At 66.8% G+C, this 43,363-nt stretch carries 45 protein-coding genes, 1 tRNA gene and 1 pseudogene; 28 read left to right on the top strand and 19 right to left on the bottom strand.

Features of this window, described 5'->3' with window-relative positions:
- The coding region (locus tag GZH52_RS15595; RefSeq protein WP_163317865.1) for a hypothetical protein at window positions 1-181 on the bottom strand (181 nt) is incomplete at its 3' end.
- Between the two features lie 113 nt (window positions 182-294).
- On the opposite strand from GZH52_RS15595, the gene GZH52_RS15590 reads away from it, so the two are divergent.
- Window positions 295-837, top strand: coding sequence for an antibiotic biosynthesis monooxygenase (locus GZH52_RS15590; protein WP_163317864.1), 543 nt, complete (start codon window positions 295-297; stop codon window positions 835-837).
- Here GZH52_RS15590 and GZH52_RS15585 read toward each other — a convergent pair.
- Both GZH52_RS15585 and GZH52_RS15580 read right to left on the bottom strand, forming a co-directional pair.
- Window positions 834-1,763, bottom strand: coding sequence for a bestrophin family protein (locus GZH52_RS15585; protein WP_163317863.1), 930 nt, complete (start codon window positions 1,761-1,763; stop codon window positions 834-836). The genes GZH52_RS15590 and GZH52_RS15585 overlap by 4 nt on opposite strands.
- 98 nt (window positions 1,764-1,861) lie before the next feature.
- On the bottom strand, window positions 1,862-2,440 hold the full coding sequence (locus tag GZH52_RS15580) for a phosphatase PAP2 family protein (RefSeq protein ID WP_163317862.1): 579 nt from the start codon (window positions 2,438-2,440) through the stop codon (window positions 1,862-1,864).
- Window positions 2,441-2,528: 88 nt separating this feature from the next.
- Between GZH52_RS15580 and GZH52_RS15575 the strand changes: the two genes are divergently transcribed.
- Window positions 2,529-2,948, top strand: a complete 420-nt coding sequence (locus GZH52_RS15575; protein ID WP_163317861.1) for a hypothetical protein — start codon at window positions 2,529-2,531, stop codon at window positions 2,946-2,948.
- A 414-nt stretch (window positions 2,949-3,362) separates the two neighbouring features.
- The gene (locus tag GZH52_RS15570) at window positions 3,363-3,989 is read left to right on the top strand and encodes a YbhB/YbcL family Raf kinase inhibitor-like protein (RefSeq protein WP_163317860.1); all 627 of its coding nucleotides are present in this window, start codon (window positions 3,363-3,365) and stop codon (window positions 3,987-3,989) included.
- On the opposite strand, the gene GZH52_RS15565 is transcribed toward GZH52_RS15570, so the two are convergent.
- Window positions 3,962-4,876, bottom strand: a complete 915-nt coding sequence (locus GZH52_RS15565; protein ID WP_163317859.1) for a LysR substrate-binding domain-containing protein — start codon at window positions 4,874-4,876, stop codon at window positions 3,962-3,964. The two genes, GZH52_RS15570 and GZH52_RS15565, sit on opposite strands and share 28 nt — an antisense overlap.
- Before the next feature lie 151 nt (window positions 4,877-5,027).
- Here GZH52_RS15565 and GZH52_RS15560 point away from each other — a divergent pair, with 151 nt between their 5' ends.
- Window positions 5,028-6,428, top strand: coding sequence for an MATE family efflux transporter (locus tag GZH52_RS15560; RefSeq protein ID WP_163317858.1), 1,401 nt, complete (start codon window positions 5,028-5,030; stop codon window positions 6,426-6,428).
- A 143-nt stretch (window positions 6,429-6,571) separates the two neighbouring features.
- Here the strand turns inward: GZH52_RS15560 and GZH52_RS15555 are convergent, their stop codons facing one another.
- Together GZH52_RS15555 and GZH52_RS15550 are read right to left on the bottom strand one after the other, a co-directional pair.
- Window positions 6,572-7,033: a GNAT family N-acetyltransferase gene (locus tag GZH52_RS15555; protein WP_163317857.1), complete on the bottom strand. Its 462-nt coding sequence runs from the start codon at window positions 7,031-7,033 to the stop codon at window positions 6,572-6,574.
- Between the two features lie 125 nt (window positions 7,034-7,158).
- Window positions 7,159-8,547 carry an aminopeptidase P family protein gene (locus GZH52_RS15550; RefSeq protein ID WP_163317856.1) on the bottom strand — a complete coding sequence of 463 codons (1,389 nt, stop codon included), beginning with the start codon at window positions 8,545-8,547 and terminating at the stop codon, window positions 7,159-7,161.
- Window positions 8,548-8,739: 192 nt separating this feature from the next.
- Between GZH52_RS15550 and GZH52_RS15545 the strand changes: the two genes are divergently transcribed.
- Window positions 8,740-9,303 carry an RBBP9/YdeN family alpha/beta hydrolase gene (locus tag GZH52_RS15545; protein WP_163317855.1) on the top strand — a complete coding sequence of 188 codons (564 nt, stop codon included), beginning with the start codon at window positions 8,740-8,742 and terminating at the stop codon, window positions 9,301-9,303.
- A 102-nt stretch (window positions 9,304-9,405) separates the two neighbouring features.
- Window positions 9,406-9,951, top strand: coding sequence for a DUF2059 domain-containing protein (locus tag GZH52_RS15540; protein WP_163317854.1), 546 nt, complete (start codon window positions 9,406-9,408; stop codon window positions 9,949-9,951).
- Window positions 9,952-10,044: 93 nt separating this feature from the next.
- Here the strand turns inward: GZH52_RS15540 and hutC are convergent, their stop codons facing one another.
- Window positions 10,045-10,755: a histidine utilization transcriptional repressor HutC gene (gene hutC, locus GZH52_RS15535; protein WP_163317853.1), complete on the bottom strand. Its 711-nt coding sequence runs from the start codon at window positions 10,753-10,755 to the stop codon at window positions 10,045-10,047.
- A gap of 249 nt (window positions 10,756-11,004) precedes the next feature.
- On the opposite strand from hutC, the gene GZH52_RS15530 reads away from it, so the two are divergent.
- The gene (locus GZH52_RS15530) at window positions 11,005-11,562 is read left to right on the top strand and encodes a hypothetical protein (protein WP_163317852.1); all 558 of its coding nucleotides are present in this window, start codon (window positions 11,005-11,007) and stop codon (window positions 11,560-11,562) included.
- A gap of 1 nt (window position 11,563) precedes the next feature.
- On the opposite strand, the gene GZH52_RS15525 is transcribed toward GZH52_RS15530, so the two are convergent.
- A complete protein-coding gene (locus GZH52_RS15525; RefSeq protein ID WP_163317851.1) occupies window positions 11,564-12,289 on the bottom strand; it encodes a 16S rRNA (uracil(1498)-N(3))-methyltransferase in 726 nt (241 codons plus the stop codon).
- A gap of 115 nt (window positions 12,290-12,404) precedes the next feature.
- On the opposite strand from GZH52_RS15525, the gene GZH52_RS15520 reads away from it, so the two are divergent.
- The gene (locus tag GZH52_RS15520) at window positions 12,405-13,196 is read left to right on the top strand and encodes an inositol monophosphatase family protein (RefSeq protein ID WP_163317850.1); all 792 of its coding nucleotides are present in this window, start codon (window positions 12,405-12,407) and stop codon (window positions 13,194-13,196) included.
- Window positions 13,197-13,200: 4 nt separating this feature from the next.
- Here GZH52_RS15520 and rarD read toward each other — a convergent pair whose 3' ends face one another.
- Window positions 13,201-14,106 carry an EamA family transporter RarD gene (rarD, locus tag GZH52_RS15515; RefSeq protein ID WP_163317849.1) on the bottom strand — a complete coding sequence of 302 codons (906 nt, stop codon included), beginning with the start codon at window positions 14,104-14,106 and terminating at the stop codon, window positions 13,201-13,203.
- A 215-nt stretch (window positions 14,107-14,321) separates the two neighbouring features.
- Between rarD and GZH52_RS15510 the strand changes: the two genes are divergently transcribed.
- Window positions 14,322-17,807, top strand: coding sequence for an indolepyruvate ferredoxin oxidoreductase family protein (locus tag GZH52_RS15510; RefSeq protein WP_163317848.1), 3,486 nt, complete (start codon window positions 14,322-14,324; stop codon window positions 17,805-17,807).
- 4 nt (window positions 17,808-17,811) lie between these two features.
- Here GZH52_RS15510 and GZH52_RS15505 read toward each other — a convergent pair whose 3' ends face one another.
- From GZH52_RS15505 to pyrB, 3 genes are all read right to left on the bottom strand, one after another.
- The gene (locus GZH52_RS15505; RefSeq protein ID WP_163317847.1) at window positions 17,812-18,048 is read right to left on the bottom strand and encodes a hypothetical protein; all 237 of its coding nucleotides are present in this window, start codon (window positions 18,046-18,048) and stop codon (window positions 17,812-17,814) included.
- Between the two features lie 153 nt (window positions 18,049-18,201).
- The gene (gene pyrI / locus GZH52_RS15500; RefSeq protein WP_136554435.1) at window positions 18,202-18,660 is read right to left on the bottom strand and encodes an aspartate carbamoyltransferase regulatory subunit; all 459 of its coding nucleotides are present in this window, start codon (window positions 18,658-18,660) and stop codon (window positions 18,202-18,204) included.
- Window positions 18,661-18,689: 29 nt separating this feature from the next.
- A complete protein-coding gene (gene pyrB / locus GZH52_RS15495) occupies window positions 18,690-19,610 on the bottom strand; it encodes an aspartate carbamoyltransferase (protein ID WP_163317846.1) in 921 nt (306 codons plus the stop codon).
- Window positions 19,611-20,057: 447 nt separating this feature from the next.
- Between pyrB and GZH52_RS15490 the strand changes: the two genes are divergently transcribed.
- Window positions 20,058-21,257, top strand: a complete 1,200-nt coding sequence (locus tag GZH52_RS15490) for an HD-GYP domain-containing protein (protein ID WP_163317845.1) — start codon at window positions 20,058-20,060, stop codon at window positions 21,255-21,257.
- Here the strand turns inward: GZH52_RS15490 and GZH52_RS15485 are convergent.
- Both GZH52_RS15485 and GZH52_RS15480 read right to left on the bottom strand, forming a co-directional pair.
- A complete protein-coding gene (locus GZH52_RS15485; RefSeq protein ID WP_163317844.1) occupies window positions 21,243-21,617 on the bottom strand; it encodes a nucleotide pyrophosphohydrolase in 375 nt (124 codons plus the stop codon). The genes GZH52_RS15490 and GZH52_RS15485 overlap by 15 nt on opposite strands.
- Window positions 21,617-21,883 (bottom strand): VF530 family protein, encoded by a 267-nt coding sequence (locus GZH52_RS15480; RefSeq protein ID WP_163317843.1) that lies wholly within the window; start codon window positions 21,881-21,883, stop codon window positions 21,617-21,619. The genes GZH52_RS15485 and GZH52_RS15480 overlap by 1 nt, the downstream gene beginning before the upstream one ends.
- 608 nt (window positions 21,884-22,491) lie before the next feature.
- Between GZH52_RS15480 and GZH52_RS15475 the strand changes: the two genes are divergently transcribed.
- Entirely contained in the window at window positions 22,492-23,547 is a 1,056-nt protein-coding gene (locus tag GZH52_RS15475) for a hypothetical protein (protein WP_203525804.1), read from the top strand.
- A gap of 186 nt (window positions 23,548-23,733) precedes the next feature.
- Here the strand turns inward: GZH52_RS15475 and GZH52_RS15470 are convergent.
- The 3 genes from GZH52_RS15470 to GZH52_RS15460 form a co-directional block, all read right to left on the bottom strand.
- Window positions 23,734-23,818 (bottom strand) — tRNA-Leu (locus GZH52_RS15470).
- Between the two features lie 69 nt (window positions 23,819-23,887).
- Window positions 23,888-24,274: a YkgJ family cysteine cluster protein gene (locus GZH52_RS15465; RefSeq protein WP_163317841.1), complete on the bottom strand. Its 387-nt coding sequence runs from the start codon at window positions 24,272-24,274 to the stop codon at window positions 23,888-23,890.
- A 29-nt stretch (window positions 24,275-24,303) separates the two neighbouring features.
- Window positions 24,304-26,277: a peptidase U32 family protein gene (locus tag GZH52_RS15460; protein WP_163317840.1), complete on the bottom strand. Its 1,974-nt coding sequence runs from the start codon at window positions 26,275-26,277 to the stop codon at window positions 24,304-24,306.
- Window positions 26,278-26,466: 189 nt separating this feature from the next.
- Between GZH52_RS15460 and GZH52_RS15455 the strand changes: the two genes are divergently transcribed.
- The 5 genes from GZH52_RS15455 (at window position 26,467) to waaA (ending at window position 31,250) form a co-directional block, all read left to right on the top strand.
- Window positions 26,467-27,126, top strand: coding sequence for a protein-L-isoaspartate O-methyltransferase family protein (locus tag GZH52_RS15455; protein WP_163317839.1), 660 nt, complete (start codon window positions 26,467-26,469; stop codon window positions 27,124-27,126).
- Window positions 27,126-27,449 (top strand): rhodanese-like domain-containing protein, encoded by a 324-nt coding sequence (locus tag GZH52_RS15450; protein ID WP_163317838.1) that lies wholly within the window; start codon window positions 27,126-27,128, stop codon window positions 27,447-27,449. The genes GZH52_RS15455 and GZH52_RS15450 overlap by 1 nt, the downstream gene beginning before the upstream one ends.
- 63 nt (window positions 27,450-27,512) lie before the next feature.
- Window positions 27,513-28,196 (top strand): uracil-DNA glycosylase, encoded by a 684-nt coding sequence (gene ung / locus GZH52_RS15445; protein ID WP_163317837.1) that lies wholly within the window; start codon window positions 27,513-27,515, stop codon window positions 28,194-28,196.
- A gap of 823 nt (window positions 28,197-29,019) precedes the next feature.
- Window positions 29,020-29,976: a lipopolysaccharide heptosyltransferase I gene (gene waaC / locus GZH52_RS15440; protein ID WP_163317836.1), complete on the top strand. Its 957-nt coding sequence runs from the start codon at window positions 29,020-29,022 to the stop codon at window positions 29,974-29,976.
- Window positions 29,973-31,250, top strand: coding sequence for a lipid IV(A) 3-deoxy-D-manno-octulosonic acid transferase (waaA, locus tag GZH52_RS15435; RefSeq protein WP_163317835.1), 1,278 nt, complete (start codon window positions 29,973-29,975; stop codon window positions 31,248-31,250). Before waaC ends, waaA begins: the two co-directional genes overlap by 4 nt.
- Here the strand turns inward: waaA and thiD are convergent.
- Window positions 31,234-32,073 (bottom strand): bifunctional hydroxymethylpyrimidine kinase/phosphomethylpyrimidine kinase, encoded by an 840-nt coding sequence (gene thiD, locus GZH52_RS15430; protein ID WP_163317834.1) that lies wholly within the window; start codon window positions 32,071-32,073, stop codon window positions 31,234-31,236. The two genes, waaA and thiD, sit on opposite strands and share 17 nt — an antisense overlap.
- Window positions 32,074-32,138: 65 nt before the next feature.
- On the opposite strand from thiD, the gene GZH52_RS15425 reads away from it, so the two are divergent.
- The 11 genes from GZH52_RS15425 to GZH52_RS15375 all read left to right on the top strand — a co-directional run bounded on the left by GZH52_RS15425 (window position 32,139) and on the right by GZH52_RS15375 (window position 41,152).
- Complete coding sequence (locus GZH52_RS15425; RefSeq protein WP_136554461.1) at window positions 32,139-32,303, top strand: rubredoxin; 165 nt, start codon at window positions 32,139-32,141, stop codon at window positions 32,301-32,303.
- A 50-nt stretch (window positions 32,304-32,353) separates the two neighbouring features.
- A complete protein-coding gene (locus tag GZH52_RS15420) occupies window positions 32,354-33,145 on the top strand; it encodes a M48 family metallopeptidase (protein WP_349290666.1) in 792 nt (263 codons plus the stop codon).
- 53 nt (window positions 33,146-33,198) lie between these two features.
- Window positions 33,199-33,615 carry a CopD family protein gene (locus GZH52_RS15415; protein WP_163317832.1) on the top strand — a complete coding sequence of 139 codons (417 nt, stop codon included), beginning with the start codon at window positions 33,199-33,201 and terminating at the stop codon, window positions 33,613-33,615.
- A complete protein-coding gene (locus tag GZH52_RS15410) occupies window positions 33,615-34,085 on the top strand; it encodes a CYTH domain-containing protein (RefSeq protein ID WP_163317831.1) in 471 nt (156 codons plus the stop codon). The genes GZH52_RS15415 and GZH52_RS15410 overlap by 1 nt, the downstream gene beginning before the upstream one ends.
- 45 nt (window positions 34,086-34,130) lie before the next feature.
- Window positions 34,131-35,408 carry a glutamate-1-semialdehyde 2,1-aminomutase gene (gene hemL / locus GZH52_RS15405; protein ID WP_163317830.1) on the top strand — a complete coding sequence of 426 codons (1,278 nt, stop codon included), beginning with the start codon at window positions 34,131-34,133 and terminating at the stop codon, window positions 35,406-35,408.
- 124 nt (window positions 35,409-35,532) lie between these two features.
- Window positions 35,533-36,219 carry an energy transducer TonB gene (locus GZH52_RS15400; protein WP_163317829.1) on the top strand — a complete coding sequence of 229 codons (687 nt, stop codon included), beginning with the start codon at window positions 35,533-35,535 and terminating at the stop codon, window positions 36,217-36,219.
- On the top strand, window positions 36,216-36,890 hold the full coding sequence (locus GZH52_RS15395; RefSeq protein WP_163317828.1) for a MotA/TolQ/ExbB proton channel family protein: 675 nt from the start codon (window positions 36,216-36,218) through the stop codon (window positions 36,888-36,890). Before GZH52_RS15400 ends, GZH52_RS15395 begins: the two co-directional genes overlap by 4 nt.
- Window positions 36,877-37,284 carry an ExbD/TolR family protein gene (locus tag GZH52_RS15390; protein ID WP_163317827.1) on the top strand — a complete coding sequence of 136 codons (408 nt, stop codon included), beginning with the start codon at window positions 36,877-36,879 and terminating at the stop codon, window positions 37,282-37,284. The genes GZH52_RS15395 and GZH52_RS15390 overlap by 14 nt, the downstream gene beginning before the upstream one ends.
- Before the next feature lie 102 nt (window positions 37,285-37,386).
- Complete coding sequence (locus GZH52_RS15385; RefSeq protein WP_163317826.1) at window positions 37,387-39,552, top strand: TonB-dependent receptor; 2,166 nt, start codon at window positions 37,387-37,389, stop codon at window positions 39,550-39,552.
- Window positions 39,553-39,622: 70 nt separating this feature from the next.
- Window positions 39,623-40,303: a Fe2+-dependent dioxygenase gene (locus GZH52_RS15380; RefSeq protein ID WP_163317825.1), complete on the top strand. Its 681-nt coding sequence runs from the start codon at window positions 39,623-39,625 to the stop codon at window positions 40,301-40,303.
- Between the two features lie 87 nt (window positions 40,304-40,390).
- Window positions 40,391-41,152, top strand: a complete 762-nt coding sequence (locus GZH52_RS15375; RefSeq protein ID WP_163317823.1) for a hypothetical protein — start codon at window positions 40,391-40,393, stop codon at window positions 41,150-41,152.
- A gap of 47 nt (window positions 41,153-41,199) precedes the next feature.
- On the opposite strand, the gene GZH52_RS15370 is transcribed toward GZH52_RS15375, so the two are convergent.
- Window positions 41,200-43,029, bottom strand: coding sequence for an ABC transporter ATP-binding protein (locus GZH52_RS15370; RefSeq protein WP_203525803.1), 1,830 nt, complete (start codon window positions 43,027-43,029; stop codon window positions 41,200-41,202).
- A 167-nt stretch (window positions 43,030-43,196) separates the two neighbouring features.
- Here GZH52_RS15370 and GZH52_RS15365 point away from each other — a divergent pair.
- Window positions 43,197-43,363 (top strand): annotated as a pseudogene (locus tag GZH52_RS15365) (IS110 family transposase); the annotation flags it as partial.

Below are 43,363 nucleotides of genomic sequence, written 5' to 3'. Positions count from 1 at the left end.
GCTTGCCGATGTCCAGACCGAAAAGTGCGATGTTTGCCATGATGATCCTCCGCGCCGAATTGGAAACAGCCCAGCAAGCGTAGCCTGCTGGGCTGTTGGAGTTCAGGCTGACCATCACATTAATGGCCCCGTCCGCCGCGCGGAAGCGGCAAGAAACACATCTGCGCAGCGGATTCATCATGCCAATGTTCTTCCCGTAGGGCCACTTCTTGCTTAAGATCAACCGCCCCCACATCCGGGGGCAGGTCCGCTGCTACCATCCCGGCGTGCGGACGCTGACCGCGAGGAGCCACCATGCCCGCCGAACCGTTGACCTTTTTGCTGTCGCGCCGCGTAGACGCGGCACACCACGATGAATTCCTGCGCTGGATGCGTACCGGAGAGGCGCTGGCCGCGACGCGGCCGGGCTTTCTTGGCGCCGGCCTGTTCTCGCCGCCGGCCGGCGGCGACGCCTGGCAGATCGTGTTCCGCTTCGCCGACGAGGCGAGCCTCGCCGCGTGGCTGCACGACCCGGAACGGGGCGCCTGGCTGGCAAACGGCACCCACCTGGTGCAGGCGAGCGAGGCGCAGTGCGCGCGCGGGCTGGACGGCTGGTTTGCCGCACCGCCGCCGCGCTGGAAACAGACCATCGCGGTGTGGCTGGCGTTTTTTCCGGTGTCGCTGGCGCTCAACGGCGTGCTGGGCGACTGGCTGTCGCAGTTTCCGCTGCTGTGGCGAGTGCTGATCTCGACGCTGATGCTGACGCCGCTGATGGTCGGCGTGGTGATCCCGTTCGTCAGCCGCAAGCTGCGCCGCTGGCTGGCGCCGCCGCTGCCGTCTTCTCTGGCCGGCCGCTAGATCAGGTTGAAGCGCCGCTCGGGCGGCGGCGGCAGCACGCGCATCGGCTCCTGCAGCATTTCGTGCAGCGACGCCTCGATGTTGTAGCTGAGGGAGAACAGCGGCAAATCGTTCGGCTCGACGCCGAACGGCTCTTCGATCTCGCCGCCGATCTCGTCCAGCGCGAAGAAGGTGTACGCGATGAAGCAGGCGATCAGCGGCGTCCACCAGCCGATGCTGGCGGCCAGCGCAAACGGCAGCAGCAGGCAGTACACGCTGACGGTGCGGGTAAGCAGCACGCGGTAGGTATAAGGAAACGGCGTGCCGGCGATGCGCTCGCAGCCGCCCTGCACCTCGCTCAAGGTGTTGAGGTGGGTCTCCAGCAACTGCAGTTGCAGCATTTCGAGCCGGCCCTGCTGTTGCAGGCCGCTCGCCATCTTGCCCAGCCACAACAGCACGATCAGCGGCCGGTTGTCGGCGCGCGCGAGCCGCTCGCAAGCGTCGGCCGGCAGCAGGCGTTCGAGGTCGGCGCCGGCGTCGCTGCCGCGCAGGTGGTGGGCGAGCGCCTGCGCGAAGGCGGCCACGCCGCGCACGAACTGGCGGCGCGCCTCGCTCACCTCGGGGTGCGGCGTGAAACACAGCATCTGCCGCGCCAGCGAGCGCGAGCTGTTGAGCAGCGTGCCCCACAGCTTGCGCCCTTCCCAGTAACGCTCGTAGCTGACCGTGTTGCGAAAACCGAGGAACAGCGCGAGCGTCACCCCCATCAGGGTAAACGCGGAGACGGTCAGCATGCTGTCGCCGGCATGCCGCGGCCACCAAGGGCGCAACCACAGCGCGAGGCAGGACACGCCGCCGATCAGCGCGAGGCGGGGCAGCAGGCGCGGCAACACCGAGCCGCGCCCGGCGAACAGCAGGCGCACCCAGTGGCGGTGGGGCAGGACGATCATGAAGGGCAGCCGGCAAAAGCGGCAGCATAGGCGCCGTGGCGTCCGTGCGCAGCACGCGCGGCGCGAATCTGCCCGCGCGTGGCGCGCGACGGCAAACGCTACCAGTCGTGGCCGCGCCCGGCGAGGTAATGCGCGAGGTGCACCACCAGCGCGTGCGACGGCGACTGCAGGCCGAACAGCACGCCGGCCAGCACCAGCGCGCCGCCGGCGCCGATCAGCCGGCGCATCGGCAGGGTGCCGGCGCCTTCGCAGGCCTTCAGGTAGCCGGCCGACACCCACAGCCCGAGCACGAGGCCGCTGGCCACCTCGGACACCGAGTGCACGCCTATCATCAGCCGCGACACGCCGACCAACAGCGCCAGCAGCACGCCGGCCAACTGGCCGTACAGCGCACGCGCGCTGTCGCGCGGCCACAACTGGCGGCCGAGCACCGGCAGCACGGCGGCGGCGAGATAGCTGTGCCCGCTGACGCCGGTAAAGCGCAGCGCCGGTACGCCGACGCCCCAGCCGAGAAAGGCGAGCTTGCTCGCCAGCACCAGCAGGCCGCCCGCGCCCAGCAGCAATAGCCAGAGCCCCGCGCTGCGCAGGTGGCCGCGCGCGGCTTGCGCCAGCGCGATGGCCAGCGCGGCGGGCAGGGTCACCGCCGAGTCGCCGGCGTTGGTCAGGAAGAGCCACATCCGCTCATCATGGCCGAGCGGCGCCACCGCCGCCAGCGCCGCCATCCGTTACAATGGCGGCCCGCCGAACCGTACAAGGACGCCCGCGATGGCCCGCAAGCAGAAACCCGCCACCCCCAACACCGGCGACGCGGCGGCGCGCGCCGCCGCCCAGCAACGCCACGCCCGCGCGCAGGCCGCCTGCCAGGCGGTGCTCGCCGCCTTCGACGCGCTGGAAGCCGCCGACGGCTTCGCCGGCCACGACACCGCGCGCCAGTACGCGCAGATGTGCCGCGTGTACGCGGCCAAGCTGCGCAACGGCAACGTGCTCTCCAGCGCCGATTTCGACGTCGCGGTCAAGCTGTGCACCGCCGCGCGCCGCGCGCTGCTGCAGCTAGACCCGGCGCTCGCCTTCGCCGGCCTGCCCGGCGCCGACGCGCTCTCTGCCGCCGGCGCTGCCGCCTACACGGTGCTGGAAGACAACCACAAGTTGGGTGGCCCCGCCAGCAAACGTCCGCTGCCGTTCTGAGTGTTCCACGTGGAACGGCAAAGCCGCACCGGCTGCCGCATACTGTTGACGAGTGTGTGCCGATTTCTCCCTGATTTGCCGTAACGGATAGGGTTTGTCTGGCGACCACTTCCTGCGCCAGCCACCCTTCCCCGTCAGGCCCGCGCCGGCGTAAAGGCGGCCGGCGAGGTTTTAAGCTGGCTCTTGTCCGAGCGATTCGACGGTAGCGAATCGCGAGTTGGCCAGCGCCTCGCCGGCCGTCTTTACGCCGGGGTTTCGCAGGCCGTCGGGGGCGTTTGGGATGCAAGGGGCTTGTCGCCACAAGCCCCTTGCCCGTTCGCCGCGCGGAAGCGGCACCCAAACACGTCCGCGCAGCGGACTCAAGAGAAGTTGGCATGCGATTGGAAACGATTTTTTCCACGCAAGGAGTGTGCGATGCAACTGAGCAGCCAGACCTTCACCGACGGCGGCCGGATTCCCGGCAAATGCGCGTTCGCGGTACCCGACCCGCAGCACCACCTGAAACTCTCCAGCAACCTCAACCCGCAACTGTCGTGGCAGGACGTGCCGGCCGGTACCCGGTCGTTCGCGCTGGTGTGCCACGACCCGGACGCGCCGAGCGTCGCCACCGACGTCAACGTCGAGGGGCGCACCATCGCCGCCGACTTGCCGCGCGCCGACTTCTTCCACTGGTTGCTGGTCGACATCCCGGAGAACGTGCGCGGCATAGACGAGGGTGGCCACAGCCATGAGGTGACGCCGCGCGGCAAGCCGGGGCCGGATGCGCCCGGCGGCATGCGCCACGGCCTGAACGACTACACCGGCTGGAACGCCGGCGACAGCGAGATGGCCGGCGACTACTACGGCTACGACGGCCCGTGCCCGCCGTGGAACGACGCGCGCGTGCACCGCTACGTGTTCACGCTGTACGCGCTCGACTGCGAACGCCTGCCCATGGGCGAAGACTTCTCCGGCAACGCCGTGCTGGCGGCGATCCGCCCGCACATGCTGGCCAGCGCCACGCTGACCGGCACCTACACGCTCAACCCGGCGCTCGCCTGAGGCGCGCCGAGCACGCCGAGCAGCCAGTCGCGGAACGCCGCCAGCTTGGGCTGGCCGGCGTTCTCGCGCGGGTAGACCAGGTAGTACGCCCACTCGGTGTACAGGCTCTCGGCGAACGGCCTCAGCAGCCGCCCGCTGGAGAGCTCGCCCTCGATCATCGAGCGCTGCGCCAGCGTCACCCCCATGCCGCCCAGCGCAGCGGCCAGCGCGTACTCCTGGGTGTCGAAGGTGACGCCGCGCGCGGCGTCGACCTCGCCCGCCACCCCGAGCTTTTCAAGATAACGCGCCCAGGTGTCGTCGCCGCGCCACGGGTGCAGCAGCGTGTGCCGCGCGAGGTCCGCCGGCACCTTGAGCGGCGCGCGCGCGAGCAGCGCCGGCGCGCACACCGCGACCAGCTCTTCCTGCGCAATGCGCTCGCCGGCGAGGCCGGCCGGCAGCTCGCCGTCGCGCAGGCCGACGATCGCCAGGTCGTACTCGGCGCGGTTGAACGGCAGGTCGGGGTCGAGCTGGGTGATCAGATGCACCGTGTACTCGGGGTAGAGCTGCTGGAACGACGGCAGGTTGGGCAGCAGCCAGCGCATCGCCGGCGTCGCCGGGCTGCGTACCCGCAAGTCGCCCTGCCGACGTTTCAGCGCTTCGCTGGCCGCCTGCAGGCGGTCGAAGGCGTCGCGCACCGGCGCGTACAGCGCCTCGCCCTCCGGCGTGAGCGCAAGCCCGCGGCGGCCGCGCACGAACAGCGGCGTGCCGTAGAACGCCTCCAGCGTCTGCACCTGGCGGCTGACCGCGCCCTGGGTGAGGAACAACTGTTCGCCGGCGCGGGTGAACGAGCGGGTGGCGGCAGCGGCGAGGAACACGCGCAGCGCGTTGAGCGGGGGCAGTCTGGCCATATCAGGTATGCGTTTCTTGCATGCTAGGCATGCATATTACTGCTTTGCGGCGCGGTGGCGCAGCCCGTTAAGCTGGAAGTCCGATTCTCCCCCTCCATCGCGGCCGACCGCGCGTTTGTCGTGGCCGGCCGCATTTTTTGCGTGGTCCGCCATGTTCAACGCCGCCTTGTCCACCCTGCCCCGTCCTGCCCGCGCGCTCGCCTGGTTCCGATGCAGCCGCTTCATGCACGACGCGCGCGGCATCGGTGTGCTGGCCAAGCCGCTGATCCTGTCGCAGCTCGCGCAAACCGGCATCCTGTTCATCGACACCCTGCTGATGGGCCGGCTCGGCGCGCAGGCGCTGGCCGGCGGCGCGCTGGCGCTGTCGACCTTCTACCTGTGCTACGTGCTGGCGTTCGGGATGGTCGCCGCCGCCGGCAACCTGGTCGCCATCCACCACGGCGCCGGCCGCCGCCGCGACGTGGTCGCCGCGGTGCGCGCCGGCCTGCTGCTCGCCGCCGCCGCGTCGCTCTTTTTCGGCGTGCTGCTGTGGAACATCCACCCGCTGATGCTGTGGCTGGGGCAGGACGCGCACACCGCGCTGATCGCGCGCGACTTTTTGCGCGTGCTGGTGTGGGGCATGCCGTTCGGCCTGCTGTTCCTCGCGCTGCGCAGCTTCGCCGCCGGCATCGGCCGCCCCGGGCCGGTGCCGGTGATCACCTTCAGCGCGCTGGCGTTCTCGGCTATCGCCGGCTGGGCGCTGTCGCAATGGCTGGGCGTGTACGGCGTCGCGCTGTCGGCGGCGCTCACCTACGGCTGGATGGGACTGGCCTTCAGCGCGGTGGTCGCCTGGCACCCGACCTTCCGCCGCTACCCGCTATTCGCGCGCTTCACCCGGCGCGACTTCGCCGCGCTGGGCCCGCTGCTGCGCGTCGGCGTGCCGACCAGCGTGACGCTGGGGCTGGAGAGCGGCCTGTTCAACGTCGGCGCGTGGCTGATGGGCGCGCTGGGCGCCGCGCAGCTGGCCGCGCACCAGAGCATGATCCAGCTGGTGATCGCGAGCTTCATGGTGCCGCTGGGCCTGATGTACGCGACGTCGATGCGCGCAGGCCAGGCCGCCGGCGCCGGCGACTGGGCGCAGGTGCGCCGTTACAGCCGCTGCGGGGTGTGGCTGGCGGTCGGCTGGTCTTGCGTGGCGGCGCTGCTGCTGCTGGCGATGCCGCTGCCGCTGATCGCGCTGTTCCTGCCCGACGGCCGCGAAGGCGTGGACGCCGCGCGCACGGCGGCGCTCGCGCTGCTGCTGCCGGCCGCGCTGATGTTCGTGCTCGACGCGTGGCAGGCGCTCGCCGGCGGCATGCTGCGCGCGCTGAAGGACGCGCGCGCCAGCATGCTGATCTACGCGGCCGGCTGCGCGGGCTTCGGCCTGCCGCTGGCGTGGCTGCTGTCGCGCCACGGCCTGGGCGGCGCCGGCGTATGGTGGGGGATGTGCGCCGGCCTGCTGCTGATCGGCGCGCTATCGCAATACCGGCTCGCCGGCCGCATCCGGGCGCTGCAGGGCGGCGCGCGGCTGTAAGAGCGTGTTCACGCTCTCGCGAGCGAGGGCGAGACAAGGCGAAACGGCTGGGAAAGCGGAATGTACATCTGGTACATGAGCATTTCGAAACCGTTTTCAACGCTGTATCGTCGATGCGCAGCAGATCGTGAACAGGCTCTGAGTCAGGCGGGCAACTCGAGCCGGAAGCTCGCGAACACCTCGTCGCGCCGGTAACCGGCCGCGCGGTACAGCGCCTGCGCCGCCGCGTTGTCGTGCGCGGTCTGCAACACCACCGCGCAGGCACCGCTCTCCTGGGCCAGCTCTTGCACCGCACCCAGCAAGGCGCGGCCGATGCCGTGGCCGCGCGCCTCCGGCTCGACAAACAGGTCGTGCAGGATCAGTTGCGGCGCGAGCGATAACGAATCGAAGCTCGCGTAGCACAGCGCGAACCCCAGCCCGGCACCCTCCTCGTCCTCGGCCAGCAGCACGCTGGCCGAACCGTCGGCCAACCGGTCGACCAGGAACACCCAGCTGTCGCCGGCGCGCGGTTCCATCTCGTAAAACACCCGGTAGGCGGTGAACAGCGGCAGGATCGCGTCGATGTCCTGCCCGTCGGCACTGCGTATTCTCACGTCTCGGCTCATGGCGGCTCTTCCGGTGCAAGGTCCGCCTTCAGGCTATGCCGCGCCTGTCGACGCGCGCAAGCGCCGCGCACGCAAAAAGGCCGCCCGGTGGGGCGGCCTGTGGCGGACATGCCAGCACGGCAGGCTCAGCCGGCCATCGCCGCCTCGACCTCGTCCGCGGTCTTCGGGATCGGCTCGCCGAGCACGCGGCTGCCGTCGGCGGTGATCAGCACGTTGTCCTCGATGCGCACGCCGCCGAAGCCGGCGTACTCGGCGAAGCGCGCGTAGTCGATCAGGTCGGCGTAGCGGCCTTCGGCGCGCCACGCCTCGATCAGCGCCGGGATGAAATAGACGCCCGGCTCGACGGTGAGCACCATGCCCTCGCGCAGCGTCTTGGCCAGGCGCAGGTAGCCCATGCCGAACAGCGGGCTGCGCGACAGGCCTTCGCCGTAGCCGACCAGGTCTTCACCCAGCGCTTCCATGTCGTGCACGTCGAGGCCGATCTGGTGGCCCAGGCCGTGCGGGAACGCGATCGCGTACGCGCCGGATTCGACGATTTCATCCGCGTCGCCGCGGAAGAAGCCGAGTTTGGTCATGCGCTCGACCATCACCTTGGAGGCCAGCTTGTGCATGTCGAGGTAGCGCACGCCCGGGCGCAGCGCGTCGATCACCGCGAGCTGCATCGCCAGCACCGTGTCGTAGATCTCGCGCTGGCGAGGGCTAAAGCGGCCGCCGACCGGCAGCGTGCGCGTGATGTCGCTCGCGTAGCCGCCGGCCGAGGTGCAGCCGGTGTCGTTCAGCGCGAGGTCGCCCGCCTGCAGCACGCCGCGGTGATGTTCGTTGTGCAGCACTTCGCCGCGGCGCGAGAAGATGCTCGGGTACGCGAGGTGCAGGTCGTGGCTGCGCATCAGCCCTTCCATCGCGCCGACCACCTGGTACTCGGGCACGCCGGGCTTGGCCGCGCGCATCGCCGCGAGGTGCATCTGGCGGGTCACCGCCAGCGCCTGCTCGATCTCGGCGACTTCGCCGGCTTCCTTGATTTCACGAAGCTGAACCACGGCGTGGGTCAGCGGGTGCGAGAACGCCTCGCCCGCCTCGGCCGGGCTGACGCCGAACAGGCGCGCGAGCTCGAGGCGGGTCTCGCCGCGGTAAGGCTGCAGGTAATGAACGGCGCGGCCGGCGGCACGCGCCTCGGCCAGCGCTTCGAGCAGTTCGGCGTACGGGCGGGTCGCGGCGATGCCGGCCTTGGCTGCGCGCTCGGCGAGCGACGGCACCGGCCCGGTCCACACGATGTCGGCCACGTCCGGCTCGTCGCCGAACAGCACCGCCTCGCCGCTTTGCGCGTCGATCACGCCGGCGAGCCCCTGCATGTCGAGGCCGAAGAAGTAACGGAAGCTCGAATCCTGGACGAAGGGGTAAGGGTTGTGCGCGTAGTTCATCGGCGCGTCGACGTTGCCGACAAACAACAGCAGGCCGTCGAGGCCGGCCTGGGCGAGCCGCGCGCGGCGCGCGGCGTAGACTTCAGCAGCAAACATGGTCGGGTCCTAGTCAGGGCAGCCGGTGGCTGTCTTTTGTATCCAATCTTGCACGTTAGCACGCGGCGCGGGGCGGATGCCAGCCTGCAGCCCGTCACATGAAAACCATATGGAATAAACAACTGATATTTCATTCCTTCTGGAAATATCTGTTTGCGCATACGCTGGGTGCGGACAAGGAGATACCCGCACATGCCTGCAGACTTCGACTACGTGATCCAGCCCGGCTGGAACGACTCGCCAGCCGGCCACTGGCAGAGCCACTGGCAACAGCAGCTAACCGCACGCCGGCCGCGGCCCGAGAGCTGGCAGTTGCCGCAGCTGGACGACTGGGTCGACGCGCTGCGCGCCGAACTCGCCGCCTGCCGCCGCCCGGTGATCGTCGTCGCGCACAGCCTGGGCTGCGTGACGCTCGCCCACTATAGTGCACGCTTTGGCGGCGCCGGAGTCGCCGCCGCGCTGCTGGTCGCGCCGGCCGACGTCGAACGCGCCGACGCGCCGGAACCGCTCTTGGACTTCGCGCCGCTGCCGAAGGGTCGCCTGCCCTTCCCGGCGCGGGTGGTCGCCAGCGACGACGACCCGTTCTGCCGGATCGGCCGTGCCCGCGTGCTCGCCGAGGCCTGGGGCGCGCCGCTGTCGGTGCTGGCGGGCGCCGGCCATATCAACGCCGCGTCCGGCCACGCGCGCTGGGACGAGGGCTTCGCCGAGCTGGACGCCTTGAAGGAAGGCGTGCAAGTCCCCACCTGTGCTGCTTGAATGGTAAGTCCGGCCGCCACCATCCTGCCCTTGGCTTTGACCTTGTCCGGCAGCAGTGACAAACTGGCCATCTGCCATGTCCACCCACACAAAGGAAACTTCATGTTCACTCAACGCCGTCTCGCCGCCTTGCTGTCCGCCGTTGTCCTGGCTGTCCCGATGATGGCCCAGGCTGCGCCGGCGGCCGATACGGCCGCGGTCAAGGAGCTGGTCCAGGCCACCAATATGCAGAACATGCTGCCGGCGCTCGCCCAGCGCGCGTTCTCCGCTTCGCTGCCGATGCTCGAGAAGTACCTGGTCGACAACAAGATCAAGCTGACCCCGGCCCAGCAGAAGAAGATGCAGGAAGGCATGAAGGGCTACGCCGAAACCCAGGGCAAGCTGGTGAAGGACTACTTCGACGCCGCGTCGACCAAGCAGCAGTTCGAGCAGGCGCTGGTCAAGCAATACGGCGAAGCGTTCACCACCGAGGAAGTGAAGCAGGTGACCGCATTCGTGAAGTCGCCGGCCGGCCAGAAGTGGGCGCAGACCAACGAGCAGGTGATGACCAAGGTCGCCGCCGAGACGATGAAGGGTGCCGAGAAGGCGCTCAGCGGCAAGATGGAAGCCGCCGCCGCCAACTACGCGAAGAGCGTGGTCGGCAAGTAAGCCGCTTCGCGGCATGGAAAAGCCTCCGCACGCGGAGGCTTTTTTACGTCTGGCGTCTACGCGCGACCATGCGCGCAGGAGTGGGCCGGCAGGCTACATCTTCAGGTGCGAATGCAGGGTGTAGCGGCTGCCCGGGTGCAGCAGGCGCGCGTACGCGACCAGGCAGCGGTGCGCCCAGCTCTGGCGCAGCACCAGCAGGCAGGGCTCGTCGGCGTCCACCTGCAACAGCTCGCGCTCGCGTCTCTCGGGCAACACCGCGCGCACCCGGTGCTCGACCGCAGTCAGCGGGCTGTTGCTCATCAGGAAGGCGTTCGGCGTGGTGCGGCTGAAGTCCTGCTCGAGGTAGCCCGGTGCCCAGTTCGGGTTCACGTAGCGCTCCTCGAGCTGCACCGGCAAATCGTCCTCCGAGTGCACGATCAGCGAGTAATACACGGTGTCGCCGATGGCCATGTCCATCCGCTTGGCCAGCGCCTCGTCCGCCTCCAGCGCGCGGTGCGCGACCACCCGCGACGCGTGCGCGTGCTGGCGCTGCTCGATCTCGGCGGCAATATTGCTGACTTCCATCAGCGGCGCCTCGGCCTTGATCTCGGCGACGTAAGTGCCGTCGCCGGCGAAGCGCAGCAGCACGCCGTCTTCGACCAGTTCGTGGATCGCCTTGTTGACGGTCATGCGCGACACTTCGAAGATCCTGGCCAGTTCAAGCTCGGGCGGAATCTTGGTGCCGGGCTGGTACTGTCCCTGGTGGATGCTTTCGAGCAGGTGCGCCTTGATGCGCTGGTAACGGGGAACGGCGGGCTGTTTCACGGTGAGGTCCAATCTCTTGCCTGTGCCATTCTTAACACCAAGCCGCGGCCGGAGGCCACGACCAAACAGCACACTGTTGTCCAAAATCAAACAAAATGAACATAAAATTGCTTTGCCATTTGACGTTGACCTATAGATTGCTTGGTCATAACCGGCTGCCGGGTTTCACGTGGAACCTCTGCGCGCCCTAACCGGCGCCCCGCCCCCTTTCGGGTATAATGGGCGCACGTTTGCCTTTGGTCAGGACCCATGCCAGGACAGATTTCCCGCTTTTTGCCGATCCGCTTCGCCAACGGCGCTTCGATCAGCCGTTTCGCCAAGCATTGCCCGCACTGCAAGACACTGGTGCAGTCGGAAAGCATGATCGGGGAAGCGGCGCTGGTCCAGGACAGGCTGTTCATCATCGCCGTCGCCCGCTGCACCCAGTGCAACCACGCGTTCAAGGTCACCTGCGTCGTCACCGACGACAAGCGCGTGCACAAGGCGCTGCTGCCGCAATGGCTGCTGCTGGTCTGGCTCAAGCAGGTGACGCCGGCCAACGCGCCGGCGCAGGACGCGCGCGACTGGTCTTTCGACGCGGAAGAAAACGCGCCTGCCGCCAGCGGCGGCGTGACGCTGCCCTCGGGCAGCGAACCGGTGCCCTCGGACGAGGTGATCGGCCGCTACGAAAATGCGCCGATCCCTGCCACGCTGTCGGTCGCCGGCCGACGCTTCGTGTTCGACCGCGTGCAGCCGGACGCGCTGCCGGCGGTGCTGGCCAGCAACGAGCTGCTGTACCAGCGCCACCTCGTCTACCGCGAAAGCTGACTCAGCGGTAATCGCCCCACAAGGTCTGCATCGCAGCGACAGCGGCCAGCGCGGCGGTCTCGGTGCGCAGGATGCGCGGGCCGAGCTTCAGCGCCTGCCAGCCCGCGTCCAGCGACTGCGCCTCTTCCTGCGCCGACAACCCGCCTTCCGGCCCCGCCATCAGCCATACCCTCGACGGCGCCGTCGCCATGTCCGCCAGCCGCCGTTCGCCCAGCGGCGACAGCACCAGCTGCGCGTCGGCCGCCGGCAACTCGGCCAGCCACTCGCGCAGGGTCAGGATGGGCCGCACTTCCGGCAGCGTGTTGCGGCCACACTGCTCGCACGCCGACAGCACGATCTCCTGCCAGCGCTCGACACGCTTTTGCGCGCGCTCGCCGGACAGGCGAACGATCGACCGCTCGGTCGACAGCGGCTGGAATACGCTGACCCCCATCTCGACGCCCTTCTGCAGGGTGAATTCCATGCGGTCGCCGGACGAGATCGCCTGCGCGAGGCCGAGCCACAGCGGGCTCTCGCGGCTGGTCTCGCTGCGCTCGCCGATCAGGCAGCGCGCGTCGCGCTTGCCCAGCGACAGCAGCGTCGCCGGATACTCGCAGCCGTCACCGTTGAACAGGGTCAGCGCGTCGCCCGCTTGCAGGCGCAGCACCTGGATATGGCGCACCACGGCGTCGGGCAGGGACAACTCCTGACCCGCACCCAGTAGCGTTCTGACATAAAACCTTGGCATGATTGGGGCAACCCGTGAAAAAGCGGCCGCCGCACCCGGCGCCGCGATGAAAACAGCGCCCATTATAAGCGCGCAGCGCCGGCAAACCGCCGGCCCACATAAAGGAAAGCCCTGCATGCAAGCCGTCGAACAGGTCATCAGCGTGGTCCGTGAAGTCGCCCAGACCGAGGTGATGCCGCGCTTCTTGCGCGTCGGCTCGCACCGCAAGGGCGACGGCACTCTGTTCACCGAGGCTGACCTCGCCTGCCAGCACGCGCTCGGACGGCTGCTGCCAGCCATCCTGCCCTACCCGGTGCTCGGCGAGGAAATGACAGAACAGGAACAGGAAACGCTGTGGGCGGCGCACCCGGACGGGCTGTGGGTGGTCGACCCGATCGACGGCACTACCAACTTCGTCAACGGCCTGCCGTATTTCGCGATTTCGGTCGCGCTGATGAAGAACGGCCGCAGCGAACTTGGCGTCATCTACAACCCGGTGCTCGACGAGATGTTCTACGCGTGCCGCGGCGAAGGCGCACACCTGAACGGGGTGCGCCTGCCGCTGAAGAAGACCGCCAAGCCGATCGCCGACGCGGTGGCCAGCATCGACCTCAAGTACCTGCGCTCGGCGCGGCTGACCGCCCGCCTGCACAGCGTCGCGCCGTGCGCGAGCCAGCGCAACATGGGTTCGAGCACGCTCGACTGGTGCTACCTCGCCGCCGGCCGCTACGACATCTACCTGCACGGCGGGCAAAGGCTATGGGATTACGCGGCCGGCTGCCTGATCCTCGAGGAAGCCGGCGGCCGCGTGGTGTCGCTCGACGACGACGATTACTGGCACGGCGAGCCGTGGAAACGCTCGGCGGTCGCCGCGATCGACCCCGAGCTGTTCGAGCAGTGGCAGCGCTGGGTGCGCGCCAACCAGTAAGCCGTCACCCGCGCGGCCGGCGCTTTTGCCACAACGCGTACAGGCTGCTGCCCGAGTACATCGCCAGCGCGCTCCAGATCAGCGCGTAGCCGAACATGCGGCTGCCGCCGAACGGCTCGTGGTACAGCCAGACGCCGAGCAGGAACTGCAGCGTCGGCGAGATGTACTGCATCAGCCCCAGCGTGGTCAGCGTCAGCCGGCGCGCGCCGGACGCGAACATCAGCAAGGGCAGCGTCGTCACGATGCCGCCGCCGACCAGCAGCCAGTCGTTCAGCGGCGCGCCGTGCAGGAAGGCGCCCGTCCCCTCGAACTCGAACCACATAAGGCCCGCGAACGCCAGCGGGAACAGCAGCCAGGTCTCCAGCGCCAGCCCTTCCAGCGACGGCAAGCGCGCGGTCTTGCGCAGCAGCCCGTACACGCCGAAGCTCACCGCGAGCAGCAGCGCGATCCACGGCAGCGTGCCGGCCGTGAGCGTCAACCACCCCACCCCCAGCGCAGACACGATGACCGCCAGCGCCTGCGGCCGCGTCAGCCGCTCGCCGAGCACCATCCGCCCGATCAGCACGTTGACCAGCGGGTTGATGAAGTAACCGAGGCTCGCCTCGACCACGCGGTTATGGGTGACCGCCCAGATATAGATCAGCCAGTTGGCCGACAGCATGCCGGCCGACAGTGCGAGCAGGCCAAGCCTGCGCCTGTCGCGCAGCGACTCGGCCAGCCAGCCCCAGCCGCCGCGTACGGCAAGGATCAGCGCCAGCAGCAGCGCCGACCACACGATGCGGTGGCACAGGATCTGCAGCGCCGGCACCTGCGACAGCGGCTTCCAGTAAAGCGGGAACAGCCCCCAGCACAGGTAGGCGCCGGCGGCGAACATCAGGCCGCGACGGGCCTCGAGCGGTTGGGTGGACATGATGGACAGGCAGAAAACGACAGTCGACCACTCTAGCACAGCCGTCACGCGCCAATCATGACGTTGACTGGCAACTTCTGCCATTCAAATGCATTAAACATTGGATTTCCGGCTATCCGTCGCCGTCCTCTGGTCTTCCCCCGCCTACCCACTACAAATAAGCAAGGCTTCGTTCCACGCACCGCGCCACAAGCGCGACCGACAGGAGAGCAAACATGTCGATCCGGCATGCAACCCTCGCCGACAAGTACTTGCAGCCGACCGGGCTGGTACTGATGAGCGGCATCCAGGCACTGGTCAGGCTGACCATGCTGCAACGCGACCACGACCGCGCGCGCGGCCTGAACACCGCCGGCTTCGTCACCGGCTACCGGGGTTCTCCCTTGGGCGGCGTCGACCTGGCAATGGAAGCGGCCGCCGACCCCCTGCGCGCGCACGACGTGGTGTTCCGCCGCGGCATCAACGAGGACCTGGCGGCGACGGCGGTATGGGGCACCCAGCAGCTCGGGCTGTTCGAGGGCGCGACCGTCGACGGCGTGTTTTCGATGTGGTACGGCAAGGGCCCCGGCGTCGACCGCTCGGCCGACGTGCTCAAGCACGGCAACGCGGCCGGCAGCAGCCCCTTGGGCGGCGTGCTCCTGGTGTGCGGCGACGACCACGCCGCCAAGTCGTCGACCTTCTCGCACCAGTCCGACCACATCCTCGCCGCCAGCATGATCCCGGTACTCAACCCCTCCGGCGTGCAGGAAGTGATCGACTTCGGCCTGCACGGCTGGGCGATGAGCCGCTACAGCGGCTGCTGGGTCGCGCTGAAGGCGGTGACCGACACCATAGAGAGCAGCGCCATCGTCGACGTGTCGCCCGGGCGCTTCGCGCCGGTGCTGCCCGCCGACTTCCCGCTGCCGGACGGCGGCGTGTCGATCCGCTGGCCGGACCCGCCGCTCGCGCAGGAAGAACGCCTGCTGCACCACCGGCTGTACGCGGCGCTCGCCTACGCGCGCGCCAACCGCCTCAACCGGGTGGTGCTCGACTCACCGAACGCGCGTCTCGGCATCGTCACCACCGGCAAGAGCTACCTCGACGTGCGCCAGGCGCTCGACGACCTGGGCATCGACGACGCGCTCGCCGCCGACATCGGCCTGCGCATCTACAAGGTCGGCATGAGCTGGCCGCTCGAGCCGGAAGGCATCCGCCACTTCGCCGAGGGGCTGGAAGAAATCCTGGTCGTCGAGGAGAAGCGGCAGATCATCGAATACCAGCTGAAGGAACAGCTGTACAACTGGCGCGAGGACGTGCGCCCGCGCGTGGTCGGCAAGTTCGCCGAGAAGGGCGAATGGACGCTGCCGCACGGCGACTGGCTGCTGCCGGCCGCCGGCGAGCTGACGCCGGCGCGCATCGCGCGCGCGATTGCCGACCGCCTCGCCAACATCGTCGACAGCGTCAACATCCACGACCGGCTGCGCTTTTACGCGGACAAGGAGGCGCAGCTGACCCGACCGCGGCAGACGCTAGCGCGCCTGCCGCACTACTGCTCCGGTTGCCCGCACAACACCAGCACCCGCGTGCCCGCGGGCAGCCGGGCGCTGGCCGGCATCGGCTGCCACTACATGGCGACGTGGATAGACCCGGACACCAAGACCTTCAGCCAGATGGGCGGCGAAGGCGTGCCGTGGATCGGCCAGGCGCCGTTCACCCGCACCCGCCACGTGTTCGCCAACCTGGGCGACGGCACCTATTTCCACAGCGGCCTGCTGGCGATCCGCGCCGCGGTCGCCGCCGGCGTCAACATCACCTACAAGCTGCTGTACAACGACGCGGTGGCGATGACCGGCGGCCAGCATGTCGACGGCCCGCTCGACGTGCCGATGATCACCCGCCAGCTCGCCGCCGAGAACGTCGCGCGCATCGTGATCACCAGCGACGAGCCGGAGAAGTACCGTGTCGCGCACGGTCTGCTCGCCTCGCTCGCCCCCGGCGTCGAGGTATTCCACCGCCGCGAGCTCGACCGGCTGCAGCGCGAGCTGCGCGAGACGGCCGGCGTCACCGTGCTGATCCACGACCAGACCTGCGCGGCCGAGAAGCGCCGACGCCGCAAGAAGGGCCAGTACCCCGACCCGGCGCGCCGTGCCTTCATCAACGAGCGGGTGTGCGAAGGCTGCGGCGACTGCTCGCAGAAGTCCGGCTGCCTGTCGGTGCTGCCGGTCGAGACGCCGTTCGGCCGCAAGCGGCGCATCGACCAGTCAAGCTGCAACAAGGACTACAGCTGCGTCGAAGGCTTCTGCCCGAGCTTCGTCATCGTCGAAGGCGGCCGGCTGCGCCGTCCGGCGGCGGACAAGCTGAGCCCGGACACGCTGCCGCCGCTGCCGGAGCCGACGCTGCCCACACTCGACCGCCCGTACGGCATCATGATCGCCGGCGTCGGCGGCACCGGGGTGGTGACCATCGGCCAGGTACTCGGCATGGCGGCGTGGGTGGACGGCGCCGGCGTGACCGTGCTCGACATGGCTGGGCTCGCGCAGAAAGGCGGATCGGTGTGGTCGCACGTGCGCATCGCGCCGGAGGGGCAGGCGCTGCACGCGGTGCGTATCGCCGCCGGCGACGCCGACCTGGTGCTCGCCTGCGACCTGGTGGTCGGCGCGGCCGAAGAGGCGCTCGCCAAGCTGCGCGAGGGGTTCAGCCGGGTCGTCGTCAACCGTTTCGAGTCGCCGACCAGCGCCTTCCTGCGCAACCCGGACCAGGGCTTCCCGGCGCAGGCGATGCTGGATACCCTCGCCGCCGCGGTCGGCCGCGACCATGTGTACGAAGTCGACGCGACGGCGACCGCCGTCGCGCTGCAGGGCGACGCGCTGGCCAGCAATATGTTCATGCTCGGCTACGCGTGGCAGCTCGGGCTGGTCCCGCTATCGCGCCAGGCCATCTCCGAGGCGATCCGCATCAACGGCAACGCGATCGACTTCAACCTCGCCGCCTTCGCCTGGGGGCGCCATGCCGCGCACCAGCCCGATGAAATTGCCCGCCGCGTCACCCGCGCCAACGTCGTCCACTTCGTTCCACGTGAAACACCGCATGCGCTGCTGCAGCGCTACGGCAGCGAACTGACCGCGTACCAGGACGCCGCGCTGGCCAGCCGCCACCGCGCGCTGGTCGAACGGGTGCAGGCGGCGGAAGAAGCCCGCACGCCGGGCAGCACCCGCCTCACCTGCACCGTCGCGCGCAGCTACTACCAGCTGCTCGCCAGCAAGGACGAGTACGAGGTGGCACGCCTGTACAGCCAGCCCGAGTTCCGGCAATCGCTGGAGAAACAGTTCGAGGGCGACTACCGCATCGTCTTCCAGCTGGCGCCGGCGTGGCTCGTCCCCAAGGACGGCCGCAAGCGGAGCTTCGGCCCGTGGCTGCTGCACGCGCTCGGCCTGCTCGCCAGGCTACGCTTCCTGCGCGGCACCGCCTTCGACCCGTTCGCGCACCAGGCCGACCGCAAGCTCGAACGCGAGCTGGTGTCGCGCTTCGAACGCGACGCCGACGCCGTGCTGTCAGGCCTGTCCGCCGCCACGCTGGAGACGGCGTGCCGGCTGCTGGAGAGCTACCAGCGCGTGCGCGGTTACGGCCATGTGAAGGCGGCCAGCTGGCATGAGGTCGGCGCGGCGCAGCAGGCGCTGCGTACGGAGCTTGCGGCCGCAGACAGCCAGCAGAGTGCCGCCTAGGCAGTCAGCCGCCGGCGCCCAGCCGCTCGACCTGCTCGAACACGGCGGCCGCGTCCGCGCACGCGGCCCGCCGCAGCCACTGGCAAAGGTTCGCGTCGTAACGCTCGACCAGCCAGAGCCGTCCGCCGTCGTGGCGGACAATTTCGCGCGCGCGTACCGAACGCGGCGTATTGAACATCAGCAACTCGCGGGTACGGCCTTCTTCTTGGCTTACGGCGTGCAAAGTCTGGATGGGCGGCATGGAAGCCCCTGGGCTGGGAGACCGGGCTTTCCTAGCAAACGGCGTGCCGGAAAAGCAAAAGCGCCACGGCGAACCGTGGCGCTTTTGACTCTGGCTTAAGCTGTCTTGCGCAGCGTCTGCTCTTGATATTTCTCTCTATTCCCTTGGTACGACTTAGCGCACTTCGGCAACGATATCCTTACTGAAGGACTTTTCGCAATACTTGCAGCGCATTTTCGTGTCATTTTTACCGGCTTTGACATAGAAAAAGCTGCTAACCGGTTCGTTATGCGAGATGCAGTTCGAGTTCGGGCACGAGAAGATGCCCTCGATGGTCTCCGGCAGCTCGAGCTTGTGCTTCTTCACCACCTCGAAGTTCTCGATCACGTTGACGGTCGCCTGCGGCGCGAACAGCGCCAGTTCGTTGGCTTGGTCTTCGGTCAGCGCGATGTTCTCGACCTTGATGATGTCCTTGCTGCCCATATGGCGGCTGACCAGGTTCAGGCCGACGGTCACGCGCTCGCCGGTATCGGCCAGGCGGAACAGGCGCAGGATCTTCAGCCCCTGACCGGCCGGGATATGGTCGATAACGGTGCCCTCTTTCAGCGCTTCGACGGTACGGGTGTATTGCATGGCGTATCCTTTCTAGTTCCCGGTTCGGTTCAGACGGTTTCGTTGAGCACCAGCGACAGCAGCGCCTGGCGGGCGTACACGCCGTTCTTCGCCTGCTGGAAGTAGTACGCGTGCGGCGTCGCGTCGACGTCGACCTCGATCTCGTCCACGCGCGGCAGCGGGTGCAGCACCTTCATGTTGGTGCGCGCGCCCTTGAGCATGTCTGCCTTCAGGATGTATTTGCCCTGGATCTTCTTGAACTCGGCCTCGTCGAAGCGCTCGCGCTGCACGCGGGTCATGTACAGGATGTCGACCTGCGGGACCACGTCGTCGAGCGAGTTGACGATGGTGTACTCGATGCCCTTCTCGTCGAGCTCTTCGCAGATGTAATCCGGCATCGCCAGCGCCTCGGGCGCGACGAAGTAGAATCGCGCGCCGAACAGCGACAGCGCCTGCGTCAGCGAATGCACGGTGCGGCCGTACTTGAGATCGCCGACGAAGGCAACGGTCAGGCCGTCGAGGCGGCCCTGTGTCTCGTAGATGGAGAACAGGTCGAGCAGAGTCTGCGTCGGGTGCTGGTTCGAACCGTCGCCGCCGTTGATGATCGGCACTTCGGAGAACTCGCTGGCCAGACGGGCGGCGCCTTCTTTCGGGTGGCGCATCACCACCGCGTCGGTGTACGAACCGATGATCTTCAGCGAGTCGGCCAGGGTCTCGCCCTTCTTGGCCGAGGTGTTGCCGCCGTCCGCGAAGCCGATCACGGTGCCGCCCAGACGCTGCACGGCGGTTTCGAACGACAGGCGGGTGCGGGTCGACGCCTCGAAGAAGCAGCTGCCGATCAGGCGGCCCTTGAGCAGGTCGTTGCGCGGCTCGCGCTTGAGACGGCCGGCAGTCTCGACCACCAGCTCCAGCTCCTCGCGGCTGAAGTCGGGGATGGAAATGATGTGTTTGCGGTACAGCGGGTTAGCCATGTTCACGCTCCTGTAGGGTTTCTCGCACGCTCTTATTAATACTTAAAAAAAAAGCCCCTGATAAAATCAGGAGCTTTTCTTGTGGATCCGGTTGGGCCCGGGCAATGCGGGAAACAATGCGTCTGCGCCGCCGAGGCGGTCTGCAAGCCCTTGTTTCACTTGAAGAATTTTCAACATTGCGGGGGTCGTCCGAACAAACCGCGCAATTCTAATCACTTTATCGTTTCAACGCCAGCCACGTGGTCGCAAAAACGAAACAAAGCGTCGAAAAAAATCAACTCAAAAAGCATAATATTACAATAAAGACACAAAACACCAACAAAAACCCCAAACCACCCATCATTTGAAGCAAGATAGCCTGGCAACAAGCGCTAGTAAAAAAACGGCGCAATTGTTAGCTTAACTTGTTGATTCAGATATTGATAACACCAAACAGTCGTCTCCATCATGATCAAGTGCATCCAAGTTGACGACCTCAAGGTCGGCATGTACATCCACGACCTGAACTGCGACTGGATGTCGCATCCCTTCCTGATGCAGCGCTTCCTAGTCCGCGACGAGTCCGCGATCGCCAAGATCGCCGCCAGCGGCATCCACGAGGTATATATCGACACCCTGCGCGGGCTGGACGTCTCGCACGCGCCGACCGTCAGCGAGGTGCGCGAGCGGCTGGAAAGCGAGATGACCGCTTTCGCCGCGCGCGAACAGGCCTTGCCGCAGAAGCTGGAAGCCGGCGCCGAGCTGCAGCAGGCCAGGGTCATCCACGAGCAGGCCAACCGCATCGTCTTCGACATCATGCGCGACGTCAGGCTGGGCAAGCAGGTCGAACTGGAAGAAGTCGAGCCCGTGGTCGGGCGCATGACCTCGTCCATCCTGCGCAACAACGGCGCGCTGCTTTCCCTGTGCCGGATCAAGAACAAGGACGACTACACCTTCCGCCATTCGGTCAGCGTCGGCGCGCTGATGGTTAGCTTCTGCAACGCGATGGGGATGGACAAGCAGAGCATCCACCTGGCCGGCATCGGTGGCATGCTGCACGACATCGGCAAGATGAAGGTGCCGGACGAGATCCTCAACAAGCCGGGCAAGCTGACCGAGGCGGAATTCGCGGTGATCAAGTGCCACGTCGTCGAAAGCCAGCGCATCCTCGAGCAGACGTCGGGCATCTCGCCGCTATCGGTCGAAGTCGCCGCGCAGCACCACGAACGGCACGACGGCAGCGGCTACCCGGCCGGCCTCAAGGGCGACCAGATCTCGATGCTCGGCCAGATGGCCGCCATCGTCGACGTCTACGATGCGCTGACCTCCGACCGCTGCTACCACAAGGGGATGACGCCGACCGACGCGCTGCGCAAGATCTACGAATGGTCGAAGTTCCACTTCAACCCCAAGCTAGTGCAGGCGTTCATGCGCTGCATCGGCATCTACCCCGTCGGTACGCTGGTGATCCTGGAGAGCGGCCGGCTGGGCGTGGTCGTCGAGCAGAACGAAAGCAGCCTGATCAGCCCGCTGGTGAAGGTGTTTTTCAGCAGCAAGGGCAACACGCACATCCCGCCAGAGCTGGTCGACCTTACCCGCAGCCAGGACAGGATCGTCCGCCACGAGTCCGCGGAAAAATGGCGGCTCGACCCTTTACGCTTCCTGTGAGCCGGCCAGGCCCGGCGCCGGGTACTTCTGCGCGTTCTTGGCGAGCTTGTCGGCCACCACGTGCGGCAGGTCGATGCCGGTGACCTGCGCGAGACGGACCAGGTAGAGCAGCACGTCGGCGATCTCCTCGCCCAGATGCTCGAACGCGGCGGGGTCGTCGCCGATCGACGCCGCCTCGGCGTCGGTCTTCCACTGGAAAATCTCGGCAAGCTCGCCGACTTCACCGACCAGCGCGAGCGCAAGGTTGCGCGGCGTATGAAAGCGCTGCCAGTCGCGCTCGTCCGCGAAACGCTGCAACGCCCCACACAGGGCGGATACCTCAAGCAGCGGCGCGTCGCCCTTCTTCCCGTCTTCCCGCATCACTTCTCCTTGCGCGCGAACAGGCGCGGACGCTTGTCCGCCGCGCGCTCGCGCAACAGTTCCATGTACAGCGCCTCGACCTGCGTACGCGCCCACGGCGTACGGCGCAGAAACTTCAGGCTGGACTTGATGCTGGGCTCGTGGCTGAAACAGCGGATCTCGATGCGTCTGGCCAGCGTCGGCCAGCCGTAGGCCTCTTGCAGTTCGGTCAGCATGCGCTCGAGCGTGACGCCGTGCAGCGGGTTGCCGGGTTGCGGAATGTTCATGGCGGATTTTCGGTCAGCGCTCTCGCGCCGGATGAGGATGGACGGTGCCGAGCCGGGGGTGAACACACCGCCTCAAAGCCTTGTAAACACCGGGTGTAGCACAACAAGCAAATGCGAAGTAGCCCGCATTACCCGCCAGCGCACTGGCGGCACCCCCGGATGCTAGCACGGCTGCCGCATTTTGATCAGCCATCACTCCGTACCCCATGAAGAAAACTGGCCGAGCTGCCGTGCATGGACCCGCCCTCGCCAACTCTGGATTGTTTCGGCGCGCAGACTTTAATGCTCGAAGGACTGACGCTCACGCAAGCGATCAAACAGTCGGACAGAGCGCAAGGAAGGCAGCGGCAGCGGTGATGCAAAGCGTGCAGGATGCGCGCCTAGGAGTCGGGACAACGCCCTCCTCCCCTGCAGTTTCTGGTTCTTGGCCGTGCCTGCAACAACCTGCAGGAAATGAAGCTTACCGTTAATGGCGATTCGCATCTCTGGCGCTTTGCCAACGGCGCCCCGAAGATCTACGAAACAATATGGTCAGCATGCTGCAGAGGGTGCAGCGGACGGCATGAACCGGGCTGTGGATGCAGAGGGTTCGCCGCCGCGATCGCCACATGAGCGCAGGGGAAATGATGAGCGAACGAACGCAACGCCGTCTAGTCCCGGACTGGATGAGTCCGTCGGCTGAACGGCTACAGTCCAAGATCACCAGCCTGGAGGTATCGCTCAACGAATTCGAGGCGCGCCAGCTTACGGACGAACAGAAGCGTGTGGTCGGGATCTGCAAGGTCTATCTGGGCAGAGCACATGACCTCCTCGATCGGCCGGCATTCGGTCCGAAGTTCCCGTTCCTGAGCCACAAGCACCCGCACCTCGTGTGGGAGCTGCTGCACCGGGTCGATGAACAGCTCATCCTGCTGATGACGCCGGAAGAGTTCGCCGGCAAGGCGGTTGAAATAAAGACGGCGTTCGACCTGAACATCACGGAAGAGAAGTCTCGCGCCGACTGGATCGGTCCCAAAGGACGACTGATCGGCGTAATCGATAGGGTGAACAATGGCAACGCGACACCCGCCGATCACGCCACGGCGAAAGACGCACTGCAGCAGGTCAACGAGCAGATGGACCGTAGCTTCTGGCAGCTGTCGGCCAATACCCTGACCAGCCTATGGAGCGCGATGATCCTCGGCCTGCTGCTGGTGCTAGCGTGGTGTCTCCACGACGGCAATGCGCTTCACGGCCTCGCGCAAGGCGGCCTGGAAGCGCACTCCAAGACGCTGCTTGTACTCGGACTGATGGGCGCCTATGTCAGCAATGTGCTCACGCGAGAGGACTTCCTCTACGTGCGCGGCGGCCCGTTCTTCCGTTACTTTCTGCTCCACTTGCTGGCCAAGCCACTGATGGGCGCGTTTGCCGCGCTATTCGTGTTCGTACTGGAAAAGTCGAAGCTGCTGTTCGCGATCGTGACCCCGGACGGCTCTGCAGGCCATGCCGCGGCCTCGCAACTGATCACCATCAACGTAGGAACGGCCGACGCCGGCTATGTCTACGCGGCGCTGGCGGTCGCGTCGGGCTTCGGAGCCGACAAGCTCCTGCGGAGCACATTCGACAACGTGCTCAAACGACTGGAACAAAGGGCGGAAAAGACGAAGGATTCGGCAGGCAACTAATGCGCGGGGCAAATGAATGGATGGATGTGGCAGCCACAAGCGAACTACAAGATACCCCCAAACATACCCCCGCGATCAGCCGGAAGCAACGGAGGCCCCTCGCAACGCATTGGCCACAAAAAACCCCGCAAACCTTTGTCTACGGGGCTTTTGCTGGACTTCTCTGGAACTCGTTGGAACGCTTATTGGTGCCCCGAGCCGGGGTCGAACCGGCACAGCCTAAGCCGAGGGATTTTAAGTCCCTTGTGTCTACCAATTTCACCATCGGGGCAGCCCGCAGCACGGATGCAGCGGACGGCGCAGACTTTATCACAAAAGCGGCCGACGGATGAGGAAGGCGTCAGCGCACCAGCGACTTGCGAGTGTACGCGCAGTAACCCGGGCGCGGCCCGATCTGCGGATGCTTGCGGCAGGTTTCCGGCCGCCTGTCGTAGACCGTGCACAGGCGGCTGACCGGGTCCAGCCACGCGCAGTCGCCATTGGCGCGGCGCGCCAGCGTGAACACGCCGTACTTGTGGTTGAAGTGCTCGATCTGGCGCGCCTTCTGCAGGCGCTTGGCGATGTTCTTCGCCGGCTCTTCGAGCTCGAATTCGTCGACCAACCCCATGCGGACCAGGTCGGGCAGCTTCACCTCGACCGGCATCGTGCAGCAGCTACCCATGCAATCCTTGCACAGGCCCTGCTTGTAGCGGGTCCAGGTTTCCAGCCTTTCGATGTCTGCGTACATCCGTTTTCAATCCTGTTTCACGTGGAACGTCAGCGCGGCCGCTGACGGTAGAAGGTCATCGGCTGCGCGACCGCTACGTCGGACGGCGGCGGTGCCTGCAGCACGTGCTTCTTCATCTTGCCCATCACGTGCATCTCGCACGGCCGGCATTCGAAACGCAGCGTGTAGGTCTCGTCGCCGCTCTTCAGCGTCATCGGGTCGGCACGCACCTGCCCCATCACCCCCTGCACGCCCTTCGCCTGCTTCGGGCACAGGTTGAAGCTGTAGCGCAGGCAGTGCTTGGTGATCATCAGGCTGACCTCGCCCGCCTCGTGGTGCGCCTCGTACGCGAGGTCGATCAGCTCGACGCCGTGACGGCGGTAGAACTGCCAGGCCAGCGGGTTGTAGACATTGGCAAGGTAGCTGATCGAGCCTTCCGGGTAGGACGGCGGCGGGTCGAGTTCGGGTTTGCGCTGCGGGCGCTGCCAGGCGGCGACACGCGCCTCTTCAAGCGCACAGAGCACGTCCCGGCGCAGCGCGTTGACGGTGGACGCCGGCACGAACCACGGCGCGCCCAACTTCAACTCGACCGACTCGGCGCGGAACATGGTGTTGCCGGACTTGTTCAACGATGCGGTAAGGCCGGCCAGCGCCCGCTCGGCGTCGCGCGCCGTTTCCAGCGCCATCGGCGCGCACACGCAGGCGGCCACACCGTCTTCGTCGACCGCGCTCAACACCAGCCCCTGTTCATCGTCGGACAGCGTCAGCCAGACGCCGACCCGTCGCTCGGCCGACGGGCGCAGCAAGGCAAGCTCCCACGCGTGGTCTCGGTTGCGGCACAGTTCGGTCCCGGCGCGCAGCCCCTGCAGCAGCGACGTGTCGTTCGGCACCACGCGCCAGCGCGCGCCGCCATCCATGTCGCCCAGCCGCTCGACGGTATTCACGTTGAAGCCGACCACCTCGCGCTTTTTCATGAAGTTGAGGCCGTCGCCGTTGGCCAGCGTCTCGCCGCTTTCCATTTCCAGATAGCGGTCGGTCACCCGGGTGACCACACCCAGCGGCTTGCCGACGAACTTGGGCGAATCGAAGGCGCCGATGTCGGCCTTGCGGCCGGTGGCGAAGTAATCGGTCGCGCCGCGGTTGAAAGTTTTGTCCGGGTCCGGCGTGAAGAACACCTCGGCGTGGCCGCTGGACGCAGGCGCGAGCGCGGGCCGCGCCTGAAGCGCCTCGTCGAGCAGCTGCCGGTAATGCGCGGTGATGTTCTTCACGTAGGACGCGTCCTTGTAACGCCCCTCGATCTTGAACGAGCGCACGCCGGCGTCGATCAGCGCGCCGATATTGGCGCTCTGGTTGTTGTCCTTCATCGACAGCAGGTGCTTGTCGTACGCGACCACCCTGCCCTCGCCGTCGGTCAGCGTGTACGGCAGGCGACACGCCTGCGAGCAGTCGCCGCGGTTGGCACTGCGCCCGGTGTCGGCGTGGCTGATATAGCACTGGCCGGAGAACGCCACGCACAGCGCTCCGTGCACGAAGTACTCGATCGCGGCGGCGTCGCCCACCGAGCGGGCGATCTCGCCGACCTGCGCGAGCGTCAGCTCGCGCGCCAACACCAGCTGCGAGAAACCGGCGTCGGCGAGGAAGCGGGCCTTCGCCGCGTCGCGGATATCGCACTGGGTCGACGCGTGCAGTTCGATCGGCGGCAGGTCCAGTTCGAGCATCGCCATGTCCTGCACGATCAGCGCGTCGACACCCGCGTCGTACAACTGGTGGACCAGCGTGCGCGCCGGCTCGAGTTCGGCCTCGTGCAGGATGGTGTTGAGGGTGACGAACACCCGCGCGTGGTAGCGGTGCGCGAAACGCGCCAGTTCGGCGATGTCGGCGACGCTGTTGCACGCGTTATGCCGCGCACCAAAACTCGGGCCGCCGATATAGACGGCGTCCGCGCCATGCAGGATGGCTTCCCGCCCGATTTCGGCGGTTTTGGCGGGCGACAACAGCTCGAGCTGATGCGGCAACAGGCTCATGATCTTTCCTTGCGACGGGGGCTAAGAGGTGCGCTTGCGCGGGAGGGGCGGAAGTATAGCGGAATCAGGCACTTGCAGGAAACGGATCGCAAGCATCGAGGCTGCGCGCGGACAAGGCGGTACGCTGTCAATGCTGTACAAATATGCGATACTCGCAAGTTATTGTCATGAAGCACACCGAGGCTGAGCATGGATTTCGAAAAAGCACGTTTCAACATGATTGAGCAGCAGATCCGCCCGTGGGATGTGCTCGACACCGGGATTCTCGACCTGATGTTCGAAGTCAAGCGCGAGGATTTCGTCAGCGCCAACCTGCGCAACCTCACGTTCACCGACCGCGAGCTGCCGCTACCCAATGGCAAGCTGATGCTGCAACCGAAGGTCGAGGCACGCCTGCTGCAGGACCTGGAAGTCACCGCCGGCGACAAGGTGCTCGAAGTCGGTACCGGCTCGGGCTATGTTACCGCGCTGATCGCCAAGCTCGCCCGTGAAGTGCTCAGCGTCGAAATCGACGGTGAGCAACTCGAACGCGCTGCCGCCGCGCTGCGCAAGGCCGGCGTCGGCAATGCCCGCCTGTTCGAAGGCAACGGCGTCGAAGGCCTGCCCGGCCAGGCGCCGTTTGACGCAATCTACGTCGGCGGCTCGCTGCCAGTCGTCCCCGAGGCACTCAAGCAGCAGTTGGCCATCGGCGGCCGCATGGTCGTCGTGGTCGGCGACCTGCCGGTGATGCGCGCACTGCGCATCCGCCGCGTGTCCGAGACCGACTTCGCCAGCGAAGAGATGTTCGATATCTGCACTCAGCGCCTGGACGGTGCCGAGGCGATCGAACCGGAACGCTTCAGCTTCTGATGGTCCGCGAGATCGGCGCCACCGCGCTGGCCGCATGGCTGGCCGACGAGGCACGGCACAAGCCCTGCCTGCTCGACGTGCGCGAGCCGTGGGAAATCGAGCGCGCGGCGATCGCCGGCAGCGTCGCGATCCCGATGCATCTCATCCCCATGCGGATGAACGAGCTGCCGGACGGGCCTGTCGTCACCATCTGCCACCATGGCGTGCGCAGCTACCAGATCGCGCTCTACCTTGAAAAAGCCGGCTTCGACGAGGTGTACAGCCTCGCAGGCGGCGTGGAAGAATGGGCGAACAGCGTGGACCCCACGATGGCACGCTACTGAGGCATGCCACCCCCAAACCCGAAGGGCCGCGATCGCGGCCCTTTTTCATTGCGTCTTCACCTCATGAATCTGGATTACCTGACCCCCGCCCTCACCCGTGTCCGCCCCGGCTGGCAGCCGCTACTGCAGGAAAGCCGGCTGCAAGGCATCGACCACGCGCTTGCCACACTGCAGGCGGCCGGCGAAACCATCTACCCGCCGCGTGAACAGACGCTGGCCGCCCTGTCCTACCGCGACCCTGCCGACATCCGGGTGGTCATCCTCGGCCAGGACCCGTACCACGGCGCCCACGAGGCGATGGGACTGAGTTTTTCGGTTCCCGCGGATGTACGCATCCCGCCCAGCCTGCGCAACATCTACAAGGAAATCGCCAGCGACCTGGATTGTCAGCCGCCCTCAAACGGCGATCTGAGCAGCTGGGCGCAGCAGGGCGTGCTGCTGCTCAACAGTGTGCTGACGGTCAGCGCCGACCGCGCAGGCAGTCACGGCAAGATCGGCTGGCAGGCGGTCAGCGACGCGTTGATCCACGAAACCAGCGTGCACAGCACAGCCTGCGTGTTCATGCTGTGGGGCAGCTGGGCGCACGGCAAACGCCCGCTGATCGACGCGAACAAGCATCTGGTGCTGACGGCTCCACATCCCTCCCCCCTGTCGGCGTACCGTGGCTTCTTCGGTTGCAGGCATTTCAGCCAAGCGAATGCCTGGTTGCAGCAAAAAGGGTTCGCACCCATCCAATGGTGTGGATAAGTAGGCCTGCCGTTTTTCCAGCATGAGGCAAATGTACTGGCCGGGCATTTGCCGCTGCTGATCCAGCAGCATCGTGCAGCCCCTTCCAGTGCCTTCCGGCCAAGTCCGTCGTTGTTGAACGGCCCAATCGCGGTCGTCCCCCATCTTCCAGAACCCTCCAATCCGGGCTTTTCTGCGTCAGAAACCCCGTCAGAACATCGATACAGCCACTTTTCTGTGGGTAATCCGACACTGATAGGTTGGGTCTATCGTGTTTGTCATGTTGCTTTCGTCTGCAAGTCGTGTGCGAGCTGGTTAGGCATGCGCGCATGCCAGCTTTCCCGGCCACAATCTGTTTATTGTTTTTACTTGTAAAAAACGATGAAACTAGTAGAAGGCCGTCCGTTTCTGTGGATAAGCATGTTTGTCCAGTGCAAATCAAGCAGTTGCAGACCCTGGTTTCCTGTGTGAAGCACGCATCCTAAGCATTGCAGGGCTTGTGGATTGTTTTGCGATCTGTACGGACGGGCTGCTTATCCACAACTTGAGACAGACTTACCCTGGACATGGCTGCCAGGCTTTTTTCGTGTCGACCTACCTTTCTTGTTTTTCTCTTGTATTTACTGAAGATACTAATGAAGGATCCTCTTTTCTGTGGATAACCATGCAGCACCTTGAAAAACATGGGTTTTCCGGTTTTTGAAAGCTATGGATAAGGGGGGTGGTCAGCAGGCTGGTGTATTGTGGATAACTTTGGCAGATGTTTTCCACAAGCAGTTTTCAACAGGACCGACCGCAGGAATCCGCTTGGTTAACAACAGGGGCACTCGTACAATGCGCGGTCATGATGAATGTGCTGATCGTACGCACCTCGTCGATGGGCGACCTTATCCACACCTGGCCCGCCGTTACCGACCTGGTTGCGCATTACCCCAACGTCGCGTTGAGCTGGCTGGCGGAAGAAGCCTTTGCCGATATTGCGGCGCTGCATCCGGCTGTCCGCGAGGTGATTCCGATTGCCTGGCGGCGTTGGCGCAAGTCGCTGCTGGCCAAACAGAGCTGGCAGCAGATGGCCGCCATGCGAGAAGCCCTGCGCGCGCGGCCGTGGGACTGCGTGATCGACAGCCAGGGCCTGCTCAAGAGCGCCTTGCCGGCGAAACTCGCAGGCGGGCCGCTGGCCGGTTACGACCGGCACAGTATCCGGGAGCCGCTGGCCAGCCGCTTTTACGACAAGCAAGTCAGCGTTAGCCGCGAATTGTCGGCGATCGAGCGCAACCGCAGGCTGTTCGCTGGCGTGTTCGGCTATACGGTGGAAGGGCCGCCGCGCTTCGGCGTTGGCCGTGGCGAGCGGCCGGACTGGCTGCCTGCCGAGCCTTACGCGGTGCTGTTGCATGCGACGAGCAAGGCGTCCAAGGAGTGGCCCGAGCGGCACTGGATCGCGCTGGGTGCGCGGCTGGCAGAAGAAGGGCTAGCCTGCGTGCTGCCTTGGGGCAACGCACAGGAAGCCGAGCGGGCGACACGCTTGCAGGCTGCGATTGCCGGCGCCGTGCTTGCGCCGCGCATGCGCTTGCGTGAGGCCGCCGGCTTGATCGGCCACGCGGCCGCGGTGGTCGGCGTCGACACCGGCCTGACTCATCTGGCCAACGCGCAGGACGTGCCGCTGGTAGCGATCTACACCGATACCGACCCGGCGCTGACCGGCGTCGTCGAGACCGCCCGTGCGTGCAACGTCGGCCGTGCCGGCGTCTGCCCGGATGTGGACGAGGTCTACGCGCTGTTGCAGGCGAGACGGACGGCATGAGTTTCTGGCGCTCGCCTTACTCGGCGCTGTGGCGCCTGCTCTCGCCCCTGGCCAAGGCCTACCTCAGGCGGCGTGGCAAGCGCTCGCCCGCCTACCTCGAGCATTGGGACGAACGCTTCTCGACCCGCACCGAGGCGCGGCAGCAGAACGCCTTGTGGATACACGCGGTGTCGGTCGGCGAGACGCGCGCGGCGCTGCCGCTGGTCGCCGAGCTGCGCCGGCGCTGGCCGCAGCTGCCGCTGTTGCTGACGCAGATGACGCCGACCGGCCGCGCGACCGCGCTCGAACTCTATCCCGATGCCGAAGTGCGCTACCTGCCGTACGATAGCCGCGAGGCGGTGCAGCGCTTTCTGGACGCGTACCGGCCGCGTGTCGGCATCCTGATGGAAACCGAGATCTGGCCGAACCTGATCCACGGCTGCGCCGAGCGCGACATTCCGCTGTTCCTCGCCAACGCGCGGCTGTCGGAAAAGTCGCTGCGCGGCTACCGCCGCGTCAGCGCGCTGATCTCGCCGGCCTTGGGTTGCCTGACGGGGGTGGCTGCGCAGACCGAAGACGACGCGGCCAGGCTGTCGTCGCTTGGCGCGGCCGACGTGCAGGTCTGCGGCAACACCAAGTTCGACTTCGTGCCGCCAGCCGGCAAGGTTGAACTGGGGCGCGCGTTCCGCGAAGCGGTGGGCGAGCGCAAGGTTGTCGTGTGCGGCAGCACGCGCGAAGGGGAAGAGGCGCTGATTCTGGATGCGTGGGCGGCGCACAGCCCGTCCGATGTCTTGCTGGTGTTGGTGCCGCGCCACCCCGAGCGTTTCGATGCGGTCGCGGCGCTGGTCGCCGAGCGTGGTCTCGCGCTGCAAAGGCGCAGCGAAGGCATGGCGATCGGCCGGCAAACCGGCGTATGGCTCGGGGATTCGATGGGGGAGCTGTTCGCGTACTACGCGATGGCCGACCTCGCCTTTGTCGGCGGCAGCCTGCTGCCGCTAGGCGGGCAGAACCTGATCGAGCCGGCCAGCGTCGGCGTGCCGGTGCTGTTCGGCCCTTCAATGTTCAATTTTGCCGAGGCGAGCCGGCTCGCGCTGGCCGCCGGCGCCGCACGCGAGGTCGCCGACGCGGCGGCGCTGGTCGACGCCTGCCGCACCCTGCTGGGCGACGACGCCGGGCGGTATGCGATGCACGAGGCCGCGCTCGCGTTCAGCCGCTCGCACCAGGGTGCCTGTAGCCGGATTGCTGACTACGTCGAGGCGCGGCTGGCCGCGCAAGGTGTCAGTCTTCCCCGCTGACGTCGTCCTCGGCGTCCGAACTCGCCCAGAATAGCCGGTCCGGGATCGCGTGGCCCATGCCCGGGCGGAACGCGTAGCGCAGCGCCTGCCAGGTGTACTCCTGCGCCTCGCGCACCGCCTCGGGCAGCCGTGCGCCGCCGGCGACCATGCCGGCGATCGCAGCCGCCAGCGTGCAGCCGGCGCCGTAGTAGCTGCCGGGCAGACGCTGCCAGCGGTCGCGGCGGATCTCGCCGTGCGGGCCGTACAGGAGGTTGCAGATGCCGCTGGTGGTATCCTGGCTGCCGCTCAGCAACACGTATTCGCAGCCGAGCGCGAGCAGGCGGCGTGCGTATTCGGCCGCTTCCGGCTCGTCTTCCTCGTCCGGGTCGTTCAGCGCCAGGTGGCGCGCCTCGGCCCGGTTGGGCGTGATCAGCGTCGCGTGCGGGATCAGGAGTTCGCGCATCGCGTCGACCAGTTCGGCGCTCGCGTACTCGCCGCTGCCGGCGAGTACCGGATCGAACACCAGCGGGATGTCCGGGTAGTCGGTGACGACCTCGGTGATCGCCGCGACATTTTCCGCGCTGCCGGTCATGCCGACGCAAAATGCGGCGACGGGCATGTCCTCGAGCAGCATGCGCGCCTGGTCGAGCACGAAGTCGGCGTCGACAACCTGGACCGCGTCAACGTTGCGGCTGTCGCGCACGGTCAGCGCGGTGACCACCGACAGCGGGTGGCAGCCGAGGCTGGCGAGCGTCAAGGCGCTAGCCTGGATGCCGGCGCCACCCGAGGGGTCGGCCGCCGACAGGGTCAGTACGATGGGGGGAGCAGGACGTGGAGACGGCACACCTTAGCCTCTTAGCATTACAAGACGTACAATAGCCATTTTAACTGAATAGCAGGGGCGAACCGATGCAAACCTGGATGTGTCTGATCTGCGGCTTCATCTACGACGAGGCGGCCGGCCGTCCGGAAGACGGCATCGCGCCGGGGACCCGCTGGGACGACGTGCCGATGAACTGGACTTGCCCGGACTGCGGTGCGCGCAAGGACGAATTCGAGATGATCGAAATCTGAAGCGGGCAGGAAAAATGGCGGCGAACATGCGTTATCGGACTGGAAGGGCCGTGGCCGCGGCCACGTTACTGGTAGCGGTACTGAGTGCCTGCCAGAGCACGACCATGGGGGGGGCTGTCGGCGCCAGCCGGAAACAGCTGCTGCTGGTGTCGTCGCAGGAGGTCAATGCCGGCTCGGCGCAGGCTTATCGGCAGACGCTGACCGAGGCCAAAAGCAAGCGGACCCTCAATACCAACGCGGCCTACACACGGCGGGTGAAGGAGATTTCTGCCCGCCTGATTCGCCAGGTACTGGTCTTCCGTCCTGAGGCTCGCGATTGGCAGTGGGAAGTCAATGTTTTCACGAGTCCCGAGGTCAACGCCTACTGCATGCCTGGCGGCAAGATCGGCATTTACACCGGCATCATCGACCAGCTGCAGCTGAATGATGACGAACTGGCCGCGGTGATCGGGCACGAGATCGCGCACGCTTTGCGCGAGCACAGCCGGGAAAAGATCTCGCAGAAAGTGGCACAGCAGCAGGGGCTGGCATTGGTCGGTGCGCTGGCTGGGCTCAGCCAAGGGCAGATGGATATGGCTAACCTGGCGGGCCAGTATGCCGTGACGCTGCCGTTCTCGCGCAGCATGGAGAGCGAGGCCGATGTGATGGGGCTGGAGCTGATGGCCCGCGCCGGTTACAACCCGGCCGCCGCGCCGAATGTTTGGCGGAAGATGGCGAAACTTGGCGAGGGCGGGCCGGAGTTTTTGTCGACCCACCCGTCCGGAAGTACCCGGATTGCAGAACTGTCAGCCCGCATCCCGCAAGTCATGCCGCTGTACGAGGAGGCTCGGCGCAAACGCTGAGTGTGTTTCACGTGAAACCGCCTTTTCCAACTTAATCCCAACTGGGAGATCGTTTGGCCTACCTCTACGTCAAGGCGTTCCACATCGTGCTGGTGACCGCCTGGTTCGCCGGCCTGTTCTACTTGCCGCGCATCTTCGTCAACCTGGCGATGGCGTCGCCTGGCGCCGAATACGACCGGCTGCTGCTGATGGCGCGCAAGCTGTACCGCTTCATGACGCCGCTGGCGGTGCTGGCGCTGGCATTGGGCCTGTGGCTGTGGCTAGGCTTCGGCATCAGCGGCGGCTGGCTGCACGCCAAGCTTGCGCTGGTCGGCGTGCTGCTCGGCTACCACGCGTGGTGCGGCCGGCTGTACGCGGCGTTCGCCGAACACCGCAACCGGCACGGCCATGTGTGGTTCCGCTGGTTCAACGAACTGCCGGTGCTGGTACTGGTCGCCGTCGTCGTGCTGGTCGTCGTCAAGCCGTTCTGATGGCGATCGAGACCGAACGCCGCTTCCTGGTGCAAGGCAATGGCTGGCGCAAAAGTGCTGCCGGCGTCCGACTGCGTCAGGGCTTCATGGTGGCAGATGCGGTACGCAGCGTACGGGTACGCATCGCCGGCGATGAGGCGTGGCTGACCGTCAAGACAGAAGGCCCGGTTGCGGTCCGCGCCGAGTTCGAATATCCGCTGGCGCTCGCCGATGCCGAACTTATGTTGGCGAGCATGTGCGCGCTAAGAGTCGACAAATGGCGTTACCGGGTGGAATATGACGGACTGTGCTGGGAGATTGACGAGTATGGCGCCGGCCTAGGCGGTCTTGTGCTCGCCGAGATCGAACTGCCTGACGCCGACACCGGTTTTTCGCGCCCGCCGTGGCTGGGTGAGGAAGTGACTTTCGACGCACGCTACAGCTACGGCTATTTGCTGCGCAACCACCATTTCGGCGGGGCGCCCGCGTAGGCGCCGGCGCCCCGCCCCGTTTTTCTGGCTTTGGAGAATGCAACGATGTCCCGCAACCTCGAACTGTTCGAACGTGGCAAGCAATCGATCCCCGGCGGTGTCAACTCGCCGGTACGTGCCTTCGGCTCGGTCGGCGGTACGCCGCGCTTCGTGAAGAAGGCGCTCGGCGCGCATTTTTGGGATGCCGACGACAAGCGCTACATCGACTACATCGGCTCGTGGGGACCGGCCATCCTCGGCCACGCGCACCCCGAAGTGATCGCAGCCGTCCAGCAGGCGGCGGTGGGCGGCCTGTCGTTCGGCGCGCCGACCGAGGCCGAGATCGAGATCGCCGAAGAGATCCGCAAGCTGCTGCCTTCGGTCGAGCTGGTGCGGCTGGTGTCGTCGGGCACCGAAGCGACCATGAGCGCGATCCGCCTCGCCCGCGGCTATACCGGCCGCGACGCGATCATCAAGTTCGAGGGCTGCTACCACGGCCACTCCGACAGCCTGCTGGTGAAGGCCGGCTCCGGCCTGCTCACCTTCGGCAACCCGAGTTCGGGCGGCGTGCCGGCCGACTTCACCCGCCACACGCTGGTGCTCGAGTACAACAACGTCGAGCAGCTCGAGCGCACTTTCGCCGAGATCGGCAACAGCATCGCCTGCGTGATCCTCGAGCCGATCGCCGGCAACATGAACCTGATCAAGCCGAGCGAGGCCTTCGTCAAGGCGCTGCGCGCGCTAACCGAAAAGCACGGCAGCGTGCTGATCTACGACGAGGTGATGACCGGCTTCCGCGTCGGCCTCGGCTGCGCACAGGGCCTGCACGGCATCCAGCCCGACCTGACCACGCTGGGCAAGGTGGTCGGCGGCGGCATGCCGCTGGCGGCCTTCGGCGGCCGCGCCGACATCATGTCGTGCATCGCTCCCTTGGGGAACGTCTACCAGGCCGGTACGCTGTCGGGCAACCCGGTCGCCGTCGCCGCCGGCCTCACCACGCTCAGGCAGATCCAGCGCCCCGGCTTCTACGACGAGCTGTCGGCCTCTACCCGCCGCCTCGCCATGGGCCTCGAGGCCGCCGCGCGCGACGCCGGCGTGACCATGTGTGCGGACAGCGTGGGCGGCATGTTCGGCCTCTACTTCTGCGAACAGGTGCCGGCGAGCTACGCCGAGGTGACTGCGTCCGACCGCGAGCGCTTCAACCGCTTCTTCCACGCGATGCTGGAAGAAGGCGTCTACCTCGCGCCGTCCGCTTACGAGGCGGGCTTCGTGTCGATCGCGCATACCGACGCGATCATCGACGAGACGATAGACGCCGCGCGCCGCGCATTCGCCCGCGTCTGAGTCTGGCCTTGTGTCCGAAAGCCGGTGGCCTTGTGCCGCCGGCTTTTTTCATTGGCGAACGTGAAGGTTCTGCAAATTTTCATGACTATTGGAAATGATAATAATTCGCGTTATTATCATCGCCATGAAACGCAATTACTTTGTCCTGACGACGCTCGCCACGGTGACCCTGGGCCACGCGGTGCTGCTGTACGCGGCGGATGCGCCGCCGCTGCAGCCGCCCGAGGCCTTGCCGGTGGTCGCAGTCGCGCTGCTCGCCAAGCCTGCGCCAGCCGTGGCGGCACAGCCCGCCCCTGCCGCGCCCGCCCAGGCGAAACCCGCTGCGCCGGCCAGGCGCGTGCCGGCGCGCGAAGTCGCAGCGAAAGCCAAGGCGGATGCACCCCGTCCGGCATCTGCCAAGCCGGCTGCCACGGCACCAGCCGTGGCCAGCACTGCCCCTGCAGCCAGCGCGGGCGCGCAGTCCGCTTCCGGCGAGCGGCAAGGGGCACCGGCCACAGGTGAAGGTGATGCGCCTGCGTTGACGCCGCCGCAGTACCGCGGCGACTACCTGCACAATCCCAAGCCCGCCTATCCGCCGCTGTCGCTCGAACTGGCCGAACAGGGCGTCGTCGAGCTCAGGGTCGCCGTCAGCGCGGCAGGCGAGGCGACTTCCGTCGAACTCTTCCGCAGCAGCGGCTTTCCGCGGCTTGACCGCGCCGCACGCGAAGCGGTGGCGCGCTGGCGCTTCATCCCGGCCCGGCTGGGCAGCCAGAGCGTTGCGCACAGTTTTGTCGTTCCCGTCCATTTCTCGCTGAAAACCGCCAAATCATGAACCTGATGCTTGTCTTCGAGCAGGGGGACGCCGTGCTCGCCACCGTCTTCCTGAGCCTGATCGCGATGTCGATCCTGACCTGGACGCTGCTGATCGTCCGTTCCGTCCAGTTGTGGCGCGCGCGCCGCGCCAACCGCGAGGCCGAGGCACGACTGTGGGACGCGCCCGACTGGACGGGCGCGCTGGCCGCGCTTGAGCACAGTGACGCGCCGGCGGCGCGTCTGGTGCGCGACGGTACCGCCGCCCTCGCCCACTACCGCAGCCACGCCGGCCGTTCGCTCGGCCAGGCCTGCGGTGTCGACGAATTCCTGACCCGAGCGCTGCGCAAGCGGCTGTCGCTGGAGTCCGGCCGGCTGGAGTCCGGCATGGTGCTACTGGCGTCGATCGGTTCGACCGCGCCGTTCATCGGCCTGTTCGGCACGGTGTGGGGCATCTACCACGCGCTCTTGGGCATCGGCGTGAGCGGCCAGGCCGGGATAGCCGTGGTCGCCGGCCCGATCGGCGAGGCGCTGGTCGCGACCGCCGCCGGCCTCGCCGCGGCGATCCCTGCAGTACTTGCGTACAACGCGCTGGGCCGCGCGCAGCGGCTGATCGCGCAGCAGCTCGACCATTTCGCGCACGACGTGCACGCGCAACTGTTGACCGAAGGGAGCGGCGATGGCGTTCGGTAATTTCGACAGCGAGCGCGCGGCGCCGCTCTCCGAGATCAACATGACCCCGCTGGTCGACGTGATGCTGGTGCTGCTGGTCGTCTTCATCGTCGGCATGCCGCTGATGCAGCAGTCGGTGCGCGTCGAGCTGCCGAAAACCGCCAGTACGCAGAAGGCCGGCGCGAACACGCGCGTGACGCTGGCCATCGACGCCGCAGGCCAGCTGTGGCTGGACGAGCGCGCGGTGGGTGAAGCTGAGCTTTCCGCCGAACTGGCCCGCCTCGCTGCCGACCCCGCGCTCGAACTCGAACTGCAGGCCGACCGCGCCGTGCGCTACGAGGCGGTCGCCCGCACGCTCGCTCAGGCCCGCGAGGCCGGCATCAGCCGCATCGGCTTCATCACCACCGAACGTTGAGTTTCCCCCCGTCCGTGCATCCCGCCCCGGCGGGAGGGCTGCGTGCGCCCGGCGCGGGCGGGTTTTCTACCCCGCCGCTGAAAACACAAGAAGAGAGCAAACATGAAGAAGCAATCCGCCCCCCTGCTGGTGGGGCAGCGCGGTGCCGTCGTCGGCGCCGGCGTCCTCGCCCTCGCCCTCAACCCCGCCTTCGCCCAGGCCGCCGACACCCGGCTGCAGGCGGTCGAGGTGGTCGGCGAGCAGGCCCAGCGCGGCACGCTGGCCACCGGCGCGTCGACCATCGGCAAGACCTGGCAGCAGCTGCGCGACATCCCGCAGTCGGTGACCGTGGTCAACCAGCAACTGATCGAAGACCAGGGCGCGGATTCGCTGAAGGATGCGCTGAAGAACGTGTCCGGGCTGACCTTCGCCGCCGGCGAAGGCGGCCGTACCGGCGACCAGATCGTGATGCGCGGCTTCGCGACGACGACCGACCTGTTCGTCGACGGCGCGCGCGACATCGGCCAGTACACGCGAGACCTCTTCAACACCGAGAAGGTCGAGGTGTTGAAGGGGCCGAGCTCGATGCTGTTCGGCCGCGGCTCGACCGGCGGCGTGATCAACCTGGTCAGCAAGCAGCCCTACGCCGGCAACAAGCAGGAAGCCGAACTGACCATCGGCACCGAGGACAAGCGCCGGGTGAGCGCCGACATCAACTACGCCGAAACCGATGATGTGGCGCTGCGCCTGAACGTGATGGCGGAGAAGAAGAACAACGGCCGCACCGTGCACGACGACGAGCGCTACGGCTTCGCGCCGTCGGTGGCAATCGGCCTGGACGGCCCGACCTCGCTGACGCTGTCCTACCTGCACCTGACCGAGCACAACAACACCGACTACGGCGTGCCGTTCAACCCGAACACGCTCGAGCCGCTCGACGTGCCGTACGAGCGCTACTACGGCCTGTCCGGGCTCGACTACGAAGACACCAAGACCGACCTTGCCACCGCCGTGCTCGAGCACCGCGTCAGCGACAAGAGCAAGGTCAAGAACCAGCTGCGCTACGCGCGCTACCAGCGTGACGCCGCGCCGACCGCGCCGCGCCTCTCCGGCTTGAAACCGGGCATGCCGGTGACCGGCCAGACGGTGATGAGGCGTGAACTCAAGCAGCGCAACGGCGTCGACGAGACCTGGTCGAACCAGACCGACTTCACCACCGAGCTGGAAGCGGCCGGTTTGAAACACCAGCTGCTGGCCGGCCTGGAGCTGACCCGCGAGCGCTCGTACACCGACCGCCACGACAACCTGACCGGCACCAGCCAGCCGTCGACCAGCGTCGGCGCGCCCAATCCGTCCGATACGCCGAATCTGCGCTGGGGCAAGACCAGCCACCGCGACTACGTCGCCGACGGCGCCGCGCTGTACGCGCAGGACTTCGTCACGCTGAACCGCGAGTGGAAGGCGCTGCTCGGCGCGCGTTTCGACCGCCTGTCCGGCGACTACCGCACCCGCAACTTCAACAAGGACACTGGCGTGCTGGATAGCAAGACGTCGTACGACGCCAGCCGCACCGACAATGTGTGGAGCTGGCGCTCCGGCCTGATCTGGCAGCCGGACGCGATGCAGTCCTACTACGCGAGCTACGGCACCTCGTTCAACCCGTCGGGCGAGGCGTACGCGCTGGACAAGGCAACCCAGAAGGTCGCGCCCGAGAAGAACCGCAATATGGAGCTGGGCGCCAAGTTCGACTTGCTGGACGGCGACCTGCTGCTGCGCGGCGCGCTGTTCCGCATCGAGAAGACCAACGAGCGTAACACCGACCCGCTGATCCCGGACGTGGTGACGCTGTCCGGCAAACGCCACACCGACGGTGTCGAATTCGAGGCCGCCGGGCGGCTGACCGAGCGCTGGGAGGTATTCGCCGGCGCGACCTACCTTGACGCGACCATCGACAAGGCCGGCTCGCATCTGGGCACCGAAGGCAAGCGTCCGCGCAACACGCCGAATTTCAGCGCCAACCTGTGGACCAGCTACCGGTTGTCGTCCGAGTGGACGGTCGGCGGCGGCGCCAACTGGGTCGGCAAGCGCTATGCGACCGAGGCCAACACCAACGTGCTGCCCGAATACGTTGTCGCTAATGCGATGCTCGCGTACGAGACGCGCCACTACAAGGCGCAGCTGAACGTGAACAACCTGTTCGACGAGAAGTACTACGAGGGGCTGTACGGCGGCCACGCCACCTACGGCGCCCGCCGCAACGCCGAGCTGACGCTGGGCGTGAAGTTCTGATTCTCCAACCTTGCCGCCGGGCGCGCGACCCCTCGCGCCCGCGCGGACTTTTTCATTCCGGAATAACGCGATGCTGCTGCACATCCCCCAGGTCCTCACCCCCGAAGAACTCACGCATGCTCGCGCGCTGCTGGACGGCGCGCCGTGGGCCGACGGCCGCATCACCGCCGGCACCCAGTCGGCACAGGCCAAACGCAACCTGCAGCTGCCGCAGGACGTGCCTGCCGCGCGCGAACTGCAGGCGATGGTCGAGGCGGCGCTCGCGCGCAACGCGACCTTCTTCTCGGCCGCGCTGCCCAAGCAGGTGTTCCCGCCCCTGTTCAACTGCTACCAGGGTGGCATGGACTTCGGCAACCACGTCGACAACGCGGTGCGCGCCGACCCGTTCAGCGGGCAGTGGGTGCGCACCGACGTGTCGTGCACGCTGTTCTTCACCGGACCCGACGAGTACGACGGCGGCGAACTGGTGATCGAGGACAATTACGGCGAACACCGCGTCAAGCTGCCGGCCGGCGACATGATCCTCTACCCGTCGACCAGCCTGCACCGGGTCGAGCCGGTGACGCGCGGCGCGCGCGTCGCGTCGTTCTTCTGGACGCAGAGCATGGTGCGCGACGACGCCAAGCGCACCTTGCTGTTCGACATGGACCGCGCGATCAGCAGCCTGCGCGCGCGCGTCGGCGACGGTGAGGAAACGGTGATGCTGACGGCGAACTACCACAACCTGCTGAGGATGTGGACCGAGCTGTGACGCTGGCGGTTTGGCGTATCTGTATAAGCAAAATATAATGGTCGTCCACGCCGTACGGCGTACCCGAGGTTCCGGACGGAGGACGACGTGAAACAGGGCAGGATCATCCACTACAACCGCGACGGCGGTCACGGCATCGTCAGCGTCGACTGCCGGCAATATCCGTTCGAGATCGGCCACTGGCGGGCCGATTACGCGCCCGAGCTGAACATGGAGGTCGGCCTGCTGCTGGACGAGGCCGGCACGGTAGAGGACGTGGTGCCCTGCTGTGCGGTGTTCCCGCGGCTGGCGCAGCCCGACGCGGCGTGTACCTGCCCGCCGCAGCCGTGGCTCGTACTGGTGCGCCGGCGTGCCGCCTGCGCCGTACGCAGCGTGCTGGGCAGCATAGGCTGGATGCCGCTGGCGGGCTTCGCGCTGTTCGCCGCCGCCATGTTGCTGGGCGACGCGGCGAGCGCTGCCGTGCTCGGCAGCCGGGTCGGCGGCAGCCTGTACGCGATGCTCGCGCACGGCGGCCTCTCCGCGCTGGTGTGGCTGTCCGCGCTGGCGCTGGTGTTGCCCTGCCTGTGGCGCGATCGCCTCGCCTGGCTGGGCTTCCTGCTGCCGCTCGCCAGCGTGGTGCTTGCGTTGTTCTCGCTGTTCAACGAATACGGCACGCTTGCCGAATCGCTGCGCAGCCTGTCCGCCGCGGTCGGCGCCAGCGAGCAGGCCACGGCGCCGGCGCGTGCCTTCCTCGGCCAGCTCACGTTGGGCCTGCCGTTCTACCTCGCGCTCGCGGCAAGCGTCGCGCTCGCGCTGTTCGGTGCGTCGCGGTTTCGCGGCCACCCGCCTGCCCGGCAGCCCTCCGCCTGAAAAAAGCGCAGCCACAGGCTGCGCTTTTTGCTGGGGTGATCAGGCGCTCAGTCTTCCTCGCCGAGGAAGCCACCGCTCTGGTGTGCCCATAGCCGCGCGTACAGCCCGCCCCTGGCCAGCAGTTCGGCGTGGCTGCCCTCCTCGACGATGCGGCCGCCGTCCATCACCACCAGCCTGTCCATCGCCGCGATGGTCGACAGCCGGTGCGCGATGGCGACCACCGTCTTGCCTTCCATCAGCGTGTACAGACTTTGCTGGATCGCCGCCTCGACTTCCGAGTCCAGCGCGCTGGTCGCCTCGTCGAGCAGCAGGATGGGCGCGTCCTTCAGCATCACCCGCGCGATCGCGATGCGCTGGCGCTGGCCGCCGGACAGCTTGACGCCGCGTTCACCGACATGCGCGTCGTAACCGTGGCGGCCACGGGCGTCGGTCAGTTCGGCGATGAAGCCGTCGGCCTCGGCGCGGCGGGCCGCCTCCAGCATTTGCGCCTCGGTCGCGTCCGGCCGGCCGTACAGCAGGTTGTCGCGCACCGAGCGGTGCAGCAGCGAGGTGTCCTGCGTCACCATGCCGACCTGGGCGCGCAGGCTCTCCTGCTGCACGTCGCGCACGTCCTGCCCGTCGATCAGTACGCGGCCAGATTCCACGTCGTAAAAGCGCAGCAGCAGGTTGACCAGCGTCGACTTGCCAGCGCCCGAGCGGCCGACCACGCCAATCTTCTCGCCGGCGCGGATGGTCAGCGACAGGTGGTCGATCACCCGCCGTTCGCCGCCGTAGCCGAACACCACGTCCTCGAAACGGATCTCGCCCCGGCCGACTTTCAGGCGTGGCGCGCCCGGACGGTCGGTAACCGCGATGCGTCTGGACAGCGTCGCCATGCCGTCGTGCACGGTGCCGATATGTTCGAACAGGCTGGAGAGCTCCCACATGATCCAGTGCGCGATGCCGTTGAGCCTGAGCGCCATCGCGGTGGCGGCGGCAACTGCGCCGACACCGACTTCGCCGCGCGCCCACAGCCACAGCGCGAGTCCGGCAGTCGACGCGATCAACAGCATGTTGAGCAGGTGGTTGACCACCTCGACGCCGGTGACCAGCCGCATCTGCGCGTGCACGGTGCCCATGAATTCGCGCATCGCGACACGCACGAAGCCGGCCTCGCGGCGGGCGTGGCCGAACAGCTTGACCGTCGCGATATTGGCGTACGCGTCGGTCACCCGCCCGGTCATCAGGCTACGTGCGTCGGCCTGCTCGCGCGCGGCCGCGCCGAGGCGCGGGATGAAGTAGGCGAGTGCGGCCAGATACAGCGCGAGCCAGCCGACGAAGGGCAGCAGTAGCCAGAGGTCGAAGCTGCCGACCACGGCGAGCATGGTGACGAAGTAGATGACCACGAACACCAGGATGTCGCAGACGATCATCACCGTGTCGCGTACCGCCAGCGCGGTCTGCATCAGCTTGGCCGACACGCGGCCGGCGAACTCGTCCTGGTAAAAGCTCATGCTCTGCCCGAGCAGGTGGCGGTGGAACTGCCAGCGCAGCCGCATCGGGAAGTTGCCGAACAGGCCCTGGTACTTGCACATCGCCTGCAGCCACACCAAGAGCGGGCTGCCCAGCACGATGGCGCCGAGCAGCAGCAGCCTGCCCTGCTCCCTGTGCCACAGCTCGGCAGGCGGCGTCGCCGCAAGCCAGTCGACGATGGCGCCGAGCATCGAAAAGAGCAGCGCCTCGAACGCGCCGATGCTGGCGGTGAGTACGATCACCGCCGCGATCAGGCCGCGCATGCCGGCGGTCGCCTGCCAGACAAAGGGGAAGAACGAAGCCGCCGGCTGCGGCGGCGCTGCGTCCGGGTACGGGTCGACCCGGTTTTCAAACCAGTTGAGCAAGATGGGCTCCGGCGACGGGATGGAATGGGCCGATTATACGGCGCATCGCTTGCCCGCTTGCCGGTGGCGGCGCTAAGTTCGGGGCTAATGTGATGGTCAGCCTGAACTCCAACAGCCCAGCAGGCTACGCTTGCTGGGCTGTTTCCAATTCGGCGCGGAGGATCATCATGGCAAACATCGCACTTTTCGGTCTGGACATCGGCAAGCAGACCTTCCACGTAGTCGGACATGACGCGCAGGGGCGGCCGGTGTTCAAGCGCCAGTTCAGCCGCAACAGCCTGCTTGAGTTTCTTGCCAGGCAGCCCGTCACCCGCATCGTGATGGAAGCCTGCTG

The organism is Crenobacter caeni (genome assembly GCF_010435965.1).
GTDB lineage: Bacteria > Pseudomonadota > Gammaproteobacteria > Burkholderiales > Chromobacteriaceae > Craterilacuibacter > Craterilacuibacter caeni.
The sequence above is the reverse complement of the archived record's forward strand: the minus strand, read 5'-3'. Positions and strand labels throughout refer to the sequence as shown.

What these genes read in the sequence shown, in the direction of transcription:
- GZH52_RS15585 (WP_163317863.1), bottom strand. Translation starts at nt 1,763, where the DNA reads ATGATCGTCCTGCCCCACCGCCACTGGGTGCGCCTGCTGTTCGCCGGG.
- rarD (WP_163317849.1), bottom strand. Translation starts at nt 14,106, where the DNA reads ATGTCCACCCAACCGCTCGAGGCCCGTCGCGGCCTGATGTTCGCCGCC.
- GZH52_RS15575 (WP_163317861.1), top strand. Translation starts at nt 2,529, where the DNA reads ATGGCCCGCAAGCAGAAACCCGCCACCCCCAACACCGGCGACGCGGCG.
- waaC (WP_163317836.1), top strand. Translation starts at nt 29,020, where the DNA reads ATGATGAATGTGCTGATCGTACGCACCTCGTCGATGGGCGACCTTATC.
- GZH52_RS15485 (WP_163317844.1), bottom strand. Translation starts at nt 21,617, where the DNA reads ATGCGGGAAGACGGGAAGAAGGGCGACGCGCCGCTGCTTGAGGTATCC.
- GZH52_RS15555 (WP_163317857.1), bottom strand. Translation starts at nt 7,033, where the DNA reads ATGAGCCGAGACGTGAGAATACGCAGTGCCGACGGGCAGGACATCGAC.
- hemL (WP_163317830.1), top strand. Translation starts at nt 34,131, where the DNA reads ATGTCCCGCAACCTCGAACTGTTCGAACGTGGCAAGCAATCGATCCCC.
- GZH52_RS15580 (WP_163317862.1), bottom strand. Translation starts at nt 2,440, where the DNA reads ATGTGGCTCTTCCTGACCAACGCCGGCGACTCGGCGGTGACCCTGCCC.
- GZH52_RS15530 (WP_163317852.1), top strand. Translation starts at nt 11,005, where the DNA reads ATGCCAGGACAGATTTCCCGCTTTTTGCCGATCCGCTTCGCCAACGGC.
- GZH52_RS15380 (WP_163317825.1), top strand. Translation starts at nt 39,623, where the DNA reads ATGCTGCTGCACATCCCCCAGGTCCTCACCCCCGAAGAACTCACGCAT.
- GZH52_RS15560 (WP_163317858.1), top strand. Translation starts at nt 5,028, where the DNA reads ATGTTCAACGCCGCCTTGTCCACCCTGCCCCGTCCTGCCCGCGCGCTC.
- GZH52_RS15395 (WP_163317828.1), top strand. Translation starts at nt 36,216, where the DNA reads ATGAACCTGATGCTTGTCTTCGAGCAGGGGGACGCCGTGCTCGCCACC.
- ung (WP_163317837.1), top strand. Translation starts at nt 27,513, where the DNA reads ATGAATCTGGATTACCTGACCCCCGCCCTCACCCGTGTCCGCCCCGGC.
- GZH52_RS15525 (WP_163317851.1), bottom strand. Translation starts at nt 12,289, where the DNA reads ATGCCAAGGTTTTATGTCAGAACGCTACTGGGTGCGGGTCAGGAGTTG.
- GZH52_RS15400 (WP_163317829.1), top strand. Translation starts at nt 35,533, where the DNA reads ATGAAACGCAATTACTTTGTCCTGACGACGCTCGCCACGGTGACCCTG.
- GZH52_RS15520 (WP_163317850.1), top strand. Translation starts at nt 12,405, where the DNA reads ATGCAAGCCGTCGAACAGGTCATCAGCGTGGTCCGTGAAGTCGCCCAG.
- GZH52_RS15475 (WP_203525804.1), top strand. Translation starts at nt 22,492, where the DNA reads ATGAGCGCAGGGGAAATGATGAGCGAACGAACGCAACGCCGTCTAGTC.
- GZH52_RS15390 (WP_163317827.1), top strand. Translation starts at nt 36,877, where the DNA reads ATGGCGTTCGGTAATTTCGACAGCGAGCGCGCGGCGCCGCTCTCCGAG.
- GZH52_RS15455 (WP_163317839.1), top strand. Translation starts at nt 26,467, where the DNA reads ATGGATTTCGAAAAAGCACGTTTCAACATGATTGAGCAGCAGATCCGC.
- GZH52_RS15480 (WP_163317843.1), bottom strand. Translation starts at nt 21,883, where the DNA reads ATGAACATTCCGCAACCCGGCAACCCGCTGCACGGCGTCACGCTCGAG.
- pyrB (WP_163317846.1), bottom strand. Translation starts at nt 19,610, where the DNA reads ATGGCTAACCCGCTGTACCGCAAACACATCATTTCCATCCCCGACTTC.
- waaA (WP_163317835.1), top strand. Translation starts at nt 29,973, where the DNA reads ATGAGTTTCTGGCGCTCGCCTTACTCGGCGCTGTGGCGCCTGCTCTCG.
- GZH52_RS15570 (WP_163317860.1), top strand. Translation starts at nt 3,363, where the DNA reads ATGCAACTGAGCAGCCAGACCTTCACCGACGGCGGCCGGATTCCCGGC.
- GZH52_RS15460 (WP_163317840.1), bottom strand. Translation starts at nt 26,277, where the DNA reads ATGAGCCTGTTGCCGCATCAGCTCGAGCTGTTGTCGCCCGCCAAAACC.
- GZH52_RS15550 (WP_163317856.1), bottom strand. Translation starts at nt 8,547, where the DNA reads ATGTTTGCTGCTGAAGTCTACGCCGCGCGCCGCGCGCGGCTCGCCCAG.
- GZH52_RS15425 (WP_136554461.1), top strand. Translation starts at nt 32,139, where the DNA reads ATGCAAACCTGGATGTGTCTGATCTGCGGCTTCATCTACGACGAGGCG.
- GZH52_RS15465 (WP_163317841.1), bottom strand. Translation starts at nt 24,274, where the DNA reads ATGTACGCAGACATCGAAAGGCTGGAAACCTGGACCCGCTACAAGCAG.
- GZH52_RS15565 (WP_163317859.1), bottom strand. Translation starts at nt 4,876, where the DNA reads ATGGCCAGACTGCCCCCGCTCAACGCGCTGCGCGTGTTCCTCGCCGCT.
- GZH52_RS15510 (WP_163317848.1), top strand. Translation starts at nt 14,322, where the DNA reads ATGTCGATCCGGCATGCAACCCTCGCCGACAAGTACTTGCAGCCGACC.
- GZH52_RS15410 (WP_163317831.1), top strand. Translation starts at nt 33,615, where the DNA reads ATGGCGATCGAGACCGAACGCCGCTTCCTGGTGCAAGGCAATGGCTGG.
- GZH52_RS15540 (WP_163317854.1), top strand. Translation starts at nt 9,406, where the DNA reads ATGTTCACTCAACGCCGTCTCGCCGCCTTGCTGTCCGCCGTTGTCCTG.
- GZH52_RS15450 (WP_163317838.1), top strand. Translation starts at nt 27,126, where the DNA reads ATGGTCCGCGAGATCGGCGCCACCGCGCTGGCCGCATGGCTGGCCGAC.
- pyrI (WP_136554435.1), bottom strand. Translation starts at nt 18,660, where the DNA reads ATGCAATACACCCGTACCGTCGAAGCGCTGAAAGAGGGCACCGTTATC.
- GZH52_RS15505 (WP_163317847.1), bottom strand. Translation starts at nt 18,048, where the DNA reads ATGCCGCCCATCCAGACTTTGCACGCCGTAAGCCAAGAAGAAGGCCGT.
- GZH52_RS15545 (WP_163317855.1), top strand. Translation starts at nt 8,740, where the DNA reads ATGCCTGCAGACTTCGACTACGTGATCCAGCCCGGCTGGAACGACTCG.
- GZH52_RS15385 (WP_163317826.1), top strand. Translation starts at nt 37,387, where the DNA reads ATGAAGAAGCAATCCGCCCCCCTGCTGGTGGGGCAGCGCGGTGCCGTC.
- GZH52_RS15490 (WP_163317845.1), top strand. Translation starts at nt 20,058, where the DNA reads ATGATCAAGTGCATCCAAGTTGACGACCTCAAGGTCGGCATGTACATC.
- GZH52_RS15590 (WP_163317864.1), top strand. Translation starts at nt 295, where the DNA reads ATGCCCGCCGAACCGTTGACCTTTTTGCTGTCGCGCCGCGTAGACGCG.